Genomic DNA, 57,671 nt, shown 5'->3' with positions numbered 1-57,671 from the left:
GTACGGATAGAGGTTCAGCACGGCGTAGACCTCGACGCCCCGCGCGACGACCAGGCCGTCCGCATCGCTCAGGCCCGGGATCTCGCAGAACGGGCAGGCGCTGTCGTCGGTCCGGTTCTCGCCCTTGATGTAGGCCATCCGGTGGGGCGTGTAGAGCCGCTGGAACGCGTCCCGCATGCCGACGCCGGCCTGCTCGTCGAGGGGGACCCCCGCTGCCCCGGCCGGCCGGCCGGGGTCTCCGGCGGGCGCAATGGGATCGGTCACCGGCTGTCCAGCTTGCTGCGCAAGGACCTCTACCTCATGTCCGTTCCACGGCAGCCCCGCCGACGGCTCTGACCTCAGACGACTCTCGCAGAGACGACTCTGACATCAGGCAACAGCCCGTCCGGCGCCGCGCCGACGGCGCCCCGGGGAACCGCGCCCCCGACCGTACCAGCACTCCCAGCCGAGAACGCCGCCCAATCCACGCCTGGGGAGCACCCCTGCTCGGCTCCCAGGCGGTCGTCCACGCCCCCCTGACGGCGCCGTCACCAGCCGCACCGGGTGACTCCGCCCCGCGCCACGCCGACGCCCAGGGTGACCCGCCCGCCCCGTACTCCCCCGAACCCGGACGCCCCCCTCATCGATCAGTGGCCCGTCGTCCCCCCACCCACGAGACTCCAGACGACGCCCCACCCACCCGGCGCCCAAACCCAGCCGCCCAGGCACCGCCACCCCCAAGGGAGCCACCCAGACCAACCCAGTGATGTGAGCCGAAGGCGAACAGACGAGACGCCGAGAGCGAAGCTGAGGCCCCCGCGGGGAGCCGCCAGCGGCGGCGAACCCAACCAGTGAAGTGAAGCCGAAGGCGAACAAACCGGACGCCGAGGGCGAAGCCCAAAGGCGCCACGCCGAGGAAGCCGCCAACGCCGGCGCCCCCAGAGCGTGACGTGAAGCCAAAGGCGAACAAACCGGACGCCGAAGGCGAAGCCGAGGCCCCCACGGGCAGCCGCCAACGGCGGCGAACCCGGGAAGTGAAGCCGAAGGCGAACAAACGGGGGTGTCGGGGGCGAAGCCCCTGACCCGGGGGTTCCAGGGGGTCGCCCCCCTGGGCAGGCATCGCGGGTCCATGGTGAAGCCGCCAAAAGCGGCGAACACGCGGAGCCGACTCGGTGGGCGTACGTGGTTTCGAACCACGGGCCTCTGCCGTGTGAAGGCAGCGCTCTACCACTGAGCTATACGCCCGAGCCGCAAGCACTTCGACCGGCCGGGTGAGGGTCCGAGGACAGGTCCCGCTGGGCGCATGTCGATCGTGCTGCGGGCTCAGCTTACACAACCTGACGGGAGGTGCGGACGGCGTGTCGGTGGCGTCTCGCTCGCAGACTGGCCGGTATCGAGGGCGTGTCCGGCCGATGTCTCTGCGATGTCCGGCCGCTGGTGGTCCCATGGGCGTTGGACGGTTCTCGCCGGGGTTGAGGTCCGCTGCGCGGGGAACGATGTCTGCGCACGGCCACGGCAGCGAGGACCGTGTCTGGGGGGCTCCCGATGGACCAGGAACCGGTCCGTCGTCATCTCTCAAGACGCGGCCCGACACCGGGGCCACGCCGGTTCGGGGGCCTCACGAAGGTGGGCACCACTCCCTGGCCGGGCAAGTGGCGCGAACGGCCGTAACGGATGTTGTCTTGGCATAATCTTGTTTCCTACGAGCCTCAGAGAGGGAACCATCTCGTTACACGGGTGCTCGCCCGCACCACCGCACCGCTGAGAGGCCGCCCGATGACTATTCGTCACGATTCGATCACCGCAGAACTCGCCCTCCGGCTCGTCGTGCCCGGAGGGGCCCCGGTCCCCGTCGCCGCGACGGTCCGGTACGAGCCCGATGACCCATACGCGGTCAGCATCGGGTTCCGCACCGGAGCGGACGAGGTCGTCGAGTGGACCTTCGCCCGCCAGCTCCTGAGTGACGGAGTGCGCCGCCCAGCAGGCGACGGCGACGTTCAGGTCTGGCCGGCCGCGCAGTCAGGCGGAAGGATCGTCTGCCTGTCGCTGTCCAGTCCGTCAGGGCACGCGCTGTTCGAAATGCCGCGCTCGGAGGTGCTCGCTTTCCTGCGGCGCACCTATGCGGCGGTCCCGCTCGGAAGCGAGAGCGACGTGATCGACCTCGACGCCGAGCTGGCCCTGCTCATCTGGGGCGGCCCCGACCGGTGATGCGCCCGGGTCGGGCGGAAGCCCGACCCGCGGAGAATCCGGTGCGGGCACCGTCCGGCGAACGACAAAATCGCCAGGCCCGTCCGGTGGGAAACCACCGGGCGGGCTTTTCTCATGCCGTAGGCCCGGGGGCCTCCACTTTCAGGTGGCTGCTCAGGTGGGGACTCCCGCCGACCGCGGCGCACGTATCGCGCGCAGGTCGGCGAGGGTCTGCCGTTGGCGGCCCGACTCGTCGAAGTTGTCGTCGGCCAGCCAGGCCTCGAACCCCTGCCGGACGAGCGGCCATTCCCGGTCGGTGATCGAGAACCAGGTGGTGTCCCGGTTGCGCCCCTTCACGACCAGGGCGTTGCGCCAGGTCCCTTCCTCGACGAAACCCAACCGCGTGGCGGCCGCCCGGGAAGGCTGGTTCAGGCTGTCGCACTTCCATTCGTACCGGCGGTAGCCCAGCTCGTCGAAGGCGTACCGCATCAGCAGGTACTGCACCTCGGTGGCGGCGCGGGTCCGCTGCAGGGACGGCGCGTAGATGATCCAGCCAACCTCGATGGAGCCAACGCTCGGCTGGCTGCGCAACAGGGCGACCCTGCCCTGAAACGCATCGCTGGCCCGGTCCACGATCGCGAAGGCGCAGGTGTCCGCCCGCTCTGTCATCGCGGTGATCGCACGCCCCGCGGTCAGGGCGTCGCCCGGCGCGTCGTCCCCCTGGTAGGTCCACAGGTCAGGGTGCACGCCCAGTCGGTCCACGACGTGCCGCGCGTGTTCGGCGGCGGACAGCGGGCACAGCCGCACCCACCGCCCGACGAGGTCGCGTACCTGTGGCGCCTGGGCGCCGGACCACTCGACCGGCTCTCCCACGGGCTGCCCCAGATCATTCAGTCGAGCCACGCGTCCCATCATCGCCGACGCCACACACCGACCTCATCGCGCTCCCCCACCCCGGCAAACACCCCACCAGCCCCACTCCCCAGGAACGCGAGACCCACGAGAAACGCCCCACCGCCAAAACCCAGAAGACAAAGAAACCCACCACCCAACCCCACGAAGCAAAAAATCCCGCACCGAAACAACGTCGGAAGCCCGCGGCGGCGCCCGGCCAAAACATCCGCCAGCACCCCGCCCACCGAAAGAGCCGTCACGGAACCACCAGCACCAGACAAAACGCCCGAGGCAAAAGCCATCCTGAACCAGTCCCCCACCCGGACCCGAAAGACTAGAACGCCCACACGAAAAAAGGGCCGCTCGCGCGAAGCGCGGCGGCCCTGGGGGTGTCGGGGACGGAGCCCCTGACCCGGGGGTTCCAGGGGGTCGTCCCCCTGGGCAGACATTGCGGCCGGAGCGAAGTCGCCCCGAAGGGGCGACAAGCATAGGAATCCCGGCTCGTGGGCGATACTGGGATTGAACCAGTGACCTCTACCGTGTCAAGGTAGCGCTCTCCCACTGAGCTAATCGCCCTCAACTGTGCACCGTGGGAATGCTGCACGTGGGTAAGTGCGAGGCGGAGGCGGGAATCGAACCCGCGTACAGGGCTTTGCAGGCCCTTGCCTAAACCACTCGGCCACTCCGCCGGGGGGAGGCCGCGACTGGCTGGACCTCTTGACCTCGCTACTTCCGAGCGGACGACGGGATTCGAACCCGCGACCCTCACCTTGGCAAGGTGATGCTCTACCAACTGAGCCACGTCCGCATGTGTGCGCTCACTCTACAGGACTCGCGTCCTGCTTCACGACCAGGTGCTGCTCAGCCGTGTTCCGTGGCGCCTCTTGCTCTTTGCCTTGCGAAGCGTACCAGAAGAAATCCTGTCCGCTTGACCCCGGTTTGCCCTACTTGGCTCACCTCGGCCTGTCTCCGCCGGAACCTGTCTCCGTCGGCGACAAGGAGCACTCTAGCGGACGCTAAGCCCGACCGTCGAACAGCGCGCGAGCGTCGTCCAGATGTTGCGGGACGGTCAACGCGATGGGTCACTCGTGGGCCTCGACGTGGGCACGAACGGTCCGGCGCCACCCCTGACCTGCGCCGACACCGCTGGCGGTCAGCCGGGCGGCGCCGCGAGATAGCGCAGGATGCCCGCGACGATGCCCTCGGCCGCGCGCTGACGCCAGACGGGGTCGGACACCCGGGCCGCGTCGACAGCGTTGCGCATGTTGGCGCACTCGATGAAGACCTTCGGCACGGTCGAGAGGTTCAGGCCGCCGAGGTCGGACCGGTCGACGATCCCCTCCTGGTTGGCGAGGTAGTTCGCGGGCCGCTCGCCGGTCGCTGCCTCGTAGGCGTCCCGCAGCCCAGTGGCGAGCCGCGCCGACGCGGCCAGGATGCCCTCGTTGACCCCGTCCGGCGCCCGGTTCGGCGCGATGACGTGGAACCCGGAGCCGCCGGGGGGCCCGCCATCGGCGTGGATCGAGACCGAGACGTCGGCGTGCGCCGCGGCACCGGCCCTGGCGCGGGCGTCGACGCAGGGCCCGACGCCGGTGTCGTCGTCGCGGGTGAGCACCACGGTCACTCCCCTGGCGCGCAGCAGCGCCGCCGCCCGGGTCGCCACGTCGAAGGTGAAGGCGTGCTCCGGGTAGCCGGCGTCGGTCTCGGCGCCGACGGTGTCGCACTCCTTCAGGAACCCACCGGCGTCGACCTTACGGTTGATCTGGGCCGGTGCCGCGCCGTTGCCACCGTCATGGCCCGGGTCGATGACGACCACCCGGCCGCGGGCGTCCACCGAGGGCAGGGGCACCGGTGGTGGCAGCGAGCCGACGGCCACACCCCCGAGCCGCGTGGGCGGGTCCACGCCGGCCGTCGTCCCTGCGCCCCCGGCGGCCCGGCCGACCAGCAGCCAGGCGACCGTGGCCGCGAGCAGCACGACGACAGCGATCGCGGCGAGCACCACGCGGGGCACCCCGCGAACCGTGGCCAGGCCCGGCCCGCGCCGGCCGGACGTCATCCGTCGCCCCACGGTTCGTGCACGGGCCCGGGCGGGCTCATCCGCTCATCCGGTAACAAAGTCGATGAGCTCCTCGACGGCTCGCAGGAGGCCTACCTCCAGGTCGCTGTAGCTGTCCACGCTGGCCAGGACCCGGCGCCACATCTCCGCCGGCTCCCGCACGCCCAGCGCGCGGCACACGCCTTCCTTCCACACCTCGCCCCGCGGCACCTCCGGCCAGGCGCGGATGCCGACCGCGGCCGGCTTCACCGCCTGCCAGATGTCGATGTACGGATGGCCGGTGACCAGAACGTGCTCACCCGTGACGGACGCGGCGATCCGGCTCTCCTTGGAGCCGGCCACCAGGTGGTCGACGAGGACCCCGAGCCGCCGGCCCGGGCCTGGCCGGAAGGTGGCCACGATGGCGGGCAGGTCGTCGACGCCGTGCAGCGGCTCGACGACGACCCCCTCGACCCGCAGGTCGTCACCCCAGACCCGCTCGACGAGGGCCGCGTCGTGCAGTCCCTCGACGTAGATGCGGCTGGCCCGGGCGACCCGGGCCGGCGCGTTCGGCACCGCGACCGAGCCGGAGGCGGTCCGGGTCGGGCCGGCGGGTCCACCCCGGCGGGCCCGAACCAGCGTCACCCGCCTGCCCTCGACAAGGAACGCGCCCTCCTCGAGTGGGAAGAGCCGCCGCACACCGAACCGGTCCTCGAGCGTCACGCCGTCGGCGTCGAGGCCGACGACCGCGCCGCAGAAGCCGCTGACCGGGTCCTCCACGACGAGCTCCGACTCAATCTCGACGGTGGGAATCGGTGCTGGCGCCTTCTTCGCGGATGGCGCCAGTACATCTCGGCCATAGTCGCGGCTCCGCATACAGGACAGCCTAAGATTCCGTCATCGGCGCCCTGGACGCGGCCACGGGCGGGACACGCCCCACCGGAGCAGTCCCCGCCGGCAGGAAGGGCCCGGTCCACGATCCGGAAGCGAGGTCACGCCCGATGGCGACAGCCGAACCGGTGGACCACCGTTACGGGCCAGCGGTCGCGCTGCTCGTGATCGACCTGCAGAACGACTTCGCGACGCCGGGCGGCAGCCTCTACGTCGGCGGCGGCGAGGAGATCGTCGACGCGGTGAACGCGCAGGTCACGGCCGCCGTCGCGGCCGGCTCGCCGGTGTTCTGGACGCAGGACTGGCACCCCGAGGTCACACCGCACTTCGTCACGTCCGGCGGCGTCTGGCCACCGCACTGCGTCGCCGGGACGCCTGGAGCCGACTTCCACCCCGACGCCAGGGTGACCGGCGAGGTGATCCGCAAGGGTGTGGACGGGGCCGACGGATACTCGGGGTTCTCGACGCGGGACCCGGGGTCTGGCGTGCGCGCCTCGACCGTTCTCGGCGACCGGCTGGCGGCAGCGGGGGTCCACGCGGTGGTCGTGATCGGCCTCGCGGGTGACTACTGCGTCAAGGAGACCGCGCTGGACGGCCGGCGCCTAGGGCTCGACGTCGTCGTCCCGCTGGGGCTTACCCGGTTCGTCAACCTCCAGCCAGGTGACGACGCCGCCGCGGTCGCGGAGCTGCGCGCCGCCGGCGTCCGGGTCGAGCCCGCGGCCGGGTGCGGGCGGCGGGCTCCGGGCTCCCCCAAAAAAACCCCCCTGCCCCCCCGCCGGGGGGGGGCGATGACGGTGGGCCATCGGGGGGTTCGCGGCAACGCCGCCGCGAACCCGGGATCGGCTGCTCCCCGTCACCCTCGACACCGTGTCCACCATTCGGCAGGCACGGTCAAGAGGGTCGACAGGGACACAACCGCCAGGGATCCCCGCCGACCTGCCTGCCCGTCCCATCGTTGGGCCGGACCAGGCTGGCCGGACGCAGTCCGGCCGATCGGTCGTGAAACAGGTTGATCAGGCGGCGCAGTCGCGGCAGATCATCCGACGCTCATCGACCAGCTGGCTACGGTGGTGGACCAGGTAGCAGCTGGTGCAGGTGAACTCGTCGGCCTGACGCGGCAGTACCCGCAGGTTCAGTTCCTCGCCGGACAGGTCAGCTCCGGGCAGGTCGAGCTCGGTCTCGAACGGGTCGACTTCATCACCGAGGTCGGCCGCCGCATCCGCCCGCCGCGCCTTGAGGGCCTCCAGGCTCTGCTCGGGAGCGTCCTCGAGATCTGCGGTACGGGGGGTGTCGTAGTCGGTGGCCACTTCTTTTCTCCCAGATTTGGTCGGGGTTCCCGCGGAATCGGCGAAGCCGATTTCGTAGGTCGCGCTCCTCGTGCCCAACCCTCAACGCACGACTGCCGGCCTATGTGCCCACCTCAGCCCCGGTACTCCCCTGTGGCGTTCGCCACACGAATGGATCGAGTGGCTGCGCACTGTGTCCAGCTCACCCCGACAAAAGGGGCGGATGGCTCGGGAGTGCCAGGGCGCCATGGGCGGGACAGGTTGTCCCAGTGCCGTTCTGCCCAGGTCCTCCCTTCAGCTACCCATCGGGCGAGACGGCCGCCGATCCGCGTGCGCCGGCTCGCGGGGCGCCGTCGGAGCCAGGGCCACCGGCGGTGATCGCCACGCGTACGAGCACACAAGACAAAGCAGGACGGAGATCTGCGCATTCCGCACACCATCGGCGATCACGTACGCGCGCGGGTCACCACCGGGATGATGATCGCTCACTGTGTGCGGTTTTCGACGGTCAGCGCGGCACCGCGCGCCGTCACGCAAGATCCGGGGGAGAGTACTACGCCAGCAGTCCGAAGCCGCGACGCACGCCGACAAGCCACGCCCAGATCACACGACGATCAGCCCGAACCGGCGCCTGCCGCTGGGACGAAACCTGAGATACCGACGACGACAGGCGCGAGCCCACCTCGTCGACGTCCAGTTGGACAGGCGTTGGGAGGGCGCTCAGCGCCCGACAGGCGGAGCCAGGGTTCCTGCCGGATCGACGGAGTCGATCTGGGAGGTAAGCGCAGGCGCGCAAGCGCCGGTTCCGGCCGATCGCCTCAACCGGTGCGGCGCAGCCAGGTGACCGGGGCACCGTGCGAGCCACGGCGCAGCGGTTCGAGCGCGTCGTCCCAGTCCGTGCCGAGCAGTCGGTGCAGGCCGCGGGCGAGCGTGTCCCGGCCCTCGCCGCGCTCCAGCAGGGCCCGCAACGCGGCCTCGCCGATGACGACGTCGCCGTTGGCCGCGATGCCGGCCCGGTGCAGCCCGAGCTCGGGCGTGTACGAGTAGCGCTCGGCGTCGCAGCCGGGCGACGGGCCCTCGACCACCTCGAAGGTGACGTGGCCCAGCCGGCGCAGCCGGGTCGCCAGCCGTCCAGCCGTCGCGGGAGCGCCGCGCCACTCCAACCCGGCGTACAGCGAGCCAGGCCGGGCCGGCTGCTGCGTCCAGGTCAGTGACACCGTCGCCGAGAGCGCGCCGGAGACGGCGAACTCCAGGTGCGGGCACAGCGCGGGCGGGCACGCGAGCACCGACAACATGCCCGGCACCAGGTTCGACGCCGAGCCGGATGACAGCCCATGGGCTGACGACATGACCACGGGGAACCCTCCGTCGACGAGAACGCCTTCCCCTTGCGGCTCGCCGTCGTCGGATCTATGCCGGGTACACCTGGATCGTGCCATGACCAGGCCGGCGGGACCACCCCCAGGCACCACCCAAACGAGCTATCTCAGCGCTAAACGACGCCGCCGTCCAGCACAGCTGTCGCTGACGTCACTTGACGACGGCCGCGCGGTGTCTCAGTGAAGCCGCCTGGGAGCCGGGAGTCGTCCCCGCCGAGGGGGTCTGACCGCGTCCTGGCTGGGTCGGCGCGGACCAGATCCGCCGGGGCGCGCCGCCGAGTCGGCAGCGACTGGAAACAGCGGTTCCGTAGGCTTCGCTGCTATGGCACAGGTCTGGCCCGGCCACCCCTATCCCCTCGGCGCCACCTATGACGGGTCCGGCACCAATTTCGCGATCTTCTCGGAGGTGGCCGACAGGATCGAGCTGTGCCTGTTCGACGCCAACCCCCACGCGAGCGACGGTGACCCGGTCGACGTCGAGCGGCGGATCGAGCTCCACGAGAAGGACGCGTTCGTCTGGCACTGCTACCTGCCCGGGGTCGGTCCGGGCCAGCGTTACGGCTACCGGGTCCATGGCCCCCACGACCCGGGCCGCGGGCTGCGCTGCAACCCGAACAAGCTGCTGCTCGACCCGTACGCCAAGGCGGTCGACGGTGAGATCGACTGGGACCAGGCCTGTTTCGGCTACACCTTCGGCGAGCCGGACAGCCTGAACACCATCGACTCGGCGCCGCACATGATGAAGTCCGTGGTGATCAGCCCGTTCTTCGACTGGAACGGCGACCGGCCGCCGCGCACCCCGTACGACGAGACCGTGATCTACGAGGCGCACGTGCGCGGCCTGACGATGCGTCACCCCGGCCTGCCCAGCGAGTACCGCGGCACCTACGCCGGCATCGCGCACCCGGTCATGATCGAGCACTACCAGAAGCTGGGCATCACGGCGGTCGAGCTGATGCCCGTCCACCAGTTCGTGCACGACGAGCACCTGGTCCGCCGTGGGCTGCGCAACTACTGGGGCTACAACTCGATCGCGTTCCTCGCTCCGCACAACGCCTACTCCTCGGCCGGCGGCCTCGGCGCGCAGGTGCAGGAGTTCAAGGGCATGGTGAAGGACCTGCACAACGCCGGGATCGAGGTGATCCTCGATGTCGTCTACAACCACACCGCCGAGGGCAACCACATGGGCCCGATGCTGTGCTTCCGCGGTATCGACAACGCGGCCTACTACCGGTTGGTGGAAGACGACAACCAGTACTACATGGACTACACCGGCACCGGTAACACGCTGCACGTCCGCCACCCGCACGTGCTGCAGCTGATCATGGACTCGCTGCGCTACTGGGTGCTCGAGATGCACGTCGACGGCTTCCGGTTCGACCTCGCCGCCACGCTCGCCCGTGAGTTCTACGACGTCGACCGGCTGTCGAGCTTCTTCGACCTCGTCCAGCAGGACCCGGTCGTCTCCCAGGTCAAGCTCATCGCCGAGCCCTGGGACGTCGGCGAGGGCGGCTACCAGGTCGGCAACTTCCCGCCGCTGTGGACCGAGTGGAACGGCAAGTACCGCGACACCGTCCGGGACTTCTGGCGCGGCCAGGACCACGGGATCGCCGAGTTCGCCTCCCGCCTGACCGGCTCCAGCGACCTCTACCAGTTCACCGGCCGCCGGCCGTCCGCCTCGATCAACTTCGTCACCGCTCATGACGGCTTCACGCTGGCCGACCTGGTTTCATACAACGGCAAGCACAACGACGCGAACGGCGAGGAGAACCGGGACGGATCGGACGACAACCGGTCGTGGAACTGCGGCGTCGAAGGGGCCACGGACGATCCCGACGTACGCGCCCTGCGCGCCGCCCAGACCCGTAACCTGCTCACGACGCTGTTCCTGTCCCAGGGGGTGCCCATGCTCGTCGCCGGTGACGAGATGGCGCGCACCCAGGACGGCAACAACAACGCGTACTGCCAGGACAACGAGACGTCCTGGCTGGACTGGTCAGACCTTTCCGAGCACGCCGACCTGGTGAGCTTCACCGCGGAGGTCTCCCGGCTGCGCCGCGAGCACCCGGTGTTCCGCCGCCGTCGTTTCTTCCACGGCGCGCCCATTCGCGGTACCGGCGAGGTCGGTGACGACGGGGCCCTCAAGGACATCGTCTGGCTGCGCCCGGACGGCTCGGAGATGACCGACCAGGACTGGGAGTCCGGGACCGCGCGGATGCTCGGGGTGTTCCTCAACGGCGACGGCATCCCCGACCCGGACGTGCGCGGCGAGCCGGTCGTCGACGACTCGTTCCTGATGTTCTTCAACGCGCACAGCGAGACCGTGGTCTTCCAGGTGCCACCGACCGAGTTCGGCGACAGCTGGGAGACCGTCGTCGACTCACGCGGGTCCGCGACACCCCAGGACGGCGACTCCTTCGGGCAGACGACGGCCGCGCAGGCGACGGCCGGGCAGCTCAAGGCCGGCGCCCAGGTCCAGCTCGACGCCCGCTCGACGGTTGTGCTGCGCCGTGCTTCGTGAGCCCGCCCACCGATCCGCCGAGTAGGACATGCCGATGAACGACGGCCCGATCCAGGACGAGCGCACCCGGGTCGTGCCGACCTCGGCCTACCGGCTGCAGCTGCACCTCGAGTTCAACTTCACCGACGCCGCGGTGATCGTCCCCTATCTCGCGGCGCTGGGTGTCTCGCACCTGTACCTGTCGCCGGTGCTGGAGGCCGCGCCCGGCTCGACCCACGGCTACGACGTGGTCGAGCACGGCCGGATCAGCCCCGAGCTGGGCGGCGCCGGCGGGCTGCGCCGGCTGACCGCCGCCTGCCGGCGGGCCGGCCTCGGGCTGATCGTCGACGTGGTGCCCAACCACATGGCGATCCCGACGCCGCAGAGCGCCAACCCGGTGTGGTGGTCGGTGCTGCGTGAGGGCCCGGACTCGCCGTACTCGCACTGGTTCGACATCGACTGGGCCGCCCCGGACAACCCGGGCAAGGTCCTGATGCCGCTGCTCGGCAACCCGCTGCACGACTGCCTGGAGGCCGACGAGATCCAACTGGTCAAGTCGGCGGACGCCGACGGCGCCGACCCGCTGGGCGCGTTCGACAACCCCGGCTCCGACCCGCTGGGCGGCCCGGGCGAGGCCGACGACTGGGTGATCACCTACTACGACCACGTGCTCCCGGTGGCCCCCGGCACCGCCGACCCGGACGACCTCGCCGGCACCCTGGACGCCCAGTACTACCGGCTGTGCTGGTGGCGCACCGCCGGCACCGAGCTGAACTACCGCCGGTTCTTCGACATCACCACGCTGCCGGCGCTGCGGCAGGAGGACTCGGACGTCTTCGCCGCGACCCACCGGCTGCTCATCGACCTGGTCCGCGGCGGCACCGTCGAGGGCCTGCGCATCGACCACCCGGACGGCCTGGCCGACCCGGAGGAGTACCTGCGCCGCCTCTCGGACGCCACGGGCGGCGTGTGGACGGTGGTCGAGAAGGTGCTGGAGGGCGACGAGGCACTGCCCGAGGCGTGGGCCTGCGACGGCACCACCGGCTACGAGTCGCTGAACCGGGTCACCCGGCTCTTCCTCGACCCGGTCGCGGCCCGCCCGTTGGCCGCGCTCTACGCCGAGGTCTCCGGCGAGGCCCCCGACTGGGCGCACACCGCGCACTTGGCCAAGCTGGACGTCCTGGACAACGTGCTGCGGCCAGAGCTGGACCGGCTGACCACGTTGGCGCTCACCGAGGCGCGCCGGGACCGGGCCGACCTGACCAGGACCGGCCTGCGCGAGGCGCTGCGCGAGGTGCTCGCCGGCTTCGGCGTCTACCGCGCCTACGTCCGCCCGGACGGCACCCCGTCGCTGGAGGCCCGCTCACACGTCGTGCGTGCCTGCGAGGTCGCCCGCCGCCGGCTGCCCCGGCGCTCCACCGAGATCGACCTGATCGAGGACCTGGCGCTGGGCGGCCCGGCGGAGTTCGTGACCCGCTTCCAGCAGACCACCGGCCCGGTGATGGCGAAGGGCGTGGAGGACACGGCGTTCTACCGGTTCGGCCAGCTGCTCGCGCTCAACGAGGTCGGCGGCGATCCTGGCGCGTACCCGGCGTTCCCGCCCGGCCACCCGCGCAGCGCCGTGCACGAGTTCCACGAGGCCAACGTGACGACGGCCCGCACCTGGCCGCTGACGATGACCACGCTGTCCACCCACGACACGAAGCGCTCGGAGGACGTCCGGGCCCGCCTCGCGGTGCTCTCGGAGGACCCGCGCGGCTGGGCTGACGTGGTCCGCCAGCTCGGCCGGCTCGGCTACCGGCACACCGATGCCGAGCGTGGCTGGCCCGACCCGGTCACCGTCTACCACCTGGTCCAGACCCTCGCCGGTGCCTGGCCGATCTCGGCCGACCGGGCCCGCCAGTACCTGCTCAAGGCGGTCCGCGAGGCGAAGATCCACACGTCCTGGACGGATCAGGACCCCGCCTACGAGAACGCGCTGACGACCTACATCGACGCGGCACTCGAGGATCCTGACTTCGTCGGCGCCCTGGAGAACTACGTCTCCACGATCGTCGAGCTCGGCCGGCAGAACTCACTCGCCGCCCGGCTGGTGCAGCTCACCGCGCCCGGCATCCCCGACGTCTACCAGGGCCAGGAGCTCTGGGACCACTCGCTGACCGACCCGGACAACCGGCGGCCGGTGAACTTCGGCGAGCGCACCAAGCTGCTCGGCGAGCTCGGCACCGACCCGATCCCTCGCCGCCCGCCGGCGCTGGACGACACCGGAGCCGCGAAGCTGCTGGTGGTGTCCCGGGCGCTGCGGGTCCGCCGGGAGCACCCGGAGTGGTTCGGCCCCGGCGCCTCCTACCGGCCGCTGTGGGCGTCCGGCTCGGCCGCCGAGCATCTGGTCGCGTTCACCCGGGCCGAGTCGGTGGTGACGGTCGTGCCGCGTCTCGTGCTCGGCCTGCGCCGCGGCGGTGGTTGGCGCGACACGACCCTGACGCTCCCCGACGGGCGGTGGCTGGACGTCCTCACCGGCCGCCGCCACGACGGCGGTACGGCCTACGTCCTACGCCTGTTGCGCGACTTCCCGGTCACGATGCTGATCCGCGTGCCGTGACATTGGTGGGCTGGGTATCGGCAGGGGCGGGTGAGTAGTCGGCGGCGGGTGACGGTAAGACAGGGGCGATGAGCATCTTCCGGGTGTGGGCGCCCCTCGCGAAGTCGGTTGCCGTGGTCACCCGCGACCCGGGCGATCCCGATGGCCAGGACGAGGTGTCGGACCTGGCCGGCGGGCCGGATGGGTGGTGGTCGGGCGAGGTGCTGGCGGCCGGGCACGGGACGGACTACGCGTTTCGGCTCGATGGTGCCGACGAGGAGCTGCCCGATCCGCGGTCGCCGTGGCAGCCGTACGGGGTGCACGGCCGGTCCCGGGTCGTCGAGCACGGCCGGTTCGCCTGGACGGACCACGGCTGGCGCGGGGTGCCGCTGGCCGGCGGGGTGCTCTACGAGCTGCACGTGGGCACGTTCACCCTGGAGGGGACGTTCGACGCCGCGATCGACCGGCTAGACCACCTCGTCCGGCTCGGGGTCGACGCCGTCGAGCTGCTGCCCGTGAACGCCTTCCCGGGCCGGCATGGCTGGGGCTATGACGGGGTGGGCCTGTACGCGACGCATGACCCGTACGGAGGCCCGGAGGGGCTGAAGCGGTTCGTCGACGCCGCCCACGCCCACGGGATCGGCGTCGTCCTGGACGTCGTCTACAACCACCTTGGTCCGGACGGGAACTACCTGGGCCGGTTCGGGCCGTACTTCACCGACCGGTACACCACGCCGTGGGGATCGGCGGTGAACCTCGACGACTTCGGCTCCGACGACGTCCGGGCGTTCATCGTCGATAACGCGCTGATGTGGCTGCGCGACTATCACTGCGACGGCCTGCGGGTCGACGCGGTGCACGCGCTGCGCGACAGCCGGGCGACGCACGTGCTGGAGGAGCTGACCACCGGCGTCCACCGGCTGGGGGCCCATCAGCGCCGGCCGCTGTTCCTGGTCGCGGAGTCCGACCTGAACGACCCCCGGATGATCAGCCCGGCGCAGGCGGGCGGGCTCGGGATGGACGGCCAGTGGGCCGACGACGTCCACCACGCCCTGTGGGCCGCGCTGTCCGGCGAGCGGCAGGGCTACTACGTCGACTTCGGGTCACTCGCGACGCTGGCGAAGGCGTTCACCAGCGGGTTCGTGCACGACGGCACGTACTCGACCTTCCGGGGACACAGCCACGGGCGGCCGGTGCCCGCGTCGGTCCCGGCGTCCCGGCTGGTGATCTTCCTGCAGGACCACGACCAGGTCGGCAACCGCGCGACCGGCGACCGGGCCGCGGCGACGCTGTCCGCCGGGCTGCTGCGGATCGGCGCGGCGCTGCTGCTGACCGGACCGTTCACCCCGATGCTCTTCATGGGCGAGGAGTGGGGCGCCACGACCCCGTGGGCGTACTTCACCGACCATGTGACCGACTGGCTGGCCGACGCGGTGCGCACCGGCCGGCGGGCCGAGTTCGCCGCCCACGGCTGGGGACCCGAGGACGTGCCCGACCCGCAGGCCGAGGAGACGTTCGCCCGCTCGCGGCTGGACTGGTCGCAGCCGTCGGCCGAGCCGCACCACGGTCTGCTCGGCTGGTACCAGCGGCTGATCGCGCTGCGGCACACGATGGCGGAGCTGACCGACCCGGACTGGTCCTCGGTGCGCTGCGCCTACGACGAGGACGCCCGGTGGTTCGTGCTGTACCGGGGTGGGCCGACCGGGGCGGTCGCCGTGGTGTGCAACCTGGGCCCGGACCGGCAGTCGATCCCGGTCAGCTGGCCCGGCGGGGGCGGCTCTGACCATCCGAGCAAGGGCGGCCCTGACCAGCTGGGCAAGGGCGGCCCTGGGCAGGAGGGCGGCCGCGCGACGGGTCAGCCAGCCGGGGTCGTGCTGGACCCGCTGGCGGTGTCGCGGCCCGGGTTCGACGTCCGGCCGGGCAGCGTCGAGGCCGACGGAGAGTCAGTGGTGATCGGCCGCCTACGCCCGCGGGAGTAGGCGGCCCCCAAGCCCGGCCGCCCCGACCGGCGAGCTACCGGTGCCGTTCGTGCTCGGCGCGGTTGAGGACGTAGTACAGCAGCCCGAGCAGGCCCAGCGCCAGGAACAGGACGACCACAAGCAGGATCACGTACGTTGCCATGGGCCTATCGTCGCCGCCCGATCTCCTCACGGGAAATCCGGCATCGGATTCGGTGCGTCGCCGAATGATCGTCGGCGCCCGTCGCGCCAGACCGCGCGATCCCGTGTCCAACGCTCGGCCCGATGGCGTGATCGCCGTTTCGGCCCTCTGGTGATCGTAACCAGAGCTGTTCCGCAGCCATCAGAGGGCCGAATCGGCGACCATGGCGGCTGGCTGACCTCGCTCGGGGCGGCGCTAGCTGCTGCCGACGCCCTGCCAGACGGCTTCCGCCCCGGCGTGCCCGATGCGGACGACCTCCACGATCACGATGACCGCGAGCGCGACGACGACCAGTGACACCGCCGCCGTCAGCGGCCGGGGCAGCGTCCGCGCCGACGAGCCGGAGCCCGGCTGGGCGGGGCCGGGCATCGTCCACGCCGTGGGCCGCCAGCCGTGCACGAACAGCAGGAGCAGCGCGGCCGCGAACAGCCCGGCCACCCACGGCAGCAGTTCCTCACCCAGCGCGGCATGCCGGGCGATCAGCGGGTTGTCGACCCCGAGCTTGTCGCGCAGCTTCTCGCCGGTCGAGGTAGTGATCGGGACCAGGATGAGCGCACCGGCGCAGGCGATTGCCGGCAACGGCCCGAGCGCGCGGCGCACCCTGGGCCAGACCGCGGTCAGCGCGAGCAGCAGCGCGGCCAGCGGCACCAGCACGACCGTGGCGTGCACGATCAGGGCGTGGGCGGGCAGCCCGGAAATCGTTGTCGGCACGACAGCCTCCTGGGGCGACGTTCAGATCATCTCTGACCCTGGCCCGGCTGCCTGAAGATGTCCTGAGAACGGTCAGTAAGCAGATAGTAAGGAGGTTGGTGGGTCCGGGCGCGGAGCGCCAAGACCCACCAACCTCCGTGTCGGGCGCTGAGCGCCCTCCCCAACCTGGTTCGCCGTATGGGTGAGGTACGGAGGCCAGCGCCTATCCAGCGTCGGGATCTGGGTCGCGTTCGCCTCGAACCGTACTGGGAGCGCCCGGACTCACGGACCTCCGAGTCGAGGCAGGGACGAGCGCTGCCTCAGTGGCCGTGATCGCCGTTTCGGCCCTCTGGTGGCTGCGAAACAGCCCCGGTTACGACCATCCCAGGGCCGAAACGGCGATCACGGGACTGCCCGGGACCGGGCCAGCCTTCGCGGCGGCAGGCCCTGGTTGGTCGGTCAGATGTTCTGGGTGGGGGCGATGGGCTTGGTCAGCTTTGGGCGGCGCAGCGTCTCGTTCGGGTCGGCCTGGGAGCTGTCCCCGCCGCCGCCGATCAGGCTGGCCAGGTCGCCGATGCCGCTGCCCAGCGCGCCGCTGAGCTCGCTCGGAATGATCCACACCTTGCTCGCCTGGCCGTTAGCGATCTTGGGCAGCGTCTGCAGGTACTGGTAGGCGAGCAGCTTCGGATCGGCGTCGCCGGCATGGATCGCCGTGAAGACCGTGTCGATCGCCTTCGCCTCGCCCTCGGCCTGCAGGATCTGCGCCTGCCTCGCCCCCTCCGCCTTGAGGATCGCCGCCTGCTTCTCGCCCTCCGCCTTGAGGATCTCGCTCTGCCGGAAGCCCTCGGCCGTCAGGATCGCCGCCCGCCGGTCCCGCTCGGCCCGCATCTGCTTCTCCATCGCCTCCTGCACCGAGCGCGGCGGTTCGATGGCCTTGATCTCGACCCGGTTCACCCGAATACCCCACTTGCCGGTCGCCTCGTCGAGCACGCCGCGCAACGCGGTGTTGATCTGGTCCCGGGAGGTGAGCGCGCCCTCCAGGTGCAGGCCACCGATGACGTTACGCAGAGTCGTCACGGTCAGCTGCTCGATCGCCTGGATGAAGTTGGCGATCTCGTAGGTCGCCGCGCGCGGGTCGGTCACCTGGAAGTAGAGGACGGTGTCGATGCCGACCACCAGGTTGTCCTCGGTGATCACCGGCTGGGGCGGGAAGGCCACCACCTGCTCACGCAGGTCGATCCGCTCCCGGACCCGGTCCACGAACGGCAGGACGATGGCAAGACCCGGCACCAGCGTGCGGTGATAACGGCCGAGCCGCTCCACGACCACCGCGCGTGCCTGCGGGACGACCTTGACCGACCGCATCACGAAGACCAGGGCTACGAACGCGAGCACCGCCACCACGATCAGTCCACCGGTCATGGCAACTCCCTCCGTGGGACTTCCAGTCCCGGGACTTCTTCCTGGTGGACGATCGCCGTCGCGCCGTCGATGCGCAGCACCCGAACCTCGCTGCCCACCGCGATCACGACGCCGTCCGGGTAGGCACGCGCCGACCAGATCTCGCCCTTGAGCTTCACGCGGCCGTCGTACCGGTCCACCTGTTCGAGGACGACGCCCTCGGCGCCGACGAGCGCCTGCGCGCCGGTGGCGAGCAGCGGCGCGGTGTTGAGATGGCGAGCGGCGATCGGCCGCAGGCCGAAGGTGAGGCCGCCCGCCGCGAGGACGAAGGCGAGCAGCTCCCAGACGAGGCCCCCGCCGACGAGCGCCACCACCCCGGCGACCGCGGCCGCCAGGGCGAACATGAGCAGGTACAAGCCACCCGTGAGCAGCTCGGCGATAGTGAGCCCTCCGGCGACGATGAACCAGACTAGGTCGGCCGGCACGCCTCCATCGTAGGCCTGATCACTCTCTTTTCGGAGCGGTCATATCGGGTACCGGACAACTCTCCCGAAACATCGTCGACGCGGCTCCCGGCGGCCGGACCCGGTATCGCCGCGGCCGGCACCGGTAACGTGGGCGGCGCCCGATCCGGGCTCCGCCGAACCGACGCCAAAAGGATCCGTGACCGCACCGTGCCCGTCCTGACTTCCCGGCAGCGCATCGCCTACCAGGGCGAGCCGGGGGCAAACTCCCACCTGGCCTGCCGCGACGTGTACCCGGACTTCGACGCGGTGCCGTTCCAGACGTTCGAGGAGTGCTTCGCCGCGATCGACGACGGCACGGTGCAGCTCGCGATGATCCCGGTGGAGAACTCCACCGCCGGCCGCGTCGCCGACATCCACCATCTGCTGCCTGACGCGAAGGCGCACATCATCGGCGAGTACTTCCTGCCGGTGCACCACCAGCTCATGGCCCTGCCTGGAACCTCGCTGGCCGACCTGAAGACCGTGCACAGCCACCCACAGGCGCTGGCCCAGTGCCGCGAGGCGCTGCGCGCGCTCGGCCTGCGGGCGATGCCCGACGCGGACACCGCCGGGGCGGCCCGCGAGCTCGCCCAGTCCGGTGACCCCACCCGGGCCGCGATCGCCTCCCGGGTGGCCGCCGAGGTGTACGGGCTGACCATCCTGCGCGAGGACCTCGAGGACGAGCAGCACAACACGACGCGCTTCCTCATCTTCTCGGCGGAGGACCTGCGCGCGGCGGCGGGCGTGCACGAGCTGGTGACGACCTTCATCTTCAAGGTGAAGAATCGCCCGTCGGCGCTTTACAAGGCGCTCGGCGGATTCGCCACCAACGGCGTCAACATGACGAAGCTGGAGAGCTTCATGGTCGGCGGCGCCTTCGTCGCGACCCAGTTCCTGGCAGACATCGAAGGCAGCCCCGAAGAGGCGGCGGTCGCGCAGGCGTTCGAGGAGCTTGCCTTCTTCGCCGACTACCGGATTCTCGGGGTCTACCGGGCGAGCCGTTACCGGGAGCGGATCGCCGGCCGGGTCCAGTCTGCCGCCGGCTGAAACGCTTCGGCTCGCGCGCCGGCCTTCGGGCCGCTCGCCCAGCCGCCTTCGGGTGCGGGCCACCCACATAAGGTCAGGACGGTGCGCCGACTACTGCCCGCGCCGGGCCAAGACGACCTGAGCCAGGAAGACCTCGACGCGGCCTACGCCCTGCCGGTCCCACCCGCGGGGACCGCCCACGTCCGGGCGAACTTCGTGTCGGCGGCCGACGGCGCGGCCGAGGTCGGCGGCCGCTCCGCGGCGCTCGGCGGGCCCGGCGACCGGCAGATCTTCCGCACACTGCGGTGGCTGGCCGACGTCGTCCTCGTCGGCGCCGGCACCGCTCGGGCCGAGAACTACGGGCCAGCCATAGTCCCACCGCCACGGCAGGAGGCCCGGATCGCGGCGGGCCTCGCGCCGGTGCCGCCGATCGCGGTGGTCTCCGGGTCGCTGGCGATCGACCCGGGGGCCCGGCTGTTCGGCGCGGCCGTGCGGCCGCTGCTGCTGACCGCGGCGAGCGCCCCCGCCGATCGGGCCGCGGCGCTGCGCGAGGTCGCGGACGTCGTCGTCTGCGGCGACGAGCAGGTCGAGCTGGAGCTGGTGCTCGGCGCGCTGGCCGGCCGCGGCCTCTCGCGCGTCCTCACCGAGGGCGGGCCGATGCTGCACGCCCAGCTGGGCGGCGCCGGCCTGCTCGACGAGCTGTGCCTGACGGTCGCGCCGGTGCTCGCCGGGCCGCAGCATCTCGGCATCGTCGCCGGCGCTGCCTGGCCGACGGCCCAGCCCATGGAGCTCGGCCACGTGCTGGAGGACGACGGCTCCCTCTTCCTGCGTTACCGCGTTCCGAACAAGGGGTAGCTGTCGGCTACGGCCAGCTATATCCACAGGTCAGCCGCTGTCCACAGGGCGGCACGGGCGCCTTCCTGACCGGCGCCGAGCTGGCTAACGTGCCGCCTGGCTTCCGACGGAGAAGGCGGTGGATCATGGCAGGGCGGGTTGTTGACGGGCTGGCCGCGGCAGGGCCGGTTCTGGCCGGGCCGGTCGTGGCGGAAGCCGGGAGCGGGGCGGGGGCGCCGGCGGGGCTGGTCGTCAACGAGCGCCGCGGCGCGTTGCTGACCACCGCGGCTGTCCTGGACCGTGGCGCGGCCGAGATCGCCGCGGCGTTCAGCGGTCTGACGGCAGCGCTCGACGCCGGCGCCTGGGCCGGGCCGGCCGCCGACATCTGGGCGGGCGAACTCGCCCGCGCGGGAACCAGCATCAGGCGGGCGCTCGAGGACACGGCGCTGAGCTGCGCGCACACGGCCGCGTCCCAGCCGGAATGGGTCGCGCCGGATGACCCACGGGCCATCCGGCCGGCAGCCAGGCTCGGCTACCTGCGCGACGGGCGGTAGAGCGATGCCCGGCCCGAGTGAGCGAGTCGTCCTGGACCAGGGCCTGGCCCGCGTGCTGGCGCAGCGGCTGCGGGATCTGCGCGACCTGCTCGGCCGGTGGGCCCGGGCGGTGGTGGCGCTGCTCGGGCCGCTCGGCTGGCCGGCGGACCCCGTCGTCGCGCTGCACGCGGGCGCGGGCTGGGCCGACACCTCGGCCGCGAGGCTGACGCGTCGGCTCGCCCAGGCCCAGGCTGCCGACGCGAGCCTCGGCGCCGCGCCGACCGGCGGTGCCGGTGGAACCGCGGCGCAGTCCGGCGGCGGTGGCCGGCTCGTGGTGACGCTGCGGCCCGACCCGTTCGGCGGCGACGGTCTGGCTGCGCGGGACGCAGGGGCCCGGCTCGGTCTGGAGCTCGTCGGCGCCGCGCTGGCACCGGCGGCGGACCTGACGACGCTCGCCGGCGTCGTCGCCCAGCTGCGGACGTCCGCGCACGACCCGGACTTCGCCGCGGGTCTCGTCGGGGCCGTCGGGCCGGCGCGGCTGGCCGTCGTCCTACGCCTGGCCGAGCACGTCGGCTCCGGCGGCTTCGTGGTCACCGAGACGGCGGACGGTTACCGGGTCAGGCCCGCGCGCGGCGGCGACCGCACCCGGGCCGACGCCCCGGGCCGATGGCTTCCGACCGCGCTGGCGGGCGACCTCACGGCCACGCTCGGCTCGGCGCTCGCGACCTTCAGCCGGTCCGGGCTGCTCACCGCGGTCTGGCTGAGCCGGTTCAACGCGCGCGATGTGCGTGGCCAGGCCGAGACCACGCTGCTCGGCCCGCTGCTCGCGGCCGGCCGGTTCGCCCCGGCCACCCTGCGCCTGCTCGGCGACGCGCTCTTCGCGACGACCGACGTCTCCGGCGATCGCTACCGCACCCGCGACGGTCTGCTCACCGGAGCCGGCGCCCGGGTCAGCGGCTCCTCGCCGGTCACGCGGGACATCGGACTGTTGGGTGCCGATCCCGCGGGCCGACGGCGAGCCACGTACGCGGCCGCCCTGCTGCGGGCCATCGCGGACGAGCCGACGCTCGTTGCCCGGTTCGCGACCGACCACGTGGAGGCGATCGTCGCGGGCGCACGGGTGTCGGCATTGCCTGCGCCGATCAGACCGGGCGTCCCGGCTCCGGTGGCCAGTGCCTGGGAGTACCTGGTCAGCCGGGCAGGAGGGATCGGCGCCCGGCAGGCCGATCCGGCCGGTGCCGCGACGTTCGTGGCGCGGCTCGGCTTCACGATCTACCACTACCAGGTCACCCACGCGGACCCTCGGTTGCGGCGCGACAGCTCCTGGCCGCTCCCGACCGGCCTGCGCGCCGCGATCGGCGACCTGTTGCACGTCTGGCGGGCCGAGCTGTACGCGTCGGCCGTGGGCCTGCTGCCCGCCGGCGACGCGCTGCGCGGCCCCTCAGGCCGGGGCCTGGTCGCGGTCTGGCCGGCCGCCGCGGCCGGGCGCGCGGCTGGCGGCGGCGCGGGCGGCCCCTGGTCGGCGCGGCTGGCCGGGCCGGCGGACGGCGCGCGGATTCCGGCCGAGCTGTGGGCGGCCCTGCTCGGCGAGGCCCTGGCCGCGGGCGGCCCGACGGCCACGGCTCTGGGGTCGGACGCGCTGCGGCAGGCGGCCGACCTGGGGCAGGCGGGCTGGGCCGCGACCCGCGGCTACCGGGGCGACGGCCAGGTCGCGTACCCGGCGAGCCCGCGCGCGCTCGTCCATCTCCAGCAGGCCGCGATGGTGTCGTTCTTCCTCACGGCGCTCGCCGACACCGCCGCCGGGCTGACCCTGCGCGCCGAGCTGACCGCCGACGACGCGGCCCGCCGGACGACTCTGGCGATCGACCAGCTCGCCGCCACCGCCCGGGCCGTCAAGGTCGACGACCTGGTCGCCACCCTCTACGGCGTCACCGTCGGCGTGACGGTCGCGGCCGCCGCCGACGCGGCGAAACCGGATGGGCGGCCCGGGTCCGAGGCGCTCTCGACGATCGCCGGGGTGGCAGCCGCCGCGGCGGTCCGGCCCGGCTGGCAGGAGGCCTACCGGGCCTCGGCGACAGCCGTCTGGCTGCGGCGCGGCGACGACCCGATCCTGCCGGTCGAGGTGACCGACGCCGCCGGCGTCCGCCGGACCTTCACCGGAGATCCACGCCTCGACGGGTTCATCACCGGCCCGGCGGACGCCTTTCTCGACGCCGACGGCCGGCCGCTGCCGCCGGAGCGGATGTCCCCGGCCGCGCGGTCGGCCTATCTGCGCTGGCTGGCCAGCCCCGCGATCGTCGCGAACAACGACGACCTCCCCACGCTTGCGCAGGCACGATGACCGCCTCCCGACGCGACCGGAGGCCAGCCGGGGGATCCTGCTCAGATCGCAGCCGAAGCCCGGCGTCGGATCGAGCGGGGCGAGAACCCAGGTACCGAGGGCAAGGGACAATGAGCCGATGAAGCTGCCCGTGATGCCGCCGGTCGCGCCGATGCTGGCGAAGTCGGTCCCGACCATCCCATCCGGGGCGTCCTATGAGCCCAAATGGGACGGCTTCAGGTGCATCTGTTTCCGGGACGGTGACGAGGTCGAGCTCGGCAGCCGCAACGAGAAGCCGATGACCCGCTACTTCCCCGAGCTGGTCGAGGCGGTCAAGGCCGAACTGCCCGACCGGTGCGTCCTCGACGGCGAGATCGTCATCGCCCTGGACGGCAGGCTGGACTTCGAGGCGTTGCAGCAGCGCATCCACCCCGCGGTGTCGCGGGTCAAGCTGTTGAGCGGGACGACCCCGGCCTCGTTCATCGCTTTCGATCTGCTCGCGCTCGGCGACGAGGACTACACCGGGCGCCCGTTCTCCGAACGGCGCGCCGCGCTCGAAGCCGCGTTGGCCACGGCGAAGGCGCCGGTCCACCTCACCGCGACCACTACCGATCTGGACGTCGCCAACCGCTGGTTCGTCGAGCTCGAAGGCGCACACCTCGACGGCGTGATCGCCAAGCCGCTGGAGGGCGTCTACCAGCCTGACAAGCGTGTCATGTTCAAGATCAAGCATGTCCGCACCGCCGACTGCGTCCTCGCCGGCTTCCGCTGGCACAAGACGTCCACGGTGGCCACCCCGCTCGTCGGCTCGCTGCTGCTCGGGCTCTACAACGACGAGAACAAGCTGCAGCACGTCGGCGTCGTCGGGGCTTTCACCGCCAAGCGCCGGGCCGAACTGGTGGACGAACTCGCCCCGCTCCTGCTCGGCGACGGCGACGACCATCCGTGGCAGGAGTGGGCCAGCGCCGAGGCGCACCAGAGCCAGCGGCTGCCCGGCAACGTGAACCGGTGGAACGCGCAGAAGGACCTGTCGTTCATCCCGCTGCGTCCCGAGCGGGTGCTGGAGGTCAAGTACGAGCACATGGAGGGCACCCGCTTCCGGCACCTGGCCCACTTCGTCCGGTGGCGCGCCGACCGCACCCCCGATTCCTGCACCTACGAGCAACTTGAGCAGCCACTCACCTACACGCTCTCCGACATCATTCCCGGACTCGGCTCGTAGCGAAGCCGCCTGCCGGCAGACCCGCGAACGACACGCGCTCCTCAACAGTCGTCGCCGGCGGCGATTGCCCGCTGGATTTCAGCAGATCAGGCCGGCGCGGCTCAGCCGACCAGGAAACGTTCGAGGGCCCCTCGGGTGGCCTCGTCTCTCCGGCTGATCTCGGTGAGCAGGGCGCTGAGCTGGTCGAGCCAGTCGGTGACGGTGGTGGGGGCCGTCGAGAGAACCACGCCGTGCACGACATGGCTGACGCTCGCCTCGATCAGGCCCAGGGCCGGAATGCGGAACGTCAGCATCCGGTCGGCGGCCAGGACGCTCACGCCGACGGGCTCGCCAGGCCGACGGGCAAGCCGGCCGGTGACGGAGCGGCGGCGTTCGACGCGCACCATCGACGGCGGCAGTGCCCCGGCCAGCGTCGTCACGAGGACGTGCGCCAGCATCGCCGTCTCCACCCGTCGGAGATGCGCGACGACGAGATTCCCGAGCGCGTCCGGAGGTTGCCCCGGCGGCGGCGAACCCGCAGGCGGCAATCCGGTCGGCTGGGGCGGTTCGGCCGGTGGCCGCGAGGGCGAAGCCATGAACCGAAATGTAGCGCCGTGACCGAAGCCGGTCATTGGGTCGCGCGCCGGACCGACCCGTGCCATTGCCGGGTCGGACCACGGTCCTGGCCGCTACCCGGGCTCGGCCGATACCTATTCGGCGCGTAGCGTGCCGCCAGGTTCCCGGGGCGGCGGGCTGGTCAGGCCGGCGGCCGGGCGCGATCGAGGAGGGCGTCATGGCGGGGTTCGGTCGCGGCGGCGACAGCCAGCAGCCACCCGGCGCCGGGTGGGAACCCGACGCCGCCGGAACGCGGCTGGCGATGACGGCGGGAGCGGCGCCGAACGGGGTCTTCACGTCGGACCTCTCGGTGTCGGAGTACGTGCTGCTCAACGAGGCCGGATTCGAGCCGCTGGGGTTCGTCGTCGGCTCGTCGATCTACCACATCGGCCTGCAGGCCGCGGGGTGGAAGACGAACCAGGAGCTGGGCGTGCTCAGCCAGGCGATGTACTCGGCGCGCGAGCTGGCGATGGGCCGGATGCAGAGCGAGGCCGAGCGGCTGGGCGCGGACGGCATCGTCGGGGTGAAACTGCGCGTGCAGTACTACGCCTGGGGCCAGAACGTCCTGGAGTTCATCGCGGCGGGCACGGCCGTGCGGGCGATCCGGTCGCCGGGGGCCCACCGCGCGCCCAACGGGCACCCGTTCACCTCGGACCTGTCCGCGCAGGACTTCTACCGGCTGCTGGCGGCGGGCTCGGTACCGGTGGCCTTCGTCCTCGGCACCTGCGTCTACCACATCGCCCACCAGGGCGTCTTCCAGTCGCTACGCCAGGTCGGCGTCAACCAGGAGATGACCACGTTCACCCAGGGGGTCTACCAGGCTCGCGAGCTGGCGCTGACCCGCATGCAGGCCGAGGCGGCCCAGGCCGGGGCCAACGGCATCGTCGGCGTCGACCTCGTGGTGAGCAACCATGTCTGGGGCGAGCACGCGACCGAGTTCTTCGCGACCGGAACCGCGATCCGCACGCTGGACCCGGCCCACCGCCTGGCCGACACCGCGCCCAAGCCCCAGTTCACCCTCGGCCTCGACAACTAGCCAGTGCCGCGACCGCCAGGGTCTGCCCGTCGCCTTGATCGCCGTTTTCGCCCTCTGGTGGCTACGAAACAGGCCAGGTTACGACCACCGGGGGGCCGAACCAGCGATCATGGGGACGCCGGAACTGAGAGCCTTGCCGGCCTCGACAACTAGCCCGATCGTCGGCCGGCGTCGGCGTCAGCCGAGCAGCCAGCCCTCGGCGTGGGCTCGGTCGAGCTCGGCGGCCACCCCGGGCGGGCTGAGCTCGGCGGGGATCGGCCTGCCGGCGGCGAGCAGCGCGGCCAGCTCACCGCGCCCGGGGGCGCCGAGTGCCGGACCGGTGAGGCTGCCGCCCAGACCGTAGAACTCGGCCAGGTGGGCCCGCAGCGCGCCCAGCTCGGCGGCACGGTCCGCGGTGCCGGTGTCGTCACCGGCCGCGGCACCGTGCGGAGAGGTCGCGGACAGCCCCGGCTCCCGGGGCGCGGCGAGCTCCGGGCTCGGCACGACCGGGACCAGGACCAGCAGCGCGTGCGCCGGCTGGCCCGACCCGACCCGGGACGGCGTGGGCACCGGCGGCTGCACCGGAGCGCCGGTGGCCTCGGCCGCGAGCGCGGCGGCGGTCAGGGTCGCCTCGGTCGGGCGGACCGGCTCGTCGAGGGCGTCGAGCGCCGCGAGCAGGGCGCGCACGCGCAGCTGGTAGCGCCGGTCCCCCGGGTCGGTCCCGCCTACCGGAGCGAGCACGACGCAGTACTTGCCCTGCCGGGTGAGGGCCCGGATGCGAGCGATGTCCGCCGTGTGCAGCAGGCCGTCGGCCCAGACCGCCCAGGGCGCCGACCGGCCGGGGCGCAGCCAGCCGCGTTCGGTGAGCGCCGAACGCAGCTCGACGGGGCTCAGCCGCAGCTCCGGGTAGTCGGGGTGGCTCGGCAGCCGCAGCCCCGCGACCGTGCCGACCAGCCGGGCCCGGCCGGTGGGCTCGGGCTGCCGGTCGGGCTCGACCCGGCTCGCCGTCCGCGCCAGCGCCGCGGTGCGTTCCTTGTCGGCGTCCACCGGCCCACCGCGCCGGCGGACGCCGGCGACCCGCATGGCCGCGACGAGCTCACCTTCGGGCTCCCGCAACGCGACGGCGTCGCCGGGGCCGAGACCGGCCGCGTCTCGCGCCGGGACGACCAGCGAGGGCAGCCGCAGCCCGTCGCGCAGGGTGTCCTCCGGGTAGCCCGGTGCCGGTCCGAAGGCGCCGAGCAGCAGCAGCTCGAGGTCGGCGAGCTGCGCACGGGTCAGCCGCGCCGACGGCCAGCCGGCCGAGGCGGCCGACAGCTCGGCGGCGCGGTCCTCGTCGACGAGCACGGGGCAGCGCACGGGCACCTTCGGACCGTAGCCGTCCGGTGACAAGACGGCCGGTCCGACGGCGTTGGCTCGCCGTACGGCAGGATGGCCCCGACCGCTCCGCCAGCCCGAGCAGGACGGTTCTCGTGATTCGCGGCAGCCTTCTGCCATAAAATCGGAACGGTGAGCATCGACACCACAACCGCCGAGCTGGCCGACGCCGAGCTCGCGAGCCTCCTGGCCGAAGACGCCGGACGACGACTGCTGGAGATCCGAGCCGAGGTTGGCTTCGCGGACGGGCCCGCACTCAAGGACGCCGGCGACGCCGGCTCCCAGCGGCTGCTCGCCGCGGCGCTCGCCCGCCACCGCCCGAAGGACGCCGTGCTGTCCGAGGAGGCCGTCGACGACCCGGTCCGCCTCCGCGCCGACCGGGTCTGGATCGTCGACCCGCTCGACGGCACCCGGGAGTTCGCCGAGGAGGGCCGCACCGACTGGGCCGTGCACGTCGCGCTGTGGCAGGCCGGCGGGCTCGTCGCCGGGGCCGTCGCGCTGCCGGCCGTCGGGGTCACGCTGTCGAGCGCGACGATCACCCCACCGCCGGCCGGACCGGCCGGGCCGGTACGCCTGGTCGCGAGCCGTACCAGGGCACCCAAGCTCGTCACCGACGTCACCGAGAGGATCGGCGGCGTCGTCATACCGATGGGCTCGGCCGGCGCCAAGGCCTCCGCGGTGATCCGCGGGGAGGCTGACGTCTACCTGCACGCCGGCGGCCAGTACGAGTGGGACTCGGCCGCCCCGGTCGCGGTCGCGCTCGCCGCGGGTCTGCACGCGACCCGGATCGACGGCTCGCCGCTGCGGTACAACCAGGCCGACCCGCTGCTGCCCGACCTCGTGATCTGCCGGCCCGAGCTGGCCGAGGCGGTGCTGGCCGCGATCCGGGCGTCGTCCTCCGGCTGAGTCACCCCGCGGCACACGAAGGCGGCGGTCCCGACCGCCGCCTTTCTCGTCGCCCCGCCTACTGGGGCGGTCGGGCGTGCGCGCGCAGGAAGGTGTCGACGCCCGCAGCGACGGCGGCCCGGATCAGCTCGTCTGGGACGGCCGCGGTGCCGTGCTCGGTGAGGACCTGGATCTCGGCGCCGATCAGGGCGAGGAACTGGTGGGCGGCCCGCGTCGGGTCGGGGACCACCAGGTGGCCGGCATTGCCGAGCATCGCCAGGCGCCCCGCCAGCGCCTCCATGATCGGAGCCTCCGCCTTGACGCGCACCAGCCGGTAGACCTCGGGGTCGCGGGCGGTCTCCGCCGCGATCATGCGGGCGAGGAAGAGCGAGCACGGGGTGCGCTGGCACTCGACGAGGCGCAGGCCCAGCTCGCGCAGGCTGTCGCGCCAGCCGACCGCCGAGAGGTCGAGGCGCTGGATCACCTCGAGGGCGTCGGCGTTCAGCTGGACGGCCGAGTCCGCGACCGACTCGCGGAACAGCTGGTCCTTGCCGCCAAAGTAGCTGTAGATCGTCGGCTTGGAGACGCCGGCGGCCGTGGCGATCGCGTCGACACTCGCCCGCTCGTATCCCTCGTCACCGAAGATCGGTGCCGCCGCGTCGAGGATCACGCGTCGCTTGTCCGGACGAGCCACTCGCTTCGCGTCCACAACCGCCATCCGCCCAGTGTAGCCCCAGGGTTGACGGCGAACGGACGTTACAACACTAAACCGTGTGGTGTAGTTTTGCGCCATGACCGTAAACACAACCGTCGGTTCGGGTACGCAGACCGAGGTCGCCGAGCCGGCCGAGGAACCGGGAGCGCCGACGGGCGCGCTGCTCGCGCTGGGGCTCGCCGCACTGGTGGCGGTCCTGGACGGCACCGTGGTCTCCGTCGCGCTGCGCACGCTGACGGCCGACCTGCACGCCCCGCTCACGACGGTCGTCTGGACCAGCGTCGGCTACCTGCTGGCCGCCGCGACCATGCTGCCGCTGCTCAACTGGGCTACCGCGCGGTTCGGCGGGCGGCTGGTCTTCCTGGTCGGGCTCGGGCTGTTCGGGCTCGGCTCCGCGCTGTCGGCCCTCGCCTGGTCGGCGGGCGCGCTGATCGCGTTCCGGGTGGTGCAGGGCCTGGGCGGCGGCCTGCTGGAGCCGACGTCGCTCATGCTCGCGGCCCGACTCGCCCGCCAGGACCGGGTCGGCCGGGTCCTGGGCACGATCTCGATGATCATCAACGTCGCGCCGGCCCTCGGCCCGGTGGTCGGCGGCCTGCTGCTCGCGACCGGCCACTGGCAGTGGATCTTCGTCGTCAACATCCCGCTGACCCTCGGCCTGTTCGCCGTCGCCATCGCCTTCATCCCGGCCGACCGGCCCACCGGCCGAGCCGAGGCCGCGACCGGCGGGGCAGGAACGGAACCGGCCGCGGCGCCCCGCGCGGACCTGCGCGGCCTGGCCCTGCTGACGACGGGTTACGTCGGGCTCCTGTTCGCGCTGACCCGATCGGGCCAGGCGGGTGCCGACGCCGTGACCATCACGGCCGCGGTCGCGGGAGCCGCGCTGCTCGCCGGGTATGTCAGGCACGCGCTGACGGCGCGGACACCACCCGCGTTCGACCTACGCCTGCTGCGGCGGCCCGGGTTCGCCACGAGCCTCGCGGTGATGTGCTGCGTCGGCCTGCTGATGTACGGGCAGCAGGCCGCACTGCCGATCTTCGGCGCGGACCGCCACCACCTGCGCGGCGCCGGCCAGGGCCTGTTGGTGTGCGCGCTGGGCCTCGGCCTGTTCGTGTCGATGTCGTGGGGCGGGCGGGTCAGCGACCGGACGGGGCCTCGTCCGCTCGTCCGCGCCGGCGCGGTCGTCACCGCGGCCGGTCTGACGACGTTCGCCTTCGCCCACGACCGGCTTCCGCTGCCGGCGGTGTTCGCGCTGTTCGTCGGGATCGGGCTGGGCTTCGGCCTGACCGCGTCGCCGACCTTCGCCACCGTCTTCCGGCTTCTCCCGCCGGCCGAGCAGCCGCAGGGCACGACCGCCGTGTTCATGTCCGTCCAGCTGTCCGCCTCGCTGGGCGTCACGACGCTGGGCCTGCTCCAGGCGCGGGCCGGCGCGCACTGGCTGACCTGGCTGTTCGTACTCCTGGCCGCCGCGGCCGTCGCGATGCTCGTCCTCAGCCGCGGCCTGCCAGGCCGCCCAACCGACGCACAGACCTGAACCGCGGGCTCAACGCCCGCCAAGCTGGCAAAGCAATTCGCCAAGTATCGCCAAGTAGAGCTAAGCTCTCGCTATGTTGGCCGCCGAACTCGCCGAGCTCGTTCGCACGCTGCGCGACTCGCGGACGGATCTCGCTCGGGTGGAGGCCAAGCGCGCTACTCGGGAGCTGCCGAAGTCGACCCGGGAGACCCTGTCGGCGTTCGCCAACTCACCAGGCGGCGGCGTGATCCTGCTCGGGCTTGATGAGACCCACAGTTTCGCGGCGACCGGCGTGGCTGACCCGAAGAAGGTCCGAGACTCGTTGGCCGATCTCTCGCGTGACCAGATGGCGCCGCCGCTGGCCCCACTAATCGAGATCATGGAGTTCGAGGGCGTCCAGCTCGTCGTGGCGGAGGTCGCCGAGCTGGATCGGAGCTCCAAGCCCTGCTACTACCGCGGCGCCGGCATGGCGAACGGCTCCTACGTCCGCGTAGGCGATGGCGACTACCGGCTCGGTCCCGCCGAGGTCCACGCTCTGGTCGCGGCCCGTGGCCAGCCGGTCGACGACACCGTCCCCGTCCAGAACGCCACACCGGGCGACCTGATGCCGGAGATCGTCGGGCCATACCTTCAGCGTCTGCGTCTGCAGCGCCCGTTCGCCTTCCGAGACCTCGACGATCGTGAGCTTCTGCTGGCCACCCGGGTCCTGGTGCCCGGCGATTCAGGTCCGGTGCCCTCGCTGGCCGGCCTGCTCTGCTTCGGCCGGTTCCCACAGCACTTCTTCCCGCAGCTGGAGGTCACGTTCGTCGAGTACCCGACGGTCGACGGCGCCGAGATCGGGACCGGCTTGCGTTTTCTCGAGAACCGGGCGTTCGACGGCCCGGTTCCGCTCCAGGTTCGCGAAACCCTCGTGCAGCTTGCCCGGGCCATCCGACGCGGTACGGTCATCGCGCCGGGCGGCGGCGCGTCAACGGTGTACGAGTACCCGCTGGAAGCGCTGCGGGAGGCGGTCGTGAACGCGGTCGTGCACCGTGACCTCGGCCAGTACTCACTTGGCACCCAGGTCCAGGTCGAGGTCTACCCGGACCGGATAACTGTGCGCAACCCCGGGGGCCTCTTCGGGGCCGTCCGCGTGAGCTCTCTCGGCGAGCCCGGTCTGTCGTCGGCGCGCAACGCCCTTCTGCTCAAGCTCCTGGAGGACGTCGAGGTACCGGGCGAGGGCAGGACGGTTTGCGAGAACCGCGCATCCGGCATTCGCACCATGGTCCGGGCGATGTCGGTGGCTGGCCTGCCGGCGCCTCGGTTCGCCGACAACATCTCCTGGTTCGAGGTGACCCTCAGCGGGCCTCCCCCGCGGCGCGCCGACCTCGCCGCGGCCGCCAGAGACAATGCGACGGCCAGGGACGCAGCCACCGCTTCGATATCTCGTACCACGGTTCCGGCCGAGCGAGACTGGTTCGTCCTCGAGTCCATTCGCTCGGCCGCGCGGCCGCTTTCCCGCCGGGAGATCGAGAGCATGACCGGGCTCACCAGCGCCCGGGTCAAGGCAGCCCTCACGGCCCTGATGGACCAGAGGTTGGTCACCGCCATCGGCGCGACAAGATCACCAAACCGACGCTACGAGGCAGCCGCCGCCCAGGAGGGCTAGTAAGCGCCTTCCCGGCGCAGGACGGCGAAGACGGTGCGCCAGAGGATGACGAAGTCCATGGCCAGGGTCCAGTTCTCGACGTAGCGCAGGTCGAGGCGGACCGACTCGTCCCAGTTCAGGTCCGAGCGCCCGCTGATCTGCCACAGGCCGGTCAGGCCGGGCTTGACCATCAGCCGGCGGTGCACGTCGTCCTCGTACTGGGCGACCTCACGGGGCAGCGGCGGGCGGGGCCCGACCAGCGACATCGAGCCGTTCAGCACGTTGAACAGCTGCGGCACCTCGTCGAGCGACCACTTGCGCAGGAACTTCCCGACCCGGGTGACACGTGGGTCGTCGCGCATCTTGAACAGCAGTCCCTGGCCCTCGTTGCTCGTCTGCAGGCCGGCGAGGCGGGCCTCGGCGTCGACGTACATCGAGCGGAACTTGTACATCTTGAACGTCTCGCCACCGCGGCCGACCCGGACCTGCTTGAAGATCGCCGGGCCTCGGCTGGTGAGCCGGACCGCGAGGGCCAACGCGATCAGCAGGGGCGAGAACAGCACGACGACGGTGAGCGCCACCGCGCGGTCGAACAGGATCTTCATGACCCGCCGGGAGCCGGACAGCTCCGGCTCGCGGATGTGCAGCAGCGGCAGGCCGGCGACGGGCCGGATCGAGATCCGCGGCCCGACGACGTCGGTCAGCGCCGACGAGACCAGCACGTCGACGTCCGAGCCCTCCAGGTTCCACAGCACCCGCTGCAGCGTCTCGCCGTCCATCTGCGGGGAGATCGCGACGGTGGTGGCGCGGGTCGCCCGGATCGAGGTGTGCAGGCTCTCCGAGGTGCCGACGATCGGTACGCCGAGCAGGTCGAAGCCGCTGCGCTCCGGCCGGTCGTGGCTGTGTCGGCCGGGCAGGCGGTCCAGCACGACGCCGACGACCGACCAGCCGGCGGTCGGGTCGCGCTGGGCGAGGCGGACCAGGGTCGCGGCCGACTCGCCGGCGCCGACGACCAGCACCCGGTGCATGCAGCGGCCCTGCCGGCGCATCCGGTGCAGGATGCCCCGGCCGCCGATCCGGCCGACCATCGACAGCAGGATGGCAACCGGGAAGACGATGAGCACGTACGCGCGGGCGACCTCGGCCTTGGTCGCATAGGACACGGTGGCGACGGTGGCGACCACCCGGACCGCCGCGTTGACGACCCGGCGGAACTCCTCGGACCCACCGCCGAGGAACCGCGGCTCGTAGGCCCGGTTCAGCGCCATCGAGACGACCCAGACCAGCGGCAGCAGCACCAGCGCCAGCAGGTACCACTCCGACGTGTCCCGGGCCGTGTCGAAGTGCCGGGTCCCGAACGGACCGAACCTGATCACGTAGGCCACTCCGGCCGCGACCACACAGGCCGCGGCGTCGAAGGCGATCAGGACCCTGACGTAGCGGCGCTCCCAGCGCAGCTGGGCCCGGTAGAGATCGTTCTCGACGGCGATGGCCCCGCCCGGCGGCCGTTCCGGTGTCTCCCGGGCCCGACGCGACGCGGCCCGCCCTGGAGCCTCGCGACCGGGCACCGTCGCGGTCACTGCGCGCCGTCCCCGAGCCGGCCGCGTACCTGCAGCGTCAGCAAGGTCCCCTCCGCGGTGGATACGCCACCCGCTCCCCCGCGCGCCCGGTGCCTCGCGCGGAACACGCCCTAGACGGGCAGTCCCAGCGGCACGCGCCGTCGCGGACCGCGCTCCCCGCTCCCGGCGCGACCGAGGCCGTGCCGGTTCCCCTGCGGGATGGCCGCACCCACGACCACGCGCGCAAACTTACCCGCACCTGGCTATTGCCCGACCAGCGCCCCCACGCGACAGTCCCGACGAGCCAGGCGCGCCAGACCTTCCCGACAAACCCTCGCTACCACCGCACAACCGCTGGAAGCACGAGCACGATTCCGCCGATCCCACCCCACGAGCACCACCGCGACACCCCACCCGAACAAACACATGCCGTGTCGCTCTCTCATCAATGAGTTACACGACGCCACCAAACTGCTACTGTCCGCCAAAGCCCAGGGGGAGACCTCCGGGCCGCGGGCCGGTCGGCGCCCGCCCGACGGGTGGGGGCGCCTGCGCGGACGCCGACCGCACCCGGCGCGCGGCCGAAACCGGGCGCGGAGCGCCCTTCGACCGCGTCGCCTGTCGGGCGCGAAGCGCCCTTCGACCGCCAGTCGATCTTCAAGTCGGATGTGGTGCCGGTTTGCATACCCGGTCGCGGATCTTCGACCGCGTCCGGCGGGCACAATCGGCAAGATCGCGGACCTGGTATGGATAAATGACGCATATCGGGCGTAGGGCGCCCGTTTCAATACCAGACTGGCGACCATCATGGGCGACCGCGCCGACGGCCGTCGATGATCGCCAGGTTGGTATGGAAATCGGCGCGGAGCCGATCAGCGAGAGGCGCCACTCGCACGCGCACTGCCTGCGCAGTCAGTGATCAAGGCGGCCCAATTTCCCATCGAGACGCCTTGATCACCGACTGCGCAGGCAAAGCAGACTTCGATGCCCCGATTTGTCGGCTTTATCTCTGCGCAGTTCTCGATCATGGTGCTGCAGCCTGCCCAGCTAGCCGGATGATCGGCGTCTGCGAAGGCAAGTCGGCGCCGGTGAGAGAAGCGCCCAGGGCCAGGCCATGCCTAGGGCAGGGCGGCGACTATGTCGGCGATGGGCTTGCGGGCGCCTGTGTAGAACGGCGTCTCCAGGCGGGTGTGGCGGCGGGCGGCGCTGGAGCGCAGGTGGCGGATGCAGTCGACGATCCGGTGCAGCTCGTCGGCCTCGAAGGCCAGCAGCCACTCATAGTCGCCGAGGCCGAACGCGGAGACAGTGTTCGCGCGGACGTCCTCGTACTCCCGGCCCATGATCCCGTGCTCGGCCAGCATGCCGCGCCGCTCGTAGTCGGGCAGCAGGTACCACTCGAGCGACCGGTTGAACGGGTAGACGCAGACGTACCCGCGCGGGTCCTCCCGCCGGACGTAGGCCGGGATGTGGCTGCGGTTGAACTCGGCGGGCCGGTGCAGGCCGACGGCCGACCAGACCGGGTCCAGGTGGGCGCCCAGCGTGGTCTGCCGGAAGCGCTGGTAGGTCTCCTGCAGTAGATCCGGGTCAGGGCTCGTCCACCAGACCATCAGGTCGGCGTCGGCGCGGTAGCCGGAGATCTCGTAGATACCGCGGGTGTAGACGTCCTTGGCGAGGGCGCCGTCGAGCAGGGCCTCGACCTCGGCCGCGACGGCGGACCTGTCGGCGGGCAGCGGCCGGCGGGCGGCGAACACCGACCAGCTCGTGTAGAGCATCTCCGCGTTCAGGTCACGGGCGGACCGCTCGGCGGCTTGGCGTCCATCGGCTGGCTGGTCGCCGGCCGCGCGTTCGGCGGCGGGCTGGGACTCGGACATACGTCTATTCTTCCTCGCTCGACGGGCGGGTCACGGGTGCCGTTGGTCGCGATCGGGGCGGGCTCGCGACCCGGCGGGTCAGACCGGGCCGGCGGCGCCGACCGCGTCGGTCGCGCTGAGCACGGCTGCGGCGGCCGCCTCGCCCGAGCGGATACAGGCCGGGATGCCGACGCCGTCGTAGCCGGCGCCGGCCAGCGCTAGGCCGGGCGGCAACGCGCGGCGCACCGAGGCGATCCGCTCCAGGTGGCCGGGCAGGTACTGCGGCAGCGCGCCGCCCCACCGGCTGACCCTGCTCGCCACCGGGCGAGCGGTGATCCCGCCGGCATGGGCGAGCTCGGCGGCCACGACGCCGGTCAGCTCCGTGTCGGACCGGCGCAGGTCCTCGTCGGCGCCGGCCCGCCCAACGCTGGCACGCACGACCCGCAGCGGACTGCCCGCGGACACGTGCGGCCACTTCGACGACAGGTAGGTCGCGGCCTTGATCGTGGCCCGCTCCCGCGCCGGCACCAGGAAGCCGCTGCTTCCCGCGGGCAGATCGATGTCGCGGAAGACGAGCGTGACCAGCCCGATCGACGCGTACGGCACGCCAGCCAGCGGCGCGGCCGCGTGCGGGGCGATCGGGGTGAGCAGCTCCCGGGCCGCGCCCGCCGGCACGGCGAGGATCACCGCGTCGGCGTCCAGCGACCCGCTGCCGCGCGGCCCGGTGACGACCTCCCCCGGCTCGCCGGCGGCGCCCTTCTCGTCGAAGTCGACGCGCCAGCCGCCCTCGACGCGGGTGATCCGGCGGACGAGCACCCCGGTGCGCACCGCCGCGCCGCTGGCCTGCGCGACCCGGGCGGCGAACCCGCCGAGCCCGCCGCGCACGGTCGCGAACACGGGGGCCGGCGGGGCCGAGGCGACCGGGGCGGTACGGGCCCGCACCCGGTGGGCGCCGAGCAGCAGCGAGCGGTCCTCGGCCAGGATCGGCGCCAGCTGCGGGACGGTGGCCCGCAGCGACAGCGCGTCGGCCCGGCCGGCGTAGACGCCGCCGAGCAGCGGGTCCACCAGCCGGTCGACGACCTGCCGGCCGACCCTGGCGCCGACGAAGTCACCGACGGTCGGGTCCTCGGGCATCGAGGCCCGTGGCAGCACCAGGTCGGCGGCGGCGCGCAGCAGGCCGAGCGGGGACAGCACCCGGGAGCGCACCAGCCCGAGCGCGTCGGTCGGCACGCCGAGCAGTGTGTTCGGCGGGATCGGCCGCAGCCGTCCGTTGATCCACAGCGCGGCCGAGGTGGTGGCCGGGTGCACGAGGTCGTGCCCGAGGCCGACCTGGCGGGCCAGCCGCTGGCCTTCCGGGACCCGCGCGAGGAACGACTCGGCGCCTTCCTCGACCGCGAGCCCCTCGATCGGGGTGGTGCGCAGCTTGCCGCCGACCCGGTCGGCGGCCTCCAGCACGGTTACCTGAGCCTTGCCAGCCAGCGCGTGCGCCGCGGCGAGGCCCGCGATGCCGCCACCGACGATCACCACTCGCACGCCGCGTCGCCCCTTCGCGCCAGCCCGGTGCGGGCCGGCATTGTCGCGCTCGGCCTAACGGCCATGCGCGCCGGATTCAGGCGCCCCGGATTCAGGCGCCATGGACCAGGTCCACGATGTGGGCGAGCACGCCCGGGTCCGTCTCGGGAATCACGCCGTGGCCGAGGTTGAAGATATGGCCCTCGGCCTTCGACCCGCGCAGCAGCACGTCGCGGACCTTCTCGGCCAGCACGTCCGGCGGGGCGAACACGGCGGTCGGGTCCAGGTTGCCCTGCACGGCACGGCCCGGCCCGACCCGGCGGGCGGCCTCGTCAAGCCCGAGCCGCCAGTCGACGCCGACGACGTCCGCGCCGACCTCGCCCATCGCGGTGAGCAGTTCGCCGGTGTTGACGCCGAAGTGGATGCGCGGCACTCCGGCACCCTCGAACGCGGCCAGCACCTTGGCGGAATGCGGTGCCACATAGCGGCGGTAGTCGCCCTCGTCGAGAGCCCCGGCCCACGAGTCGAACAACTGCAGCGCGTCGATACCGGCGTCTACCTGGACGCGCAGGAAGCCGATCGTGACGTCGGCCAGCCGGTCGAGCAGGCTGTGCCAGAGGTCCGGCGCGGTGTACATCAGCCGCTTGGTCTTGGCATGGGTCTTGCTCGGGCCGCCCTCCACGAGGTAGCTGGCCAGTGTGAACGGCGCGCCGGCGAAGCCGATCAGGGGTGTGTCGCCGAGCTCGGCGAGCAGCAGCCGGACCGCGTCGTGGACGTACGGGACGTCGTCGGGCTCGACCGGTCGCAGCGCCGCGAGCCCGGCGGCGTCCTTGATCGGCTCGGCGACCACCGGGCCGACCCCGGCGACGATGTCCACGCCCATGCCGATCGCGACCAGCGGCACGACGATGTCCGAGTAGAAGATCGCCGCGTCGGTGCCGAACCGGCGGACCGGCTGCAGGGTGATCTCGGTGACCAGCGCGGCGTCCTGACAGGACTCCAGCATCGGGACGCCCGCGCGCAGCGCCCGGTACTCCGGCAGCGCCCGGCCGGCCTGCCGCATGAACCACACGGGCGCGACGTCGGTCGGCTCGCCGCGGGCGGCCCGCAGCAGCGACGCCCGCTCGGCCAGCCCCGGCCGGCGCGAGCCGGGACCCGGCGCCGCGTCGGCGGCGCCCCGGACGGGCTCGGCCGCCTGGCGCGGCTCTGCTGGCTCGACGACAGCGTCCCTGCCGGACCGGTGAAGCCGATCCGGGAGGTCGGCGATCCTGGAGGTTCGGCTCACGCCCATGCTCCGATCGTGACACGCGCCGCCGTCAAGCGCCGAACCGCTTCCCGTCCGGAGTGCGGCGGGCGGGCGGCTGGTCCGGGTCACCGAACCGCGGCATCTATTTCTACGTACCGTAGAAGTTACTCCTCGCCATGACCGTCCCGCTTCGGCGTGGTCTTCGCGACCGCCGGGAGACGCGAAGCGCCTGCCGACACGCCGGGGGGAATGCGTGGAGATGGGCCATCGCCGTGGCACCGTCTGTGCCGTCCGAAAGGGCCCAGAGGGCATGCGTTGTCCGAGCTGGCCTCGCTTGTGCGGGGCTCGGGCGGCTTCGCGGGAGCCGTACGCACTGCCCGGGGACCTGTCCCAGCCCCCGATGTCGAGGAGGTGCGGTCATGCTCCCCGGAGGCGAGCTTGATCAGCTCGTTCGCATGTTCTGCCCCCAGTGCGCGGACGAGCGGCCGTTCGAGCGACCGGAGTGCCTCGACGGGCACGGCGCGGACTGCCCCGAACGGGCCTGCGTGGAGTGCGGTGCCGCCGTCCTGCTCGGCCCCCTCACCCAGCCAGAGCGTGCCCGGGCGACCGGCCAGGACCGGCCCGGCCAGCGGGTGGTCCGCCCGGCCGTCATCGACCTCGGCGTACCGGCCCAGTCGATGCCGTCTCAGGCGATGCCGGCTCAGTCGACACCGGCCGAGTCGACGCCGGCCCAGCCGGAGACGCGGCGCCGGGTCGGCTCCGGGCGTACCCCTCGGTCCCTGGCGTGAGCCTGCACCCGGCACCGGAGCCGTTCCACCCGGGACCCGGCGGGGCACATCGGGCCGGCGGCCACTGGACGTACCCAGCGGGGTCGAAGCCGCACGCTCCGGCGTCCGGTCAGCGTGATCTGCGGCCACGCCCTAACGTGGCCGCCATGGGCGCCCCGCTGTCACCCGACTCCGGGGCGGCCACCGAAGCCGGCGCCGCGCTCGCCGACGCCGGCCCGGCGCTGGCCGGTCCGGTCGTGTTCGGCGCCGCCACGGCCGCACTGCGCCACGGGCTCACCAGCGTCCGCCCGGAGGTGACGGTCCGGGAGACCACCGCGCCGTCCCGGGTGGCGCCGCATGCCTTCGCGCTGGCCGCCAGCCTTGCCGGGGACGAGGACGACGTCGCCTCCGGCCGGTTCGTGCTGCTGTTCGACCAGGCGGGGCACGCCGCCTGGGAGGGCAGCGCCCGGCTGGTCTGCTACGCGCGGGCCACCGTCGAGCCGGAGGTCGCCGCCGACCCGATGCTGCCCGAGGTGGCGTGGTCGTGGCTGGTCGAGGCCCTGGCGGCGCATGGCGCCGGCGTGCGGGCGCTGGGCGGCACGGTCACCACGACGACCTCCCGGCGGTTCGGCGTGCTGGCGCCCGACGGGGACAGCTTCGACGTCGAGGTCCGCTGCTCGTGGTCGCCTGACTGGGCCGAGACGGTGGCCCCGGCCCGGCGGCCCGGCGGCGACGACCGCGCCAGGCCGTGGACGGCCGGGGACACGACGGCGCACCTGCACGCCTTCGCCGACCTGCTCGCCGCCATGGCCGGGCTCCCGCCGCGGCTGGCCGGCGTCGTACCACTGCCGGGTCGTCGCTTCTAGCCCGACGCTGGCTAGCCCGACGCCGGCTAGCCCGACGCCGGCTAGCCCGACACCCTGGCCCAACTCGCACGCAGGGCGCACTCCCCCGCCGTTCCCGGCCAGCGGGTCGGCGGGGAAGCGCGGGGACCCGCGCGGCGAACAGCGCGAGCCGCGCACATATGGGCCGGACGTCGGTCACTCAGCCCGGTAGCCTCGCTACGAAGCGTATAAACGGTACGATTGATCCGCCGAGCGACCTGCCAACAGCGGCTTTCACACGTACCATCGCCGATCGTGACGTCGACGGTTCCGAACTCAACACAGCAGTTCAGCGGGGGTGGCAGACCAGACGTGACCGACGCGGCAGAGCCGGTGTCGCCCGCCGTCACCCCTCTCCTGGAACCGGTCGAGGGCACCCCACCCGTCATCACCGACGCTCGGGCGCTCGCTGACGTCGCCGAGCGGCTCGCCGCCGGCGACGGACCGGTCGCCTTCGACGCCGAGCGGGCGTCCGGGTACCGGTACAGCCAGCGCGCCTACCTGGTGCAGGTCCGTCGGCGTGGTTCCGGGACGGCGCTCATCGACCCGGTCGCGTTGCCCGACCTGAGCGTCATCCAGGACAAGGTCGGCGGCGTCGAGTGGGTGCTGCACGCCGCGAGCCAGGATCTGCCCTGCCTCGCCGAGCTGGGACTGCGCCCGGCCACCCTGTTCGACACCGAGCTCGCCGGCCGGCTGCTCGGCTACGAGCGGGTCGGCCTCGGGATGATGGTCGAGCGCGTGCTCGGCTTCGGCCTGGAGAAGGGGCACTCGGCGGCCGACTGGTCGACCCGGCCCCTGCCCGAGCCCTGGCTGCGCTACGCCGCGCTCGACGTCGAGCTGTTGGTCGAGCTGCGCGACGCGCTGGCCGTCGAGCTCGCGGAGACGGGCAAGCTCGACTTCGCCCATCAGGAGTTCGCGGCGATCGTCGCCGCCCCGCCCCGTGAGCCGCGGGCCGAGCCCTGGCGGCGGACCAGCGGTATCCACCGGGCCCGCAGCCGTCGGCAGCTGGCCGCCGTCCGCGCGATGTGGAACGCCCGGGACAAGATCGCGCGAACCCGGGACATCGCGCCCGGCCGGGTGCTGCCGGACAGCGCGATCATCGACGCCGTGCTGAACGCGCCTGCTGACGCGACCGAGCTGGTCAAGCTGCCGGTGTTCTCCGGGCCGAGGCTGCGCCGCAGCGCGAGCGTGTGGATGGGCGCGCTGGCGGAGGCGGCAGGGCTGCCCGACGGCGACCTCCCACCGGCGACCGCGTCCACCGGCGGCGACGGCCTGCCGCCGCCGAACCGGTGGGCCGAGCGCGACCCCATCGCGGCGGCGCGGCTGGCCCGGGTCCGGGCAAGCGTCAACGCGATCGCCACCAGGCATCACATGCCGGTCGAGAACCTGGTCGAGCCGGCGCTCACCCGCCGGGTGGCCTGGTCGCCGCCCGGCGACCCGACGCAGGAGACCGTCGCCGACGCGCTGCGTGCCGGGGGTGCCCGCGACTGGCAGGTCGGCCTCACCGCGGCCGCGATCGCCGGCGCCCTGCCCGAACCGGCACCGGCCGCCGTAGCCGCCCCCGGCGCCGCGGAGACGGAACCGGTCGCACCCGAGGAGAGCCGTCCAGCGGTCGACGCCCCCTGACGCTGCACTGCCCGCCTTTGTCCGACCCGTCACCGGATGTCCGCCGTCGGCGAACCCGGGCACGTTCCGTGGTCATCGTCGGTTGCTGGCGGCATGAGTGACGAGGCCCGGCCACAGCCATCCGACGGCACCCATGATGATCACCCGGACGACGACCCGTCCGAACCCCTCGACGCCTACTCCGCCGCGGTGGTGCACGTCGCCCGCACGGTGCTGCCGAGCGTCGCCAGCCTGCGGGTGCGCGGCCGGCGCGGAGCGGGCGCGGGCAGCGCGAGCGTCCTGGCGCCGGACGGCATCCTGCTGACCAGCGCGCACGTCGTGGAAGGCGCCCAGGTGGCCGAGGCGACCTTCGCCGACGGCGCGGAGGTCACCGCGGACGTGATCGGCCGCGACCCGCTCTCCGACCTGGCCGTGCTGCGGGCGCGGGGCGAGGTGCCACCGGCGGTCCCGCTGGGCGACGCCAGCCGGCTGCGCGTCGGGCAGCTGGTCGTGGCGCTGGGCAACCCGCTGGGCCTGGCGGGCAGCGTCACCGCCGGCATCGTCTCGGCGCTGGGCCGCTCGCTGCCGACGAAGGCCGGCCGGGTCGTCGACGAGGTGATCCAGACGGACGCGGCGCTCAACCCGGGCAACAGCGGCGGGGTGCTGGCGGACAGTCGCGGCAGGATGGTGGGGGTGAATACCGCGGTCGCCGGCGTCGGCCTGGGGCTCGCGGTCCCGATCAACGAGACGACCCGTGAGCTGATCGCCACGCTGCTGCGGCACGGCCGGGTCCGCCGCGCGTGGCTGGGGATCGCCGGCGGCCAGTCGCCTCTGCCGCCGCCGCTGGCCGCGAAGGTCGGGCGCCGGACCGGCCTGCGGGTCGCCCAGGTCGTCGAAGGCAGTCCCGCGGAAAGCGCCGGCCTGCGCCGCGGCGACATCGTGCTGACGGTGGACGGCCAGCAGATAGACACCAGCACCGCCGTCCAGCGCCTCATGGTCGAGCACGCGATCGGGCGCCGACTGGAGATCACGGTCTGGCGCAACGGCGCCCTCGTCGACGTCGTCGCCGTCCCCCGCGAGCTCACCGACGCCTGAGCCAGGCCAGCTCCTCGATCACCCCGGCGGGTGAGGTGTGCCGCCCAGCTGTCGGCACCCCCGTCGCGCGGCTGACCGATCGGTCGGGCGACCTCCGGGTCCGTCGAGCGACAGTCAGCGGTCTGACGAAGCCGGTTCCAGGCGCCCGTTTCCTCCCCCACAATGGCCGGCATGGATCGCGTCCACCCCGCGCCCACCTGGTCGCGGCGGCCACGATTACCTGCCCAGCACGCGCGGCACCGGCCGCGCCGTCTGACCACGCCGACAGCGCGCTGTTCTGGCTCGGGGGTCAGCGCAGTGAGCCGTCGGAGGACGACATGAGCGAGTACGGACAGCCGACCCCGCCGGGAGACGGCGGCGCGGCGGCCTGGCCCGGCGCCCCCGTCCAGCCGGGATACGCCGGCCAGCCCGGCTACGGCTACCCGGGCGGAGCGACCCCCGGCGGCTTCGGGGGCCCCGGGTACAGCGCCCCCGGATACCCGCCGGCCCCCGGATACCCGCCGGCGCCGGGATACCCGCCAGCGCCCGGGTACACAGGGGCGCCCGGGACCGCCCAGCCCGGCTACGGCGCCTATCCGGGAGTCGCGCCGGGCGGGCCTGCGCCCAAGAAGCGGCGGCGCTGGGTGCTGCCGGTCGTGCTCGGGGTCGTGCTGGTGCTCGGTGGCTGCGGGGCCGGGATCGCCGCGCTCATCCACTCCGCCACCGGGCCGACGAAGGTCGTCAGTGGCTACCTGGGTGACGTGCGCGCCGGCCGTTATCAGCAGGCCTACGGCAGGCTCTGCGGGCCGCTACGCAACCAGGGCAGCCCCGAGGCCTTCGCCACCGCCATGAAGCAGCAGGACGCGTCCGAGGGACCGATCACGAAGTTCCGGACCATCGGTTACTGGGTCAGCTCCGGCAACGGCACCACGAGCCGGGAGGTGACGGTGGCTCTGACCAGGGGCGGACGAACCCAGAACCGCGACTACCAGGTCAGCAAGGACGGCAAGAACTACTGCCTGCTGTCGACCTGACCCCGCCCGCCTGTGCCCGACCCCGCCGCGGCCGGGCACCGATGCGGACCCGGCATGGAAACGACGTAGCGGACGTTACCTACTCATCGGTAACTCTGTCGTAGGCTGGCGGTGTGGCCGCCGACCGGTGGTCCGGGCCGCAACTGGGCCCGGTCGCCGCGGTAGCGCGCCGACCAGCCGTTCCTCGCCGGGGAGGACCCTGTGTTCAAGGCATCCCGCGGTGCCGTCCGCGACGTCGTTTTCGTCGACGGGGTACGCACACCGTTCGGCAAGGCCAAGGGCGTGTACGCCGAGACCCGGGCCGATGACCTGGTCGTCCGGGTCATCCGCGAGCTGCTGCGACGTAACCCGTCGCTGCCGCCCGACCGGGTCGACGACGTCGCCATCGCCGCCACCACCCAGATCGGCGACCAGGGCCTGACCATCGGCCGGGTCGCCGGCATCCTGGCCGGGCTGCCCGAGTCGGTGCCCGGCTACGCGATCGACCGGATGTGCGCCGGCGCGGTCACGGCCGTCACCACCACCGCGTCCGCGATCGGCATTGGCGCGTACGACATCGCCATCGCCGGCGGCGTCGAGCACATGGGCCGCCATCCGATGGGCGAGGGCGTCGACCCGAACCCCCGGTTCGTCTCCGAGAAGCTCGTCGACCCGTCCGCGCTGGTCATGGGCATGACCGCCGAGAACGTGCACGACCGTTACCCGGCGATCTCCAAGGCGCGAGCCGACGCCTACGCCGTCCGCTCCCAGGAGAAGGTGGCGAAGGCTTACGCGGACGGCAGGATCCAGCCCGACCTCGTCCCCGTCGCCGCCCGGCACGCCGAGTCCGGCTGGGAGTACGTGACGGTCGACGAGCCGCCGCGCCCGGGCACGACCGTCGAGGGCCTGGCCGGGCTGAAGACGCCGTTCCGCCCGCACGGCAAGGTCACCGCCGGCAACTCCGCCGGGATCAACGACGGCGCCACCGGTTGCATCCTGGCGGCCGGCGAGGTCGCCGACGAGCTGGGCCTGACCAAGAAGATGTCGCTGGTCGGCTTCGGGTTCGCGGGGGTGGCGCCGGAGGTGATGGGCGTCGGCCCGATCCCGTCGACGGAGAAGGCGCTCGCCCGCACCGGCCTGACCATCGACGACATCGGCCTGTTCGAGCTGAACGAGGCGTTCGCCGTGCAGGTGCTGGCGTTCCTCGACCACTTCGGGATCGACGACGACGACCCGCGGGTCAACCCCTTCGGCGGCGCGATCGCGCTGGGCCACCCGCTGGCCAGCTCCGGGGTACGGCTGATGACCCAGCTCGCCCGGGAGTTCGAGGAGCACCCCGAGGTCCGCTACGGCATGACCGCGATGTGCGTCGGCTTCGGGATGGGCGCCACCACGATCTGGGAGAACCCCCACCATGGCGCGTAGAACCGTTTCCTCCGTCTGACGGCCTGACCACGTAGAGGAGCCACCGCATGGGCGCGAACGTCGCGCTGGACTTCCCGGACGAGGTCGTCACGCACGCCTACGTCCGCTACGCACAGCTTCCCGGAGTCGACGGCCCGGTTGCCCTGATCACCCTGGACAACGGGCACGACCACACCCGGCCGAACACCTTCGGCCCCGCCGGGCTGCGCGAGCTGCTCGCCGCGGTCGACGAGATCGAGGCGCACACCCCGGCGGTCGCCGCCGTCGCGGTGACCGGCAAGCCGTTCATCTTCTGCGTCGGCGCCGACCTGTCGTTCCGCTCCTCGATCACCGACCCGGACGAGATCCGCCCGGCGATCGAGGCCCTGGGCGAGCTCGGCCACGCGGCGCTGCGCCGGGTCGGCGAGGGCCGGCTGAACGGCCGCAAGGTGCCGACGTTCGCGCTGGTCAACGGCGCGGCGCTGGGCGGCGGCCTGGAGCTGGCGCTGCACTGCGACTACCGGGCGTTCTCCGCCGGAATCCCGGTGCTGGCGCTGCCGGAGGTGTTCCTCGGGCTGGTACCGGGCTGGGGCGGCACCCAGCTGCTCCCGAACCTGGTCGGCGCCGAGAAGGCCGTCCGGATCGCGGTCGAGAACCCGTTGAACACCAACCGGACCCTCAAGGGCCCGCAGGCCGCGAAGCTGGGCCTCGCCGACATCCTGCTGGAGCCGGCCGACTTCCTGGAGGAGGCGCTCGGCTGGGTTGGCCGGGTGCTGCGCGGTGAGCTGAACCCAGTCGCCAGCCGGCCCGCGGTCGAGCGCGGCGCCGCCTGGGCGGACGCGCTGGCCCGGGGCCGGGCGCTCGCGGACGCGAAGCTGCACGGCGCCGCGCCGGCGGCCTATCTGGCACTCGACCTCATGGCGCTGGCCGAGACGGCCGACCGCGACGCCGGCTACGCCGCCGAGACGGCGGCGCTGGCCGACCTTTCGGTCTCCGACGAGCTCGCCGCCGGCCTCTACGCCTTCGACCTGACCCAGAAGCGGGCCCGCAAGCCCGTCGGCGGGCCCGACTCGAAGCTGGCCCGGCCGGTGACGAAGGTCGGCGTCGTCGGCGCAGGCCTGATGGCCGGCCAGCTCGCGCTGCTGTTCGCCCAGCGCCTGGAGGTGCCGGTGGTGCTCACCGACCTCGACAAGGCCCGGCTGGACAAGGGCGTCACCTATGTCCACGGCGAGATCGACAACCTGCTGCTGCGTGGCCGGGTCTCACCCGACAAGGCCAACCGCCTGAAGGCGCTGGTCACCGGCTCACTGACCAAGGACGCGTTCGCCGACGCCGACCTCGTGATCGAGGCCGTCTTCGAGGACCTGAAGGTCAAGCAGACGGTGCTCGCCGAACTCGAGGCGGTCGTGCGCCCGGACGCCCTGCTGCTGACGAACACCTCGGCGCTGTCGGTGACCGAGATGGCGTCCGGCCTGGCGCACCCGGAGCGGGTCGCCGGGCTGCACTTCTTCAACCCGGTGGCCGTGCTGCCGCTGGTCGAGGTGGTCCGGGCCGCGCGCACGGACGACGCCTCCGTCGCCACGACACTGGCGGTCGCGAAGAAGCTCGGCAAGAACGCCGTGCTGGTGAAGGACGCCCCGGCGTTCGTCGTGAACCGTCTGCTGACCCGCTTCCTCGGCGAGGTCCTCGGCGCGATCGAGGCCGGCACCCCGGTCGCCGAGGCGGACGCGGCGCTGGACTCGCTCGGCCTGCCGATGTCGCCGCTGACACTGCTCGCCCTGGTCGGCCCCGCGGTCGCGCTGCACGTCGCCGAGACGCTGCACGAGGCCTGGCCGGACCGGTTCCGCTCCCCAGCCGGGCTCGCCCGGGTGGTCGCCGCCGGCAAGACCAGCATCTACACCACGGGGCCCGACGGCACCCCGATCGTCGACGAGGAGGCCGCCGCGCTCGCCCGCGCGGGCACCGGCGACGGTGCCGGCGCGGGATCCGGGGTCGCCCCGAGCAGCGCCGAGGTGCGGGACAACGCGCTGTCGGCGCTCGCCCGGGAGATCCGGCTGCTGCTCGACGAGGGGGTCGTCGCCGAGGCCGCCGACGTGGACCTCTGCATGATCCTCGGCGCAGGCTGGCCGTTCCACCTTGGCGGGATCACGCCATACCTGGACCGCACCGGGATCAGCGACCGGGTCACCGGCGCCCGCTTCACCCCTCCGGGCGTCGCCACCGTCCGCTGAGACCGGGCGACAACAGCGGCCCTGGCGGGATCTTCCGCCAGGGCCGCTGTTGTGGTGTCGTCAACCCGGCACCCGTCTGGGCCGCACCAGCCTCGGCATCGACGGGCTGTGACGCAGCCGGCCGGCTACCGTGGGACACGCCCGGGACCCCGGGCCGCCAGCCTGGCATGAGCCGGCGACCGCCGGGCGGAGGGCGTACGCCGCGAAAGGCCATCCCCGCACAGCCAGTCACTTCGCACGCGGACCAGCGGCCGGGCGGTGGAGTAGGACATCGCGGGACCGGGCCAGAATGGGCTCATGACCGATCAGACGACGTCGTCTCGACGGGTCCTCCCAGTGCGTACCGTGGCGCGGGTCGACACCGCCACGGGCGGCGCACCGCGCGGCGGCGGCCTAGCGGGTGACGCACCCGCGAACGGCGCCGGGGGGGCCCCGCGGGGGGCCCGCGGGGGGGGGGGGGGCCGGGGGGGGGGGCCCCCCCCCGCCGGGGGGGGGGGGGCCGCGGCGGCCGGCGGCCAGCGGGTTGCCCACCGGCTGCTCGCCGCCGTCGCCGGGCTCTCGGACGAGCAGGTGTGGGAGGCGCTGCGGGCCGCCGTCGCCGCCGGGGTGCTGCTGGTCGACCAGGACGCGGGCGGGTACGCGTTCCGGCACGCGCTGACCCGTGACGCCCTGCACGACGACGGGCTGCCGGGCGAGGGAAAGCACCTGCACCGCCGCTACGCGCAGGCGGTCGAGGCTGACCCGTGCCTGGTCGGCGGCCCGGCGCAGGCCGCGGCGACGGTGGCCTACCACTGGTATTCGGCCCACGATCATGTCCGGGCCCTGCCCGCGCTGCTGCACGCGGCTGAGGCGGCGGAATGCTCCTACGCCTACGCGGAGGCGCTGCGCCACTACGAACGGGCGATGGCGAGCTGGGACGAGGTCGCGGATCCGGGCGCGCTGACCGGCAAGGACCGCCTCGCCATTCTGGAGGCCGCGATCCTGGCCGCCAGGACGGCAGGCGAGCTGCGTCGCGAGGACGAGCTGTTGGCCAGGGCGCGAGTCGAGGCCAGCCGGTTCGGCGACCCGGTGCGGCTCGCGCTGGTGTTGACCGAGCAGAGCAGGCTGCAGCGCAAGCTGGGCCGCTCCGACGGCGTGTCCGAGGCGCAGGAGGCCGTCCGGCTGGTGCCGGCGCAGCCGCCGACGCCGGCACGCGCCGCGGTGCTCGTCGCCCTGGGCAAGGCGTTCTCGTCGGTCCCGCGGCGGGCCGCCGGCCAGGCCGCGATGGACGAGGCGCTCGCGGTCGCCCGCGCGACAGGGGCCCGCCGGGCCGAGGCGTCGGCGCTGCTGAGCTCGGACTGCCTGGCCCCGGTCTGGGGCGAGCCGATCGACGTGCGTCGCGGCCGGGAGATCGCCGTCGAGCTGGGTGCCGATGATCTGATCCTCGCGAGCTACACCCATGAGTCCGACACCTGGCTGGGCGCCTGGCGGTTCGACGAGGCGATCCTCGTCGGGCAGGAGGGCCTGCGGCTGGCCCGGCGGCTCGGCCAGGAACGGGCCAGCATGATCATCGCTGGCAACGTGGTGGAGGCCATGATCGGCGCCGGCCGCTGGGCCGAGGCCGAGCGGATGCTGGCCCAGCTCGCGGAGCTGGTGCCGGTCGGCATCAACGCGATGTTCCTCAGCGAGCTGCGCGGCGAGGTCGCGCTGGTCCGGGACCGCCTTGACGAGGCCGCGACGGCGCTGGCCACGGCCGACAGCCTGCGCGCCAAGAGGTTCGTCGACAGCCAGTACGTGTTGCCGTCGGCCCGGCTGTGGGCGGAGCTGGAGCTGCGCCGCGGCGATCCGGGCGCGGTGGCCGACCGGGTGCTCGAGACGCTGGCGCACTTCGACCTGCCGGACGTGGTCCGCTACGTCGCGCCGCTGCTGGCCGCCGGGATGGCGGCGGCCGCCGAGGCCGCGGTCGTGGCCCGGGTCCGGCGCGACGCCGAGGGTCTGCGCCGGGCGCTGGACGGTGCCGGGCGGCTCGCGGCGGTGGCCGCCGAGCTGCCGTTCGAGCGGTACCCCAGTGGTGAGGCCTTCCGGGCGATGGTCGCCGGCGAGCTGGCCAGGGCGCAGGGCGGCGCGGATCCGGGCGCCTGGGCGAGCGCGGCGAAGGCCTGGGGCGCGCTCGGCGTCACCTACCAGCGCGCCTGCGCGCTGCGTGGCCTGGCCGAGTCGCTGCTGGCCGTCGGCGACCGGGCCGCCGCCGCTGCCGAGCTGCGCGCCGCCGCGGCGATCGCCGACGAGTTGGGCGCCCACCTGTTGCGCCGGGAGCTCGGCGAGCTCGCCGTCGCGGCCCGGGTCGTGCTGTCGGGCCCCGGCGAGCCGGTCGACGGGCTGACCGGCGGCGACGCCGAGACCTGCGCCGCGGACGGGCCGCCGCTCGGCCTGACCGCCCGGGAGCTGGAGGTGCTGCGGCTCGTCGCGGCGGGCAGCTCGAACCCGCAGATCGCCTCGGCGCTGTTCATCAGCCGCAAGACGGCGAGCACGCACGTCTCGAACATCCTCGGCAAGCTCGGCGTCGCGACCCGCGGCGAGGCGGCCGCGGTCGCCCATCGCCTGCACCTGTTCGACCGGGCCGGCAGCAACGCGCCGTGACGCCTGGACGGGTCAGGTCAGTGGAGAGGTGGCCAGCCGGGGTGGGCGCGTCGAGGTGAGAGTTCCCGCGTGGCGTGGACCGGCCGACGCGGCCGCGGTTACCGGGCGCCGTGGGACGGGCACGTCGACGATGTCGACGTCGACGGCGCCGAACCCGTAGGCGGTCCTGGCGCCGATTCCCGCGTAGGCGGCGAACCGGGTGAGCGCGGTGAACATCGTGGCGCTGTAGTCCGAGGTGGCGGCCAGCAGCCGCAGATCGGCCTGGCCGACGAAGCCGGTCTGGCGCAGCCCGTGGCCCAGCTCGACGTCGGCGCTCGCGCCCCACATCCCGTCGAGGTAGACCGCGTCGACGAGCGCACTGGCGTCGTCGGCACCGATCCGCAGCGGGCCGGGCGCGTAGCTGTTCCACCGGGCCAGCAGGCCACGGATCATCAGTGCCGGGTCGGGCAGCGGCAGGTCGCGACCGTCCAGGGCGAAGAAGGTCGGGGTGGTCATCGTCAGCCGGACGTGGCGGGCCGGGGTGCCCTGCGCGAGCTCGGCATAGGACCGGCGGTGCAGCTCGGCGGCCAGCACGGTCCGGGCCCGGGAGCCGAACCGGACCTCGGCCGGCGGCCAGCCCGGTGGCGGGGCGTCGTCATCCAGCCAGCCCAGCCGCCAGGACGCCACGGGCACGCGGGCGTCCTCGACGACGACGGGCACGACGGCGCCTACGCTGAACGGCCGGGCCTGGGTGGGCGCCTCGCCGACGCCCGGCTCGCAGATCGCGCTGGCCGCGCCGAGCAGCCAGCGTGGGGCGACGTCCGGAATGGCACCAGCCAACCGGAGCACAAGCATCGACGGCATCCGAAGCCTCCGCCATCGGTCCCGCACGGTCGGCGACCAGTCTTCTACGATCCGTCGCCCCGCAGGCGGGGAGCGTAGCCGACCACGTCACCGACGCGGTAGCTGGGGTCGCCGTGGCACGACGTCGAAACCGGTTTTCAAGGGAGAACGACTGTTTTGCGCCCGACCGTCCCGTCCCCGACCCGTTCGTCCGAATACGCGGCTGGCGGCCCCAAAGAAATGCTATCGGCGGAAATTTAACCCGCGACGACGGGACCGTTACGTCGGTCCGACGACGACCGCTCGGACGCCCTCAGTAGTGGATCACAGGCTCGCGGCTGAGCAGGTCGGCGTAGTCGCCCGGGAGCTGGCCCGCGACGTCCTCGAACTCCGCCGGCGAGACGCTGGCCTTCAGCGCCGCCACGACCGCGCGGGCGTGACGGCGGGCCTTGGGCGCCGTGCACGAGTCACCCTCGATCGAGGCGACCCGCCGGTAGAACTCGTTCACGTCGAACCGCTCGCCGGCGCCGACCGGTGGGAGCGCCTCGGCGAACGCGGCGGGTAGCTGGGCGGCGAGGTCCCGGGTCTCGCCGCCGGAGAGCCGTTCCCCGAGGACCGTGAGGGTGGCTCGGGCCGCCGTCTCGGCCTGCCCCGCCGACGCGAAGCCGCCGGTCACGCGGATCGCGGACACAAGCTCGTCCTGCTTCATGCTGGGGCCGCCTCTCGGGTCGAGAACCTGGCCCCGCGTCTCCAGGCCCGGAGCCGACAACTCCGGGTCATCCCCGTCGCGCCTGGGACAAAACCCCAGGCCACGGCAGTGTCGGTCGGTCAGGAGGTCAGTCGGTCAGGTAGCCGGCGCGGGTGAGGTAGGCCAGCAGGGCGTCGGCGGCCTCGGCCGCACTGGCCGGCCCGACGATCATGGGAGGTTCGTGGGCGACGAGCGCGCCGGTCAGCGCGAGCAGCCGGTCCCGGGGCGTCGCGCCGGCCGGTGGCGGGACCACCCGGGTACGCGGGCGATAGGCGCGGACCGACTCGACCCGGACCGCGCCGGCCAGGTCCGCGGCGCCGGCCGGTTCGACGACCGGGACCGCGGCGTCGCCGGTGGCGAGCAGCGCCGGCAGCGACGCGCGGCGCAGCCGGACGCCGGCCGCCTCGGCCGAGCACACCGCCGGCGTCGGGATCCGCAGCCGCTCCCGGCGCCCCCCGTCGAGCCGGCGCTCACCGAGCAGCCGGCGCTCGCCGACCTGCTGGGCGTCGCCGACCTCGCGGGGCTCGCCGACCGGCTGGGGTTCGACGCGCAGGTCGACGAGGCCGAGCGCCTGCGCGGCACCGAGAGCGTCGGCCAGCTGCGCGGGCAGCGCGCCGGTGCCGCGGTCGGGGGAGTGGTCGCCGCAGAGGACCAGGGCCGGCTCGCCGACCGCGCGAATCGCGTCCACCAGTGCCACGGCCAGCGCGCGGGTGTCGCCGGCGACGTCCGCGAGGTACTGGGAGGCCGGGCCGAACGGCTCGGGGTCGCGCTGGTCAGGGATGTCGTGGCCGTGCCCCGGGCCGCCGTGGGCCGCGGGCTCGGCGGGCGGCCAGGCGACCCGCAGCGGCCGGGCGCCGAGTGCCGAGGCGGCGCGCAGCGGTCCGTCGACGATCGGCGGCCCTGCGGCCAGCGCGAGCACCCGGCCCGACCAGGCCTCGGCGATGGTCAGCGCCCGCTCCAGCGCCGCCTCGTCGGCGGCCGAGAGGCCCACCCCGTGCGCGGACTGGGTCAGCGCGCCGGTCAGCGGGTCGACCTGCGGCCGCAGGTCGGCCACCCGCAGGCAGACCGCGACGAGCGGCCCACCCGAGGTGTCGTCGGGGGCCGGCGGCGCGGCCCGCGGGACCGGGCTGCTGGAGGACGGGGTGACGGGGGACGGTCCGTTCGTGTGCACGCTCATGCCCTCAGCCCTGGCGGAAGACGACGCCGTGGCCGCCGTCGGGATAGGTCCAGGTGATCGCGCCCTCGCCGTTGCAGACCTGGTAGCAGGTGCCGCACTCGAAGCACTGCTCGTAGTTGAACAGGATGCCGCCGTCGGAGGTCGGGGCGAACAGGTCCGCCGGGCAGGCCGTGACGCAGGCCCTGGTGGTGCACGACCGGCAGACGTCGGAGTCGACGACGATGTGTGCCCGTTCGCCGACCCGGAAGTCGACCGTCGCCATGCGATCGTCGAACGCCAGCTCGCCATACCGCTCGCCCGCCGCCGTTGACGCCGTCGCGGCGGGTGGCATCGCGGCTGTCGGGGCCAGGGGTGTCGGTGCCGGGACGGCCAAAGCCGTGTCCGGGGCCGCCGTGGGGCTGGCGCCTACGCCGGCCGCCGAGGCCTTGCGGAAGCCGAAGCGGCTCAACGGAACACCTTTCCGATCTTCACACCGTCGCTGGCGAGCTCGCGCAGGGTGACGCCGTTGCGCTTGGCCGCGCGGCGCAGCAGGGCGAGCGCGCCCGGCTTCGGCTCCGGGTTCGTGACCGTGAACAGGCTCTCGACCAGGTCGGCCATCAGGCCCGGGTAGCGGCGCTGGATCCGCTCCGAGAGGATGATCTCCGGCGCGCCGCGCAGCCGCTTGTGGTCGGCCAGGACGAACTGCTTCTCCAGCTCGGCGCGGTAGGCGCCGAGCCGCTTCTTCGACGCGTCGCCCGCCGCGGCCGCCTCGGCGGCGACCCGGCCCGCGACCAGCCCGGAGCCGAGGGCGAAGTTCACGCCCTCCAGCCAGATCCCGGCGGCCAGCGTCATCCCGGCCGCGTCGCCGGCGATGAGCAGCCCGTCGGCGGCGAGCGGCGGCATGTGGTCGTAGCCGCCCTCCGGGATCAGGTGGGCCGCGTACTCCTTCACCGTCGCGCCGCGCAGGTAGGGCGCGATCGCCGGGTGGCCCTTCAGGTCGGCGATGATCTCCTCAGGCCGCACCTTCGCGGCGGCGAGCCCCGGCAGGGCGAGCACCGCGCCGATGGCGACCGTGTCGCTGTTCGTGTAGAGGAAGCCGCCGCCCGGGATGCCCCGGGTGTTGCCGAGCATCTCGATGTCGAGGCCCTCGGAGCCGCGCAGGCCGAACCGTTCGTCGATCACCTCGCGCCCCAGCGACAGGACCTCCTTGACGCCCAGCGTGAGGTGCTTCGGCTCGGCTTTCGGCAGCAGGCCGAGCTCCTTGGCCAGGAAGGAGTTGACGCCGTCCGCCGCGATGACGACCTTGGCCCGCAGCTCGCCGTCGGCGCGGTCGGTGCGCACGCCGACGACCCGCCCGGTGGCGTCGCGCAGCAGCCCGGTCGCGACCGTCGACGTCACCAGCCGGGCCCCAGCCGCGGTCGCCTTGCCGGCCAGCCAGCTGTCGAAGTCGGCCCGGTAGGCGGTCATGCCGTTGTAGGGCGGTCCGGCCCAGGCCTGGGTGCGGAAGTCGACGGTCAGCGCCTGGGTCTCGGTGAGGATCATCGTCGAGCGGCGGACCACCCAGCGCTCGACCGGCACCTCCTCCCACCAGTTCGGCAGCACCTCGTCGAGGATCCGGCCGTAGATGACCCCGCCGTAGACGTTCTTCGAGCCGGGGAACGGGCCGCGCTCCAGCAGCACCACCGACGCGCCCGCGCGGGCCGCCGTCAGCGCCGCCGCCGCGCCGGCCGGCCCAGCGCCGACGACGATCACGTCGACGTCGGGCGCCTTCTCGTCAGACACTCGTGGCCTCCCCACGCGGTTCGGGCACGGCGGCATCTCCGCCGGTCGGGAGAGGGACGCCGGCCGGGAGGGGGACGCCGAGCCGGCGGGCGAGCTCGACCAGCAGGCCGCCCGCGTCGGTGACGAGGCCGAGGTCGGCCATCGACGTCATCGGGCAGCTCGGGTCGGTGTTGATCGACACGACGTGGCCGGGCGCGCCCAGCCCGCCGGTGTGCTGGCTCGCGCCGGAGACCCCGAACGCGAGGTACAGCTCCGGGTCGAGGGTGACGCCGGTGGTGCCGATCTGCCGGTCGTAGCTCATCCAGCCGGCGTCGGTGACCACCCGGGTCGCCCCGGCCGAGGCCCCGAGCGCCGCCGCGACGCCCGCGAGCAGCTCGAACGCCGCCGCCGGCGCGACCGCCGCGAGCGCGCCGGTCCGGGCGACCAGCCCGGCGCCGCCGCCGAGCACCCGGCGCGCCTCGCCGAGGTCCATCGTCGCCGGGTCCGGCTCCAGCACCTCCAGGACCTCGACGTCGACCAGCGCGGCCGGTGGGGCCGGCAACGCGATGGCGGTGGGCCCGCCGTCCGGTTGGGCCGGGATCGCGGCGGCGACCGGATCGGTGGGCACGCCGTGCACGGACCGCGCGCCGGGCAGCAGGGTGGCGACCGCGGGCGCCGCGCAGGTCGCCGTGACGAGCAGCCGCCCGTCGACCCGGGACAGCTCGGCGACGATCTCGCCGTCGGCGCCGAGCCGCGCCGCGCCCGCGCCGGCCAGCAGGGGGACGTCGAGGGCGGCGGCGAGCCGCGGCGCGAGGTCACGCCCGTCGGCGGAGGCGGGCAGCACCACGAGGTCCGCGTTCGCGAGTACCGGTGCCAGCGACGCGGCGAGCGCTCCTGCGCGCAGCCCCGGACCGGTGTCGGCCCACCAGACCTCGGTCGCCGGTCCGCCGCCGGTCGCCCGGTGTAGCGCCTCGGCAGCCTCGCCGGCTCCGGAGCCGATGACGAGTACCCGCCCGCCGGCCTCCGCCGCGGCCTCGGGGCCGCCCGGCGGCACCGCGCCGCCGCGGGCCACGACCAGCGCGACGGTCCCGGCGATGGCGGGCGGGACCGCGTCGCCTGTCGCCAGCGAGGGGATCTCCGCCGGATCGGCGAGGTCGGTCTCGTGGATCATCTCAGTCATTGTGCCCTCGCTCACAATGCCTCTAGTTCGCTCCGTCGCTTCACTCATCGCTCCCCCGCTCGTCGCATCCGCGCCGAACGGGGACCCCTGCTCGCGGCCGTCCTCGTGCCTCGGACGACCACTCCGCTCGCTCACTCCTGCGCTCACAGGCTCACCGCCGCGCGCTGGCCCTCGACGACAGCCGCGTGCGCGCGGCGGGGCGAGAGGCAGTCGCCGACCCGCTGGAGGGTGAAGGGCAGGTCGTCGGCCGCGCGCAGCGCCTTGTAAAGGCCGTCCTCGGCGCGCTGGTGCACCGCGCAGACCACCCAGTCCACCTCCCGCGTCTGGTCGGTGCCGGTCGGGTGGTGCTGCAGGTTCAGCACGACGCCCGCGCTGTGCTCGGCCGGCGCCGCGCCCATCGGCACCAGGTCGGTGGCCTGGGTGACGCCACGGGCGGCGGCCTTGACGTTCCACTGCTCCATGTCGAGGGTGACGCCCAGGTCCTGGCCGACGACCATGCCGTTGGTGATCACCTCGACCTGGCAGCCCCGGTCGGCGAGCAGCTCGGCGACCGAGGTGGCCTGGTGGAAGCCCAGCTCGTCGATGACGACGACCTTCCCGCTCGGCGCCGCGCGGCCTTCCAGGACATCGCGGACGTCGACGACCCGGTGGTCCGGGCCCGACCCGGCCGCGCCGGCCCACCAGGGCGCGTTCGGCGCCGCCCCGGTCGCGAGGATCACCGCGTCCGGCTTCTCGGCGAGCAGTAGGTCCGCGTCGACGTCGGTGGACAGCTTCACGTCGACGCCGACCCGCTGCGCGTGGGCGATCAGGTTGCGGACGATGTCGAGGAACTCGGCCCGGCTCGGCACGCTGGCCGCGAGCTGGACCTGCCCGCCGAGCCGGTCGGAGCGCTCGAACAGGGTGACGTGATGGCCCCGCTGGGCCGCGCTGACCGCGGCCTGCAGGCCGCCCGGCCCGCCGCCGACGACGAACACCCGCTGGCCGCGCCGGCGCGGGTCTGCGCGCGGCGGGCCTGCCCCGTGGCGGCTCCCGCCGGGCCCGATTCGTTCCCGTCGGCCCGCGACGCGCACCGCGCGCCGGATCGCGTCGCCTCGGTTCCAGGCCCACGAAAACCGCTCCCTCCCCCTGCCCCCGACGCCCGGATGCTACGGCCGCCGACGCCGTTTCCCGGCCTGTCGCCGCCGTATCCGGGCGCGGTTTGGGCGGGCCGGGAAAAACGGTCACCGAGCCCACGGGCGGCTTACCGGGCCAATTCCGTGGTGCTGGTTTCCGGAAATACGCAGAAGGAGTCGGGAAAACGGCCGCCGCCGAAGCACAGAGAACGGGCGGACATCCCACCGGCACGGGCATTTGCCGCCAGCAGCCGCTGACCGGGGCGTGTGCCCGCCCGCGCCATCACCGCAGGTCCGAGGCCGACGCGGGCTGCGCTGGATTCCGCCGTCGAGTGGCTATGTTGTCGCTCGCAGCAATCACGCAGTCACTAACTCTGGGAGAGGGGACCTGATGAAGGGACTGGGACGGAGTGCCGCCCTGGTGGGACTGTCCGGTATCGCCGGCATGGTTCTCACGTTCGGCGTCGGCGTCGGCGCCGCGCACGCTGACACGGCGTCCGGCGACAAGTCGGGCAACGGCATTCTCGATGACAAGAACGGCAAGGACGATGGCGGCCTGTTCCCGAACGGGATCCTGAACGACAAGAACAACTGCAACAAGGACGGCAAGGATGGTAAGGACGGGAAGGACGGCGGCGGCCTGTTCCCGAACGGCATCCTCGGCGACAAGGACAAGGACAGGAACAACTGCGTCGTCGGCGGCGTGGGCGTCGGTGTCGTCGGCGTGGGTGGCGCGGGCGGTGGCGCCGGCGGTGGCGTCGCGGCGGGTGGCGGCGGCATGGCCGACCCCAGCACCGCCCTCCCGCTGGCCGGTGCCGGCCTCGGTGCCGTGCTGCTGACCGTCGGTCTCGCCAGCCGTCGTCGCCAGCAAGGCGCGCTCTGACCCGTGGGCCTGACGGTCGGACTCGCATCGAGGTCCGACCACCGGCATCGAGGCGGCTCACCCGCCTCGTGCCGGGCTGGCCTGGCGCCTCCCCGCAGATCCGC

General features: G+C 73.2%; 45 protein-coding genes, 4 tRNA genes and 1 pseudogene (1 of these 50 running past the window's edge). 23 read left to right on the top strand and 27 right to left on the bottom strand.

Annotated features, from left to right (window positions below; all coding sequences use genetic code 11):
* Together I6A60_RS21225 and I6A60_RS21220 are read right to left on the bottom strand one after the other, a co-directional pair.
* Window positions 1-177, bottom strand: the beginning of a protein-coding gene (locus I6A60_RS21225) for an HIT domain-containing protein (RefSeq protein ID WP_203016189.1). Its footprint begins 336 nt before the window's first position; only the first 177 of its 513 coding nucleotides appear in the window; it begins with the start codon at window positions 175-177; its stop codon lies beyond the left edge, outside the window.
* Window positions 178-1,152: 975 nt separating this feature from the next.
* Window positions 1,153-1,224, bottom strand: a tRNA-Val gene (locus I6A60_RS21220).
* 531 nt (window positions 1,225-1,755) lie between these two features.
* On the opposite strand from I6A60_RS21220, the gene I6A60_RS21215 reads away from it, so the two are divergent.
* A complete protein-coding gene (locus I6A60_RS21215; RefSeq protein WP_007520135.1) occupies window positions 1,756-2,187 on the top strand; it encodes an SsgA family sporulation/cell division regulator in 432 nt (143 codons plus the stop codon).
* 153 nt (window positions 2,188-2,340) lie between these two features.
* Here I6A60_RS21215 and I6A60_RS21210 read toward each other — a convergent pair whose 3' ends face one another.
* From I6A60_RS21210 to I6A60_RS21185, 6 genes are all read right to left on the bottom strand, one after another.
* Entirely contained in the window at window positions 2,341-3,078 is a 738-nt protein-coding gene (locus I6A60_RS21210; RefSeq protein ID WP_238435905.1) for a GNAT family N-acetyltransferase, read from the bottom strand.
* A 486-nt stretch (window positions 3,079-3,564) separates the two neighbouring features.
* Window positions 3,565-3,636 (bottom strand) — tRNA-Val (locus I6A60_RS21205).
* 41 nt (window positions 3,637-3,677) lie between these two features.
* A tRNA-Cys gene (locus I6A60_RS21200) sits at window positions 3,678-3,749 on the bottom strand.
* Between the two features lie 46 nt (window positions 3,750-3,795).
* Window positions 3,796-3,868 (bottom strand) — tRNA-Gly (locus I6A60_RS21195).
* A gap of 345 nt (window positions 3,869-4,213) precedes the next feature.
* The gene (locus tag I6A60_RS21190; protein WP_307873789.1) at window positions 4,214-5,068 is read right to left on the bottom strand and encodes an N-acetylmuramoyl-L-alanine amidase; all 855 of its coding nucleotides are present in this window, start codon (window positions 5,066-5,068) and stop codon (window positions 4,214-4,216) included.
* A gap of 90 nt (window positions 5,069-5,158) precedes the next feature.
* Entirely contained in the window at window positions 5,159-5,968 is an 810-nt protein-coding gene (locus I6A60_RS21185; protein WP_203025267.1) for a DUF3097 domain-containing protein, read from the bottom strand.
* A 125-nt stretch (window positions 5,969-6,093) separates the two neighbouring features.
* Between I6A60_RS21185 and I6A60_RS21180 the strand changes: the two are divergent.
* A pseudogene (locus tag I6A60_RS21180) lies at window positions 6,094-6,696 on the top strand (isochorismatase family protein); the annotation flags it as partial.
* Window positions 6,697-6,996: 300 nt separating this feature from the next.
* On the opposite strand, the gene I6A60_RS21175 reads toward I6A60_RS21180, so the two are convergent.
* Window positions 6,997-7,290: a DUF4193 domain-containing protein gene (locus I6A60_RS21175; protein WP_013423471.1), complete on the bottom strand. Its 294-nt coding sequence runs from the start codon at window positions 7,288-7,290 to the stop codon at window positions 6,997-6,999.
* Between the two features lie 797 nt (window positions 7,291-8,087).
* Entirely contained in the window at window positions 8,088-8,618 is a 531-nt protein-coding gene (locus I6A60_RS21170; RefSeq protein ID WP_049807159.1) for a DUF3145 domain-containing protein, read from the bottom strand.
* A gap of 352 nt (window positions 8,619-8,970) precedes the next feature.
* On the opposite strand from I6A60_RS21170, the gene glgX reads away from it, so the two are divergent.
* From glgX to treZ, 3 genes are all read left to right on the top strand, one after another.
* Window positions 8,971-11,169, top strand: coding sequence for a glycogen debranching protein GlgX (gene glgX, locus I6A60_RS21165; RefSeq protein WP_203025265.1), 2,199 nt, complete (start codon window positions 8,971-8,973; stop codon window positions 11,167-11,169).
* Between the two features lie 34 nt (window positions 11,170-11,203).
* Window positions 11,204-13,750: a malto-oligosyltrehalose synthase gene (treY, locus tag I6A60_RS21160; RefSeq protein WP_203025264.1), complete on the top strand. Its 2,547-nt coding sequence runs from the start codon at window positions 11,204-11,206 to the stop codon at window positions 13,748-13,750.
* 68 nt (window positions 13,751-13,818) lie between these two features.
* A complete protein-coding gene (gene treZ, locus I6A60_RS21155; RefSeq protein ID WP_203025263.1) occupies window positions 13,819-15,708 on the top strand; it encodes a malto-oligosyltrehalose trehalohydrolase in 1,890 nt (629 codons plus the stop codon).
* A 376-nt stretch (window positions 15,709-16,084) separates the two neighbouring features.
* On the opposite strand, the gene I6A60_RS21150 is transcribed toward treZ, so the two are convergent.
* The 3 genes from I6A60_RS21150 to I6A60_RS21140 form a co-directional block, all read right to left on the bottom strand.
* Entirely contained in the window at window positions 16,085-16,600 is a 516-nt protein-coding gene (locus I6A60_RS21150; RefSeq protein ID WP_203025262.1) for a DUF2231 domain-containing protein, read from the bottom strand.
* 438 nt (window positions 16,601-17,038) lie between these two features.
* Window positions 17,039-18,001, bottom strand: a complete 963-nt coding sequence (locus I6A60_RS21145; protein WP_203021332.1) for an SPFH domain-containing protein — start codon at window positions 17,999-18,001, stop codon at window positions 17,039-17,041.
* A complete protein-coding gene (locus I6A60_RS21140; protein ID WP_203021333.1) occupies window positions 17,998-18,465 on the bottom strand; it encodes an NfeD family protein in 468 nt (155 codons plus the stop codon). The genes I6A60_RS21145 and I6A60_RS21140 overlap by 4 nt, the downstream gene beginning before the upstream one ends.
* Before the next feature lie 198 nt (window positions 18,466-18,663).
* Between I6A60_RS21140 and I6A60_RS21135 the strand changes: the two genes are divergently transcribed.
* From I6A60_RS21135 to I6A60_RS21115, 5 genes are all read left to right on the top strand, one after another.
* Window positions 18,664-19,533 (top strand): prephenate dehydratase, encoded by an 870-nt coding sequence (locus I6A60_RS21135; protein ID WP_203021357.1) that lies wholly within the window; start codon window positions 18,664-18,666, stop codon window positions 19,531-19,533.
* An 81-nt stretch (window positions 19,534-19,614) separates the two neighbouring features.
* Window positions 19,615-20,367, top strand: coding sequence for a pyrimidine reductase family protein (locus tag I6A60_RS21130; RefSeq protein ID WP_203021334.1), 753 nt, complete (start codon window positions 19,615-19,617; stop codon window positions 20,365-20,367).
* A 125-nt stretch (window positions 20,368-20,492) separates the two neighbouring features.
* On the top strand, window positions 20,493-20,900 hold the full coding sequence (locus tag I6A60_RS21125; RefSeq protein WP_203021335.1) for a hypothetical protein: 408 nt from the start codon (window positions 20,493-20,495) through the stop codon (window positions 20,898-20,900).
* 4 nt (window positions 20,901-20,904) lie between these two features.
* Window positions 20,905-23,220 carry a hypothetical protein gene (locus tag I6A60_RS21120; protein ID WP_203021336.1) on the top strand — a complete coding sequence of 772 codons (2,316 nt, stop codon included), beginning with the start codon at window positions 20,905-20,907 and terminating at the stop codon, window positions 23,218-23,220.
* Between the two features lie 118 nt (window positions 23,221-23,338).
* Window positions 23,339-24,421 carry an ATP-dependent DNA ligase gene (locus I6A60_RS21115; RefSeq protein WP_203021337.1) on the top strand — a complete coding sequence of 361 codons (1,083 nt, stop codon included), beginning with the start codon at window positions 23,339-23,341 and terminating at the stop codon, window positions 24,419-24,421.
* 101 nt (window positions 24,422-24,522) lie between these two features.
* On the opposite strand, the gene I6A60_RS21110 is transcribed toward I6A60_RS21115, so the two are convergent.
* Window positions 24,523-24,996: a hypothetical protein gene (locus tag I6A60_RS21110; RefSeq protein WP_203021338.1), complete on the bottom strand. Its 474-nt coding sequence runs from the start codon at window positions 24,994-24,996 to the stop codon at window positions 24,523-24,525.
* A gap of 197 nt (window positions 24,997-25,193) precedes the next feature.
* On the opposite strand from I6A60_RS21110, the gene I6A60_RS21105 reads away from it, so the two are divergent.
* Window positions 25,194-26,051 (top strand): heavy metal-binding domain-containing protein, encoded by an 858-nt coding sequence (locus I6A60_RS21105; RefSeq protein WP_203021339.1) that lies wholly within the window; start codon window positions 25,194-25,196, stop codon window positions 26,049-26,051.
* A 177-nt stretch (window positions 26,052-26,228) separates the two neighbouring features.
* On the opposite strand, the gene I6A60_RS21100 is transcribed toward I6A60_RS21105, so the two are convergent.
* A complete protein-coding gene (locus I6A60_RS21100; RefSeq protein ID WP_203021340.1) occupies window positions 26,229-27,392 on the bottom strand; it encodes a hypothetical protein in 1,164 nt (387 codons plus the stop codon).
* 144 nt (window positions 27,393-27,536) lie between these two features.
* Here I6A60_RS21100 and I6A60_RS21095 point away from each other — a divergent pair, with 144 nt between their 5' ends.
* Window positions 27,537-28,310 (top strand): 3'(2'),5'-bisphosphate nucleotidase CysQ, encoded by a 774-nt coding sequence (locus I6A60_RS21095; RefSeq protein WP_203021341.1) that lies wholly within the window; start codon window positions 27,537-27,539, stop codon window positions 28,308-28,310.
* 58 nt (window positions 28,311-28,368) lie between these two features.
* Here I6A60_RS21095 and I6A60_RS21090 read toward each other — a convergent pair whose 3' ends face one another.
* Complete coding sequence (locus I6A60_RS21090) at window positions 28,369-29,007, bottom strand: TetR/AcrR family transcriptional regulator (protein ID WP_203021342.1); 639 nt, start codon at window positions 29,005-29,007, stop codon at window positions 28,369-28,371.
* A gap of 73 nt (window positions 29,008-29,080) precedes the next feature.
* On the opposite strand from I6A60_RS21090, the gene I6A60_RS21085 reads away from it, so the two are divergent.
* Together I6A60_RS21085 and I6A60_RS21080 are read left to right on the top strand one after the other, a co-directional pair.
* A complete protein-coding gene (locus tag I6A60_RS21085; protein ID WP_203021343.1) occupies window positions 29,081-30,535 on the top strand; it encodes an MFS transporter in 1,455 nt (484 codons plus the stop codon).
* 73 nt (window positions 30,536-30,608) lie between these two features.
* Window positions 30,609-32,162 (top strand): ATP-binding protein, encoded by a 1,554-nt coding sequence (locus tag I6A60_RS21080; RefSeq protein WP_203021344.1) that lies wholly within the window; start codon window positions 30,609-30,611, stop codon window positions 32,160-32,162.
* Here the strand turns inward: I6A60_RS21080 and I6A60_RS21075 are convergent.
* The 4 genes from I6A60_RS21075 to hemE all read right to left on the bottom strand — a co-directional run bounded on the left by I6A60_RS21075 (window position 32,159) and on the right by hemE (window position 38,347).
* Window positions 32,159-33,721, bottom strand: coding sequence for a sugar transferase (locus I6A60_RS21075; RefSeq protein ID WP_203021345.1), 1,563 nt, complete (start codon window positions 33,719-33,721; stop codon window positions 32,159-32,161). The genes I6A60_RS21080 and I6A60_RS21075 overlap by 4 nt on opposite strands.
* 1,097 nt (window positions 33,722-34,818) lie before the next feature.
* The gene (gene hemQ, locus I6A60_RS21070) at window positions 34,819-35,571 is read right to left on the bottom strand and encodes a hydrogen peroxide-dependent heme synthase (RefSeq protein ID WP_374113391.1); all 753 of its coding nucleotides are present in this window, start codon (window positions 35,569-35,571) and stop codon (window positions 34,819-34,821) included.
* Between the two features lie 78 nt (window positions 35,572-35,649).
* Window positions 35,650-37,083: a protoporphyrinogen oxidase gene (gene hemG, locus I6A60_RS21065; protein WP_203042393.1), complete on the bottom strand. Its 1,434-nt coding sequence runs from the start codon at window positions 37,081-37,083 to the stop codon at window positions 35,650-35,652.
* Window positions 37,084-37,174: 91 nt separating this feature from the next.
* A complete protein-coding gene (gene hemE / locus I6A60_RS21060) occupies window positions 37,175-38,347 on the bottom strand; it encodes a uroporphyrinogen decarboxylase (protein ID WP_203021359.1) in 1,173 nt (390 codons plus the stop codon).
* Between the two features lie 380 nt (window positions 38,348-38,727).
* Between hemE and I6A60_RS21055 the strand changes: the two genes are divergently transcribed.
* The 8 genes from I6A60_RS21055 to I6A60_RS43130 all read left to right on the top strand — a co-directional run bounded on the left by I6A60_RS21055 (window position 38,728) and on the right by I6A60_RS43130 (window position 49,905).
* A complete protein-coding gene (locus tag I6A60_RS21055) occupies window positions 38,728-39,096 on the top strand; it encodes a hypothetical protein (RefSeq protein WP_203021347.1) in 369 nt (122 codons plus the stop codon).
* Window positions 39,097-39,242: 146 nt separating this feature from the next.
* A complete protein-coding gene (locus I6A60_RS21050) occupies window positions 39,243-39,941 on the top strand; it encodes a DUF3000 domain-containing protein (protein ID WP_238435895.1) in 699 nt (232 codons plus the stop codon).
* Window positions 39,942-40,271: 330 nt separating this feature from the next.
* The gene (locus tag I6A60_RS21045) at window positions 40,272-41,585 is read left to right on the top strand and encodes a ribonuclease D (protein ID WP_203021349.1); all 1,314 of its coding nucleotides are present in this window, start codon (window positions 40,272-40,274) and stop codon (window positions 41,583-41,585) included.
* 93 nt (window positions 41,586-41,678) lie between these two features.
* On the top strand, window positions 41,679-42,659 hold the full coding sequence (locus tag I6A60_RS21040) for a S1C family serine protease (RefSeq protein WP_203021350.1): 981 nt from the start codon (window positions 41,679-41,681) through the stop codon (window positions 42,657-42,659).
* Between the two features lie 317 nt (window positions 42,660-42,976).
* Complete coding sequence (locus I6A60_RS21035; RefSeq protein ID WP_203021351.1) at window positions 42,977-43,672, top strand: hypothetical protein; 696 nt, start codon at window positions 42,977-42,979, stop codon at window positions 43,670-43,672.
* Between the two features lie 201 nt (window positions 43,673-43,873).
* Window positions 43,874-45,076 carry an acetyl-CoA C-acyltransferase gene (locus tag I6A60_RS21030; protein WP_203021352.1) on the top strand — a complete coding sequence of 401 codons (1,203 nt, stop codon included), beginning with the start codon at window positions 43,874-43,876 and terminating at the stop codon, window positions 45,074-45,076.
* 47 nt (window positions 45,077-45,123) lie between these two features.
* On the top strand, window positions 45,124-47,286 hold the full coding sequence (locus tag I6A60_RS21025) for a 3-hydroxyacyl-CoA dehydrogenase NAD-binding domain-containing protein (protein ID WP_203021353.1): 2,163 nt from the start codon (window positions 45,124-45,126) through the stop codon (window positions 47,284-47,286).
* 297 nt (window positions 47,287-47,583) lie between these two features.
* Window positions 47,584-49,905 carry a helix-turn-helix transcriptional regulator gene (locus tag I6A60_RS43130; RefSeq protein ID WP_305038812.1) on the top strand — a complete coding sequence of 774 codons (2,322 nt, stop codon included), beginning with the start codon at window positions 47,584-47,586 and terminating at the stop codon, window positions 49,903-49,905.
* A 12-nt stretch (window positions 49,906-49,917) separates the two neighbouring features.
* On the opposite strand, the gene cas6 is transcribed toward I6A60_RS43130, so the two are convergent.
* The 7 genes from cas6 to I6A60_RS20985 form a co-directional block, all read right to left on the bottom strand.
* Window positions 49,918-50,748 carry a CRISPR system precrRNA processing endoribonuclease RAMP protein Cas6 gene (gene cas6 / locus I6A60_RS21015; protein ID WP_203022758.1) on the bottom strand — a complete coding sequence of 277 codons (831 nt, stop codon included), beginning with the start codon at window positions 50,746-50,748 and terminating at the stop codon, window positions 49,918-49,920.
* 292 nt (window positions 50,749-51,040) lie between these two features.
* Window positions 51,041-51,436, bottom strand: coding sequence for a DUF2267 domain-containing protein (locus I6A60_RS21010; protein WP_203022757.1), 396 nt, complete (start codon window positions 51,434-51,436; stop codon window positions 51,041-51,043).
* 127 nt (window positions 51,437-51,563) lie between these two features.
* Window positions 51,564-52,652 carry a mycofactocin-associated electron transfer flavoprotein beta subunit gene (locus I6A60_RS21005; protein WP_203055673.1) on the bottom strand — a complete coding sequence of 363 codons (1,089 nt, stop codon included), beginning with the start codon at window positions 52,650-52,652 and terminating at the stop codon, window positions 51,564-51,566.
* Window positions 52,653-52,656: 4 nt separating this feature from the next.
* Window positions 52,657-53,100 carry a ferredoxin family protein gene (locus tag I6A60_RS21000; protein ID WP_203022755.1) on the bottom strand — a complete coding sequence of 148 codons (444 nt, stop codon included), beginning with the start codon at window positions 53,098-53,100 and terminating at the stop codon, window positions 52,657-52,659.
* Window positions 53,097-54,449, bottom strand: coding sequence for an FAD-dependent oxidoreductase (locus tag I6A60_RS20995; RefSeq protein ID WP_238435893.1), 1,353 nt, complete (start codon window positions 54,447-54,449; stop codon window positions 53,097-53,099). The genes I6A60_RS21000 and I6A60_RS20995 overlap by 4 nt, the downstream gene beginning before the upstream one ends.
* Window positions 54,406-55,563, bottom strand: coding sequence for a mycofactocin-associated electron transfer flavoprotein alpha subunit (locus I6A60_RS20990; RefSeq protein ID WP_238435892.1), 1,158 nt, complete (start codon window positions 55,561-55,563; stop codon window positions 54,406-54,408). The genes I6A60_RS20995 and I6A60_RS20990 overlap by 44 nt, the downstream gene beginning before the upstream one ends.
* Before the next feature lie 152 nt (window positions 55,564-55,715).
* Window positions 55,716-56,546, bottom strand: coding sequence for an FAD-dependent oxidoreductase (locus I6A60_RS20985; protein WP_307873787.1), 831 nt, complete (start codon window positions 56,544-56,546; stop codon window positions 55,716-55,718).
* Window positions 56,547-57,075: 529 nt separating this feature from the next.
* On the opposite strand from I6A60_RS20985, the gene I6A60_RS20980 reads away from it, so the two are divergent.
* Window positions 57,076-57,567: a hypothetical protein gene (locus I6A60_RS20980; protein ID WP_203017687.1), complete on the top strand. Its 492-nt coding sequence runs from the start codon at window positions 57,076-57,078 to the stop codon at window positions 57,565-57,567.
* Window positions 57,568-57,671: the final 104 nt, after the last annotated feature.

Origin of the sequence: Frankia sp. AgB1.9, assembly GCF_016786355.1 — a bacterium.
Classification (GTDB): domain Bacteria; phylum Actinomycetota; class Actinomycetes; order Frankiales; family Frankiaceae; genus Pseudofrankia.
Note: the sequence above shows the minus strand (reverse complement) of the source record. Positions and strands in the feature narration are given on the sequence as shown.

What these genes read in the sequence shown, in the direction of transcription:
- I6A60_RS21215 (WP_007520135.1), top strand. Translation starts at nt 1,756, where the DNA reads ATGACTATTCGTCACGATTCGATCACCGCAGAACTCGCCCTCCGGCTC.
- I6A60_RS21210 (WP_238435905.1), bottom strand. Translation starts at nt 3,078, where the DNA reads ATGGGACGCGTGGCTCGACTGAATGATCTGGGGCAGCCCGTGGGAGAG.
- I6A60_RS21185 (WP_203025267.1), bottom strand. Translation starts at nt 5,968, where the DNA reads ATGCGGAGCCGCGACTATGGCCGAGATGTACTGGCGCCATCCGCGAAG.
- I6A60_RS21170 (WP_049807159.1), bottom strand. Translation starts at nt 8,618, where the DNA reads ATGTCGTCAGCCCATGGGCTGTCATCCGGCTCGGCGTCGAACCTGGTG.
- glgX (WP_203025265.1), top strand. Translation starts at nt 8,971, where the DNA reads ATGGCACAGGTCTGGCCCGGCCACCCCTATCCCCTCGGCGCCACCTAT.
- treY (WP_203025264.1), top strand. Translation starts at nt 11,204, where the DNA reads ATGAACGACGGCCCGATCCAGGACGAGCGCACCCGGGTCGTGCCGACC.
- treZ (WP_203025263.1), top strand. Translation starts at nt 13,819, where the DNA reads ATGAGCATCTTCCGGGTGTGGGCGCCCCTCGCGAAGTCGGTTGCCGTG.
- I6A60_RS21145 (WP_203021332.1), bottom strand. Translation starts at nt 18,001, where the DNA reads ATGACCGGTGGACTGATCGTGGTGGCGGTGCTCGCGTTCGTAGCCCTG.
- I6A60_RS21125 (WP_203021335.1), top strand. Translation starts at nt 20,493, where the DNA reads ATGGCAGGGCGGGTTGTTGACGGGCTGGCCGCGGCAGGGCCGGTTCTG.
- I6A60_RS21120 (WP_203021336.1), top strand. Translation starts at nt 20,905, where the DNA reads ATGCCCGGCCCGAGTGAGCGAGTCGTCCTGGACCAGGGCCTGGCCCGC.
- I6A60_RS21115 (WP_203021337.1), top strand. Translation starts at nt 23,339, where the DNA reads ATGAAGCTGCCCGTGATGCCGCCGGTCGCGCCGATGCTGGCGAAGTCG.
- I6A60_RS21110 (WP_203021338.1), bottom strand. Translation starts at nt 24,996, where the DNA reads ATGGCTTCGCCCTCGCGGCCACCGGCCGAACCGCCCCAGCCGACCGGA.
- I6A60_RS21105 (WP_203021339.1), top strand. Translation starts at nt 25,194, where the DNA reads ATGGCGGGGTTCGGTCGCGGCGGCGACAGCCAGCAGCCACCCGGCGCC.
- I6A60_RS21090 (WP_203021342.1), bottom strand. Translation starts at nt 29,007, where the DNA reads ATGGCGGTTGTGGACGCGAAGCGAGTGGCTCGTCCGGACAAGCGACGC.
- I6A60_RS21085 (WP_203021343.1), top strand. Translation starts at nt 29,081, where the DNA reads ATGACCGTAAACACAACCGTCGGTTCGGGTACGCAGACCGAGGTCGCC.
- I6A60_RS21080 (WP_203021344.1), top strand. Translation starts at nt 30,609, where the DNA reads ATGTTGGCCGCCGAACTCGCCGAGCTCGTTCGCACGCTGCGCGACTCG.
- hemQ (WP_374113391.1), bottom strand. Translation starts at nt 35,571, where the DNA reads ATGTCCGAGTCCCAGCCCGCCGCCGAACGCGCGGCCGGCGACCAGCCA.
- I6A60_RS21055 (WP_203021347.1), top strand. Translation starts at nt 38,728, where the DNA reads ATGCTCCCCGGAGGCGAGCTTGATCAGCTCGTTCGCATGTTCTGCCCC.
- I6A60_RS21050 (WP_238435895.1), top strand. Translation starts at nt 39,243, where the DNA reads ATGGGCGCCCCGCTGTCACCCGACTCCGGGGCGGCCACCGAAGCCGGC.
- I6A60_RS21040 (WP_203021350.1), top strand. Translation starts at nt 41,679, where the DNA reads ATGAGTGACGAGGCCCGGCCACAGCCATCCGACGGCACCCATGATGAT.
- I6A60_RS21035 (WP_203021351.1), top strand. Translation starts at nt 42,977, where the DNA reads ATGAGCGAGTACGGACAGCCGACCCCGCCGGGAGACGGCGGCGCGGCG.
- I6A60_RS21025 (WP_203021353.1), top strand. Translation starts at nt 45,124, where the DNA reads ATGGGCGCGAACGTCGCGCTGGACTTCCCGGACGAGGTCGTCACGCAC.
- I6A60_RS43130 (WP_305038812.1), top strand. Translation starts at nt 47,584, where the DNA reads ATGACCGATCAGACGACGTCGTCTCGACGGGTCCTCCCAGTGCGTACC.
- cas6 (WP_203022758.1), bottom strand. Translation starts at nt 50,748, where the DNA reads ATGCCGTCGATGCTTGTGCTCCGGTTGGCTGGTGCCATTCCGGACGTC.
- I6A60_RS21010 (WP_203022757.1), bottom strand. Translation starts at nt 51,436, where the DNA reads ATGAAGCAGGACGAGCTTGTGTCCGCGATCCGCGTGACCGGCGGCTTC.
- I6A60_RS21005 (WP_203055673.1), bottom strand. Translation starts at nt 52,652, where the DNA reads ATGAGCGTGCACACGAACGGACCGTCCCCCGTCACCCCGTCCTCCAGC.
- I6A60_RS20995 (WP_238435893.1), bottom strand. Translation starts at nt 54,449, where the DNA reads ATGCCGCCGTGCCCGAACCGCGTGGGGAGGCCACGAGTGTCTGACGAG.
- I6A60_RS20990 (WP_238435892.1), bottom strand. Translation starts at nt 55,563, where the DNA reads ATGATCCACGAGACCGACCTCGCCGATCCGGCGGAGATCCCCTCGCTG.
- I6A60_RS20980 (WP_203017687.1), top strand. Translation starts at nt 57,076, where the DNA reads ATGAAGGGACTGGGACGGAGTGCCGCCCTGGTGGGACTGTCCGGTATC.